53 protein-coding genes, 2 tRNA genes and 2 pseudogenes (1 of these 57 only partly in view) are annotated in these 57,069 nt (G+C 62.4%); 34 read left to right on the forward strand and 23 right to left on the reverse strand.

Translation table 11 applies throughout. The annotated features are described in order from the left end of the window. Both EN852_RS42495 and EN852_RS25465 read left to right on the forward strand, forming a co-directional pair. Positions 1–145, forward strand: a pseudogene (locus EN852_RS42495) (IS110 family transposase); the annotation flags it as partial. A 118-nt stretch (positions 146–263) separates the two neighbouring features. Beyond that, entirely contained in the window at positions 264–2,369 is a 2,106-nt protein-coding gene (locus tag EN852_RS25465; RefSeq protein WP_127877975.1) for a molybdopterin oxidoreductase family protein, read from the forward strand. Positions 2,370–2,400: 31 nt separating this feature from the next. Here the strand turns inward: EN852_RS25465 and EN852_RS25470 are convergent, their stop codons facing one another. Then, positions 2,401–2,619, reverse strand: a complete 219-nt coding sequence (locus tag EN852_RS25470) for a hypothetical protein (protein WP_127877977.1) — start codon at positions 2,617–2,619, stop codon at positions 2,401–2,403. 177 nt (positions 2,620–2,796) lie between these two features. Between EN852_RS25470 and EN852_RS25475 the strand changes: the two genes are divergently transcribed. After that, a complete protein-coding gene (locus EN852_RS25475) occupies positions 2,797–4,281 on the forward strand; it encodes a winged helix-turn-helix domain-containing protein (protein ID WP_127877979.1) in 1,485 nt (494 codons plus the stop codon). A gap of 24 nt (positions 4,282–4,305) precedes the next feature. On the opposite strand, the gene EN852_RS25480 is transcribed toward EN852_RS25475, so the two are convergent. Beyond that, entirely contained in the window at positions 4,306–7,107 is a 2,802-nt protein-coding gene (locus tag EN852_RS25480) for a sel1 repeat family protein (protein WP_127877981.1), read from the reverse strand. A gap of 212 nt (positions 7,108–7,319) precedes the next feature. Between EN852_RS25480 and dapB the strand changes: the two genes are divergently transcribed. From dapB to EN852_RS25500, 4 genes are all read left to right on the forward strand, one after another. Next, a complete protein-coding gene (gene dapB, locus EN852_RS25485; protein ID WP_127877983.1) occupies positions 7,320–8,087 on the forward strand; it encodes a 4-hydroxy-tetrahydrodipicolinate reductase in 768 nt (255 codons plus the stop codon). 202 nt (positions 8,088–8,289) lie between these two features. Then, positions 8,290–9,249, forward strand: a complete 960-nt coding sequence (locus tag EN852_RS25490) for an ABC transporter substrate-binding protein (protein ID WP_127878177.1) — start codon at positions 8,290–8,292, stop codon at positions 9,247–9,249. A gap of 106 nt (positions 9,250–9,355) precedes the next feature. Continuing rightward, positions 9,356–10,165: an ABC transporter ATP-binding protein gene (locus EN852_RS25495; protein WP_127864998.1), complete on the forward strand. Its 810-nt coding sequence runs from the start codon at positions 9,356–9,358 to the stop codon at positions 10,163–10,165. A gap of 11 nt (positions 10,166–10,176) precedes the next feature. Then, positions 10,177–11,055 carry an ABC transporter permease gene (locus EN852_RS25500; RefSeq protein ID WP_127864999.1) on the forward strand — a complete coding sequence of 293 codons (879 nt, stop codon included), beginning with the start codon at positions 10,177–10,179 and terminating at the stop codon, positions 11,053–11,055. 107 nt (positions 11,056–11,162) lie between these two features. Here EN852_RS25500 and EN852_RS25505 read toward each other — a convergent pair whose 3' ends face one another. Beyond that, a complete protein-coding gene (locus tag EN852_RS25505; RefSeq protein WP_127877985.1) occupies positions 11,163–12,530 on the reverse strand; it encodes a sensor histidine kinase in 1,368 nt (455 codons plus the stop codon). Further along, on the reverse strand, positions 12,527–13,204 hold the full coding sequence (locus EN852_RS25510; RefSeq protein WP_127877987.1) for a response regulator: 678 nt from the start codon (positions 13,202–13,204) through the stop codon (positions 12,527–12,529). Before EN852_RS25510 ends, EN852_RS25505 begins: the two co-directional genes overlap by 4 nt. Before the next feature lie 484 nt (positions 13,205–13,688). Here EN852_RS25510 and EN852_RS25515 point away from each other — a divergent pair, with 484 nt between their 5' ends. From EN852_RS25515 to EN852_RS25530, 4 genes are all read left to right on the forward strand, one after another. Next, entirely contained in the window at positions 13,689–13,928 is a 240-nt protein-coding gene (locus EN852_RS25515; RefSeq protein ID WP_127877989.1) for a DUF680 domain-containing protein, read from the forward strand. 55 nt (positions 13,929–13,983) lie between these two features. Beyond that, complete coding sequence (locus tag EN852_RS25520) at positions 13,984–14,190, forward strand: DUF680 domain-containing protein (RefSeq protein WP_127877991.1); 207 nt, start codon at positions 13,984–13,986, stop codon at positions 14,188–14,190. A 252-nt stretch (positions 14,191–14,442) separates the two neighbouring features. Beyond that, positions 14,443–14,688, forward strand: a complete 246-nt coding sequence (locus EN852_RS25525) for a DUF680 domain-containing protein (protein ID WP_127865004.1) — start codon at positions 14,443–14,445, stop codon at positions 14,686–14,688. Between the two features lie 54 nt (positions 14,689–14,742). Continuing rightward, positions 14,743–14,985, forward strand: coding sequence for a DUF680 domain-containing protein (locus EN852_RS25530; RefSeq protein ID WP_127877993.1), 243 nt, complete (start codon positions 14,743–14,745; stop codon positions 14,983–14,985). Positions 14,986–15,170: 185 nt separating this feature from the next. On the opposite strand, the gene EN852_RS25535 is transcribed toward EN852_RS25530, so the two are convergent. The 4 genes from EN852_RS25535 to purM are packed head-to-tail and all read right to left on the reverse strand — an operon-like array spanning position 15,171 to position 17,832. Beyond that, on the reverse strand, positions 15,171–15,686 hold the full coding sequence (locus tag EN852_RS25535) for a histidine phosphatase family protein (RefSeq protein WP_127877995.1): 516 nt from the start codon (positions 15,684–15,686) through the stop codon (positions 15,171–15,173). Positions 15,687–15,689: 3 nt separating this feature from the next. After that, the gene (locus tag EN852_RS25540; RefSeq protein WP_127877997.1) at positions 15,690–16,022 is read right to left on the reverse strand and encodes a hypothetical protein; all 333 of its coding nucleotides are present in this window, start codon (positions 16,020–16,022) and stop codon (positions 15,690–15,692) included. A gap of 26 nt (positions 16,023–16,048) precedes the next feature. Then, positions 16,049–16,756 (reverse strand): phosphoribosylglycinamide formyltransferase, encoded by a 708-nt coding sequence (purN, locus tag EN852_RS25545; RefSeq protein ID WP_127877999.1) that lies wholly within the window; start codon positions 16,754–16,756, stop codon positions 16,049–16,051. Further along, positions 16,753–17,832 (reverse strand): phosphoribosylformylglycinamidine cyclo-ligase, encoded by a 1,080-nt coding sequence (gene purM, locus EN852_RS25550; protein ID WP_127878001.1) that lies wholly within the window; start codon positions 17,830–17,832, stop codon positions 16,753–16,755. The genes purN and purM overlap by 4 nt, the downstream gene beginning before the upstream one ends. Positions 17,833–18,031: 199 nt before the next feature. Between purM and EN852_RS25555 the strand changes: the two genes are divergently transcribed. From EN852_RS25555 to hdaA, 3 genes are read left to right on the forward strand one after another with little or no spacing between them, the layout of a single operon-like run. Beyond that, positions 18,032–18,649 (forward strand): CDP-alcohol phosphatidyltransferase family protein, encoded by a 618-nt coding sequence (locus EN852_RS25555; RefSeq protein WP_127878003.1) that lies wholly within the window; start codon positions 18,032–18,034, stop codon positions 18,647–18,649. 13 nt (positions 18,650–18,662) lie between these two features. Next, positions 18,663–19,808, forward strand: a complete 1,146-nt coding sequence (locus EN852_RS25560; protein ID WP_246694392.1) for an AI-2E family transporter — start codon at positions 18,663–18,665, stop codon at positions 19,806–19,808. A gap of 1 nt (position 19,809) precedes the next feature. Beyond that, entirely contained in the window at positions 19,810–20,514 is a 705-nt protein-coding gene (gene hdaA / locus EN852_RS25565) for a DnaA regulatory inactivator HdaA (RefSeq protein WP_127878005.1), read from the forward strand. Positions 20,515–20,519: 5 nt separating this feature from the next. On the opposite strand, the gene EN852_RS25570 is transcribed toward hdaA, so the two are convergent. From EN852_RS25570 to EN852_RS43225, 5 genes are all read right to left on the reverse strand, one after another. After that, positions 20,520–20,783: a hypothetical protein gene (locus EN852_RS25570; RefSeq protein ID WP_127865013.1), complete on the reverse strand. Its 264-nt coding sequence runs from the start codon at positions 20,781–20,783 to the stop codon at positions 20,520–20,522. Between the two features lie 271 nt (positions 20,784–21,054). After that, entirely contained in the window at positions 21,055–21,777 is a 723-nt protein-coding gene (locus EN852_RS25575) for a hypothetical protein (RefSeq protein ID WP_127878007.1), read from the reverse strand. Between the two features lie 69 nt (positions 21,778–21,846). Continuing rightward, positions 21,847–21,923: transfer RNA gene (locus EN852_RS25580), tRNA-Pro, on the reverse strand. Positions 21,924–21,995: 72 nt separating this feature from the next. After that, a complete protein-coding gene (locus tag EN852_RS25585; RefSeq protein ID WP_127878181.1) occupies positions 21,996–23,171 on the reverse strand; it encodes an NAD(P)/FAD-dependent oxidoreductase in 1,176 nt (391 codons plus the stop codon). Between the two features lie 136 nt (positions 23,172–23,307). Next, positions 23,308–24,276 carry an NAD(P)H-dependent oxidoreductase gene (locus tag EN852_RS43225; RefSeq protein WP_127878009.1) on the reverse strand — a complete coding sequence of 323 codons (969 nt, stop codon included), beginning with the start codon at positions 24,274–24,276 and terminating at the stop codon, positions 23,308–23,310. Positions 24,277–24,525: 249 nt separating this feature from the next. On the opposite strand from EN852_RS43225, the gene EN852_RS25595 reads away from it, so the two are divergent. Together EN852_RS25595 and EN852_RS25600 are read left to right on the forward strand one after the other, a co-directional pair. Beyond that, positions 24,526–24,831: an ETC complex I subunit gene (locus EN852_RS25595; RefSeq protein ID WP_112101520.1), complete on the forward strand. Its 306-nt coding sequence runs from the start codon at positions 24,526–24,528 to the stop codon at positions 24,829–24,831. Positions 24,832–24,887: 56 nt separating this feature from the next. Then, a tRNA-Arg gene (locus EN852_RS25600) sits at positions 24,888–24,964 on the forward strand. A 19-nt stretch (positions 24,965–24,983) separates the two neighbouring features. Here EN852_RS25600 and EN852_RS25605 read toward each other — a convergent pair. The 5 genes from EN852_RS25605 to EN852_RS25625 all read right to left on the reverse strand — a co-directional run bounded on the left by EN852_RS25605 (position 24,984) and on the right by EN852_RS25625 (position 30,695). Beyond that, positions 24,984–25,973, reverse strand: a complete 990-nt coding sequence (locus tag EN852_RS25605; RefSeq protein WP_246694393.1) for a tyrosine-type recombinase/integrase — start codon at positions 25,971–25,973, stop codon at positions 24,984–24,986. 100 nt (positions 25,974–26,073) lie between these two features. Then, complete coding sequence (locus tag EN852_RS25610; protein ID WP_126061744.1) at positions 26,074–26,304, reverse strand: hypothetical protein; 231 nt, start codon at positions 26,302–26,304, stop codon at positions 26,074–26,076. Further along, positions 26,291–26,827 carry a hypothetical protein gene (locus EN852_RS25615; RefSeq protein ID WP_127878013.1) on the reverse strand — a complete coding sequence of 179 codons (537 nt, stop codon included), beginning with the start codon at positions 26,825–26,827 and terminating at the stop codon, positions 26,291–26,293. The genes EN852_RS25610 and EN852_RS25615 overlap by 14 nt, the downstream gene beginning before the upstream one ends. Before the next feature lie 753 nt (positions 26,828–27,580). Next, positions 27,581–28,954 (reverse strand): HlyD family type I secretion periplasmic adaptor subunit, encoded by a 1,374-nt coding sequence (locus EN852_RS25620; protein ID WP_127878015.1) that lies wholly within the window; start codon positions 28,952–28,954, stop codon positions 27,581–27,583. Further along, on the reverse strand, positions 28,947–30,695 hold the full coding sequence (locus EN852_RS25625) for a type I secretion system permease/ATPase (RefSeq protein ID WP_127878017.1): 1,749 nt from the start codon (positions 30,693–30,695) through the stop codon (positions 28,947–28,949). The genes EN852_RS25620 and EN852_RS25625 overlap by 8 nt, the downstream gene beginning before the upstream one ends. 403 nt (positions 30,696–31,098) lie before the next feature. Here EN852_RS25625 and EN852_RS25630 point away from each other — a divergent pair, with 403 nt between their 5' ends. From EN852_RS25630 to EN852_RS25670, 9 genes are all read left to right on the forward strand, one after another. Beyond that, a complete protein-coding gene (locus EN852_RS25630; protein WP_127878019.1) occupies positions 31,099–32,544 on the forward strand; it encodes a calcium-binding protein in 1,446 nt (481 codons plus the stop codon). Between the two features lie 307 nt (positions 32,545–32,851). Further along, a complete protein-coding gene (locus tag EN852_RS25635) occupies positions 32,852–33,082 on the forward strand; it encodes a hypothetical protein (RefSeq protein WP_127878021.1) in 231 nt (76 codons plus the stop codon). 340 nt (positions 33,083–33,422) lie between these two features. Beyond that, on the forward strand, positions 33,423–34,634 hold the full coding sequence (locus EN852_RS25640; RefSeq protein WP_127878023.1) for a glycosyltransferase family 4 protein: 1,212 nt from the start codon (positions 33,423–33,425) through the stop codon (positions 34,632–34,634). A gap of 56 nt (positions 34,635–34,690) precedes the next feature. Beyond that, positions 34,691–35,893 carry a polymerase gene (locus EN852_RS25645; protein ID WP_246694394.1) on the forward strand — a complete coding sequence of 401 codons (1,203 nt, stop codon included), beginning with the start codon at positions 34,691–34,693 and terminating at the stop codon, positions 35,891–35,893. After that, positions 35,893–37,881 carry an asparagine synthase (glutamine-hydrolyzing) gene (gene asnB / locus EN852_RS25650; RefSeq protein ID WP_127878027.1) on the forward strand — a complete coding sequence of 663 codons (1,989 nt, stop codon included), beginning with the start codon at positions 35,893–35,895 and terminating at the stop codon, positions 37,879–37,881. Before EN852_RS25645 ends, asnB (EN852_RS25650) begins: the two co-directional genes overlap by 1 nt. Positions 37,882–37,883: 2 nt before the next feature. Beyond that, on the forward strand, positions 37,884–40,085 hold the full coding sequence (locus EN852_RS25655) for an exopolysaccharide transport family protein (RefSeq protein WP_127878029.1): 2,202 nt from the start codon (positions 37,884–37,886) through the stop codon (positions 40,083–40,085). A 30-nt stretch (positions 40,086–40,115) separates the two neighbouring features. Next, entirely contained in the window at positions 40,116–40,910 is a 795-nt protein-coding gene (locus EN852_RS25660) for an AAA family ATPase (RefSeq protein WP_127878031.1), read from the forward strand. Positions 40,911–41,142: 232 nt separating this feature from the next. Then, positions 41,143–42,501, forward strand: a complete 1,359-nt coding sequence (locus EN852_RS25665; RefSeq protein ID WP_127878033.1) for a lipopolysaccharide biosynthesis protein — start codon at positions 41,143–41,145, stop codon at positions 42,499–42,501. After that, on the forward strand, positions 42,482–43,588 hold the full coding sequence (locus tag EN852_RS25670) for a glycosyltransferase family 2 protein (RefSeq protein ID WP_127878035.1): 1,107 nt from the start codon (positions 42,482–42,484) through the stop codon (positions 43,586–43,588). Before EN852_RS25665 ends, EN852_RS25670 begins: the two co-directional genes overlap by 20 nt. A 270-nt stretch (positions 43,589–43,858) precedes the next feature. Here the strand turns inward: EN852_RS25670 and EN852_RS25675 are convergent, their stop codons facing one another. Beyond that, positions 43,859–44,557: a helix-turn-helix transcriptional regulator gene (locus EN852_RS25675; RefSeq protein ID WP_189546168.1), complete on the reverse strand. Its 699-nt coding sequence runs from the start codon at positions 44,555–44,557 to the stop codon at positions 43,859–43,861. A 219-nt stretch (positions 44,558–44,776) separates the two neighbouring features. Here EN852_RS25675 and EN852_RS25680 point away from each other — a divergent pair, with 219 nt between their 5' ends. Then, complete coding sequence (locus EN852_RS25680) at positions 44,777–46,435, forward strand: PAS domain S-box protein (protein WP_246694395.1); 1,659 nt, start codon at positions 44,777–44,779, stop codon at positions 46,433–46,435. 1 nt (position 46,436) lies between these two features. Here EN852_RS25680 and EN852_RS25685 read toward each other — a convergent pair whose 3' ends face one another. Next, the gene (locus tag EN852_RS25685; RefSeq protein WP_127878039.1) at positions 46,437–47,093 is read right to left on the reverse strand and encodes a response regulator transcription factor; all 657 of its coding nucleotides are present in this window, start codon (positions 47,091–47,093) and stop codon (positions 46,437–46,439) included. A gap of 419 nt (positions 47,094–47,512) precedes the next feature. Here EN852_RS25685 and EN852_RS25690 point away from each other — a divergent pair, with 419 nt between their 5' ends. The 8 genes and pseudogenes from EN852_RS25690 (at position 47,513) to EN852_RS25720 (ending at position 54,401) form a co-directional block, all read left to right on the forward strand. Then, positions 47,513–48,235: an NDP-sugar synthase gene (locus EN852_RS25690; protein ID WP_127878041.1), complete on the forward strand. Its 723-nt coding sequence runs from the start codon at positions 47,513–47,515 to the stop codon at positions 48,233–48,235. Positions 48,236–48,264: 29 nt separating this feature from the next. Continuing rightward, a complete protein-coding gene (locus tag EN852_RS25695; RefSeq protein WP_127878043.1) occupies positions 48,265–49,401 on the forward strand; it encodes a DegT/DnrJ/EryC1/StrS aminotransferase family protein in 1,137 nt (378 codons plus the stop codon). Continuing rightward, a complete protein-coding gene (locus EN852_RS25700) occupies positions 49,398–50,072 on the forward strand; it encodes a sugar transferase (RefSeq protein ID WP_127878045.1) in 675 nt (224 codons plus the stop codon). Before EN852_RS25695 ends, EN852_RS25700 begins: the two co-directional genes overlap by 4 nt. A gap of 66 nt (positions 50,073–50,138) precedes the next feature. After that, positions 50,139–51,143 carry an SDR family NAD(P)-dependent oxidoreductase gene (locus EN852_RS25705; RefSeq protein ID WP_127878047.1) on the forward strand — a complete coding sequence of 335 codons (1,005 nt, stop codon included), beginning with the start codon at positions 50,139–50,141 and terminating at the stop codon, positions 51,141–51,143. A 116-nt stretch (positions 51,144–51,259) separates the two neighbouring features. Next, on the forward strand, positions 51,260–52,408 hold the full coding sequence (locus tag EN852_RS25710) for a hypothetical protein (protein ID WP_348643467.1): 1,149 nt from the start codon (positions 51,260–51,262) through the stop codon (positions 52,406–52,408). A gap of 43 nt (positions 52,409–52,451) precedes the next feature. Continuing rightward, positions 52,452–52,643, forward strand: a pseudogene (locus EN852_RS42510) (polysaccharide biosynthesis/export family protein); the annotation flags it as partial. A gap of 75 nt (positions 52,644–52,718) precedes the next feature. Next, positions 52,719–53,654, forward strand: a complete 936-nt coding sequence (locus EN852_RS25715; protein WP_246693147.1) for a sugar ABC transporter substrate-binding protein — start codon at positions 52,719–52,721, stop codon at positions 53,652–53,654. Between the two features lie 54 nt (positions 53,655–53,708). Continuing rightward, positions 53,709–54,401 (forward strand): class I SAM-dependent methyltransferase, encoded by a 693-nt coding sequence (locus EN852_RS25720; protein ID WP_127878051.1) that lies wholly within the window; start codon positions 53,709–53,711, stop codon positions 54,399–54,401. An 18-nt stretch (positions 54,402–54,419) separates the two neighbouring features. On the opposite strand, the gene EN852_RS25725 is transcribed toward EN852_RS25720, so the two are convergent. The 3 genes in view from EN852_RS25725 to asnB (EN852_RS25735) are tightly spaced (at most 50 nt apart) and all read right to left on the reverse strand, a layout consistent with a single transcriptional unit that may run on beyond the window. Beyond that, on the reverse strand, positions 54,420–54,695 hold the full coding sequence (locus EN852_RS25725; protein ID WP_189401864.1) for an acyl carrier protein: 276 nt from the start codon (positions 54,693–54,695) through the stop codon (positions 54,420–54,422). A gap of 50 nt (positions 54,696–54,745) precedes the next feature. Further along, complete coding sequence (locus EN852_RS25730) at positions 54,746–56,299, reverse strand: AMP-binding protein (RefSeq protein WP_189401861.1); 1,554 nt, start codon at positions 56,297–56,299, stop codon at positions 54,746–54,748. Further along, on the reverse strand, positions 56,296–57,069 hold the end of the coding sequence (asnB, locus tag EN852_RS25735; protein ID WP_127878053.1) for an asparagine synthase (glutamine-hydrolyzing). Its footprint extends 1,248 nt past the window's final position; only the last 774 of its 2,022 coding nucleotides appear in the window; its start codon lies off the right edge, out of view; the stop codon is at positions 56,296–56,298. The genes EN852_RS25730 and asnB (EN852_RS25735) overlap by 4 nt, the downstream gene beginning before the upstream one ends.

Here is a 57,069-nt window from a genome sequence, read left to right on the forward strand (position 1 = left end):
TCCTGTCCTCAAGGCCTTCCATCAGCGTCTCATTGCCAAGGGCAAAGAGCCCAAGGTCGCGCTCGTCGCCGTCGCGCGAAAGATCCTGACCATCCTCAGTGCAATGATCCGAAACAACGAACCTTGGGATCCAAACAGGCTCTGACAAACACAGTTGCTCATCCGTCTCGGCACTATCGCGCCGATCCACCTTCTCCACAAAGGGAGAAGGGAAGGAGCCTCTGGCCCTACACCTCCCTCCTAAAACCCGCTACACACCCCGCATGAACCAGCACGCCAAGCTCCGGGTCGGCCATTCGGCCTGTCCTCACGATTGCCCTTCCACCTGCGCCCTCGAAGTCGAGCTGCTCGACGGCAACCGCATCGGCCGCGTGCATGGCGCCAAGGCGAACAGCTATACGGCGGGCGTCGTTTGCGCCAAGGTCGCGCGCTATGCCGACCGCGTGCATCATCCCGACCGGCTGCTGAAGCCGCTGGTGCGCGCGGGCGCCAAGGGCGAGGGCGCGTGGAAGGAAGCGAGCTGGGAAGCGGCGCTCGATCTCGTGGCGGGAAAATTCATCGCGGCCGAGGAGAAATACGGTTCCGAGACGGTCTGGCCCTATTTCTACGCCGGTACGATGGGACTGGTGCAGCGCGACGGCATCGAGCGGCTGCGCCACGCGAAAAAATACTCGGGCTTCTTCAGCTCGATCTGCACCAATCTCGCCTGGACCGGCTGGATGATGGGGGCGGGCGCCTTGCGCGGTCCCGACCCGCGCGAGATGGCCAAGGCCGATTGCGTGGTGATCTGGGGCACCAATGCCGTGGTGACGCAGGTCAACGTCATGACCCATGCAACGAGGGCGAGGAAAGAGCGCGGCGCGAAGATCGTCGTCATCGATATCTACGACAACGCGACGATGAAGCAGGCCGATCTCGGCCTGGTGCTGAAGCCCGGCACCGACGGCGCGCTCGCCTGCGCGGTCATGCATGCGCTGTTCCGCGATGGGCTCGCCGACCGCGCCTATCTGGAAAAATACACCGACGATCCGCGCGGGCTCGAAGAGCATCTGCGCAGCCGCACGCCCGAATGGGCCGCCGCCATCACCGGGCTCTCCGTCGCCGAGATCGAAGCTTTCGCGCGGATCGTCGGCACGACGAAGAAGACTTATTTCCGTCTCGGCTATGGCTTCGCGCGCCAGCGCAACGGCTCGATCAACATGCATGCCGCGTCCTCGATCGCCGCCGTCACCGGCGCCTGGCAGTATGAGGGCGGCGGCGCCTTCCATTCCAATTCGGGCATCTTCAAGCTGAACCAGGATGTGCTCGAAGGCACCGCGATGCGCGACCCGAAGGTGCGCTACCTCGACCATTCGCGCATCGGCCCCGTGCTGACCGGGGCGGCGGATGCGCTCTACGGCGGTCCGCCGGTGACGGCGATGCTGATCCAGAACACCAATCCGGCCAATGTCGCGCCGGAGCAGCGGCTGGTGAGAAAGGGTTTTCTGCGCGAGGACCTGTTCACCTGCGTGCATGAGCAGTTCATGACCGACACGGCTAAGCTCGCCGACGTCGTGCTGCCGGCGACGATGTTTTTGGAGCATGACGACATCTACAAGGGCGGCGGCAACCAGCACATCACGCTCGGCCCCAAGCTGATCGAGCCGCCGGAGGGGCCGCGCACCAACCATTACGTGAATGAAGAACTCGGCAAGCGGCTTGGCGTCGGCGACTGTCCTGGCTTCGGCCTGACCGAGCGCGAGCACATCGACATCATCCTCGGCAAGCGCGGGCTCGGCAGCTTCGACAGTCTGAGGGAGCAGAAATGGGTCGACCTGCAGCCCGACTTCGACGACGCGCATTTCATCAAGGGCTTCGGCCATGCCGACAAGAAGTTCCACTTCCGCCCCAACTGGACTGGACAGTCGGCGCCCAACCGGCCGCCGAAAAGCATGGGCTTGTTCGGTCCGATCGAGCGGCTGCCCGAATTTCCCGACCATGTCGAGCTGATCGAGGTGGCGGACGAGGAGCATCCGTTCCGGCTGGCGACCTCACCGGCGCGCAACTTCCTCAATTCCAGCTTTGCCGAGACGCCGGTGTCGAAGGCCAAGGAAGGCAGGCCGGAACTGCTCATCCACCGCGAAGATGCCGAAGCGCTCGGCATCGAGAATGGCGGCCGCGTCGAGGTCGGCAACCGGCGCGGCGATTTGGTGCTGCACGCAAGGTTCTTCGACGGCGTGAAGCGCGGCGTGGTGATTGCCGAAGGCATCTGGCCGAACAGCGCGCATGAGCGCGGCGAGGGCATCAACGTGCTGACCGGCGCCGACGCGCCCGCACCCTATGGCGGCGCCGCCGTCCATGACAACAAGGTGTGGCTCACGGCGCTGTGACTACCTCACGGTCTGCCAATGGCCTAATGGCTCACCAACCGGGATCTCGGCCTTCGAGGTCATCGTCTGGGGCGACTTGCGGTTGGCGACCAAGACTGGCGTAGGGGTCCACATAGGCCATCTTGAGCGCATCGCCCACCAAACCGGCTATGGCGTTGAGCGATACGCCGATTGCAAGCCTCGGAAAGACTAGCCGCGGCAGTTTGAGGCGTCGGCCGGTAGTCGGGGCTGTGGCGAGGATGTCAGCCATGATGTCCTCCTGTGACGGCGACAAATGGCACCGCTTCCCACCCAGGTCCTTGGCTTGAACCTGAAGAGTCCTGAACGGGTCTGAAATTGCTTGAAGCGAAGACTCCCGAACGACCCTGAAGTTCGCCTTCAGGGTGATCTTGGATTATCTTGCCTGCGAGGGATGAGTTCTTGGCCGATGGACCTGCAGTTTGGGAACTATCGTTTGAGGCGAGCCGAACGGCAGCTGCTCGGGCCGCAAGGGCCGGTGGAACTTTCGGCGCGTTCCTTCGACATCCTCGCGGTGTTGCTCGACAGGCCCGACGAGGTGGTCGGCAAGGCTGAACTTCTAGATGCGATCTGGGCCGGCGTGGTGGTGGAGGAGAACACGCTGCAGGTCCACGTTTCGGCGCTGCGAAAGCTGCTGCCTGCCGAGATGATCGCAACTGTGCATGGTCGCGGCTATAAATATGCAGGCCCCAGGCCCTTCGCGGTTACGGCGGATGGTACGCCGCCCAGACCGTCCATTGCCATACTTCCCTTCGACAATATGAGCGGGGACCCGGAGCAAGACTATTTCAGCGACGGGATCACCGAAGACATCATCGCCGAGCTCGGGAAGTACAAGGAGTTTCTGGTCATCGCGCGGAACTCCTCGTTCCAGTTTCGCGGCAAGGCGCATGACCCGGCGGAGGTGGCAAGCAAGCTTGGCGTCCAATATGTCGTCGAAGGCAGCGTGCGCAAGATCGGCAACCGGGTGCGGGTCACCGTGCAACTGACCGATGCATTGTCGATGGCTCATATCTGGGGCGAACACTACGACCGGGAACTCGACGACATTTTCGCCATCCAGGACGAAATCACCCGGATGATCGCGGCGCGTCTGGCGCGACAGGCCAGAACCGCGATCGCGTCGCGCGCCAGGGCCCGACCGACCAACAACATGTCGGCCTATGAGTTTTACCTGCGGGCGCTGCAACTGGCAGCCGTCTATGACACAGTGCTCGAATCCGAACCCTTTCTGCGCCAGGCGGTACAACTTGATCCCAAGTTTGCCGCCGCCCACGCCATGCTGAGTTTTGTGGAGTCCATCAAGTATTATTGGGACTACAACAATCCCGGTCATTTGCATTCCGGACTGGAGATCGCAAGAACAGCATTGGGCCTCGATCCCGACGGAGCCTATGGGCATCTCGCCACCGGCTTCGCTCACTTGTACCTGCGCCAATTCAGGCAAGCGGAAGTCAGCCTTGACCGGGCGGTTGCGCTCAATCCGAACGATCCGTTCATTCTCAGTATCCGCGCTATTTTCCTCAATCACACGGACAGGCCGGAGCAGGGGCTTGGTGAAATAGCCGAAGCCCAGCGCCGCGACCCATACGCCGTGGGATGGTATGATGATTTCCGGGGCGTCCTGCTGACGACGGCAGGGCGATATCGCGAGGCGGCTGACTGCTACGCGAAAATGGCGACTGTGACACCATGGTCGCTCATTCGTCTTATCATCTGCCATTCCGAGCTCGGCGAAATCAGCCAAGCGCAAGATGTCCTGGCGAAGGTCAAGGCGCATTATCGCGGAATGAGCCTTGATCAGATCATCGATACCGAAGTGGACTTCTATCAGGACGCCGCCGTATGCGGCCGCTACCGCGCGATCCTCGATCGTGTCGACAAGGCGCAATAGGTCCGTCGCGGCTCATAGCCCTGGCTACTTCGCCGCCTGCGCGTCCAGCGCCTTGATCTCTTCCGCGGCTGCCTTGCGCGCCGCCGCATCGACACCGGACGCGCCCTTGTCCTTGGCGAAGGCGATGAAGGCCGTGCGCGTGTCCTCGTCGCATCCGTCCGAGCCCACGCCGTCGATGCCGGCTTTCCTGGCCGCGGCGAGCACGGAGTCGCAGGCGTCCGGCGCGAAGGCGAACTGGCTCATGACGGCGCCGAGCGTCAGCGGGTCCTGCAGGCGCGGATCGTCGCGGATCGCCTGGATGGTGGCGCCGCCGACCGCCTTCGATTTCCGATCCTGCGCGATCTGCGTCAGGTCGAAGATGAACTCGAATTCCGGCTTCTCGATGCCCTCCGGCTTCGACACCAGTATATCCAGCGCGTAGCGAGTGATCTCCTCGGGCGTCACCACCGATCGGATAGCGCGCGCCTGATGGTAGTTGCGCACCAGCACCCAGCGCGAGGGCAGGTCGCCGTAGCGGGCGAGAATGCCGAGCTGCTTGATGGCGGCAAGCTTCTGCTTGTCTGTCTTGGCGGCCTGCGCCTGGGCGAACACCTTGTCGCGGATGCGGTTGACGAGGTCCGAGTCGAGGCCGCCCGGAGCGGGCGCGGCCTGCTGTGTACCGGCTGCGGCTTGCGGGCTGGGAGCATCGCCAAGCGGTCCCTTCGCGTCGACCCAGGCGGCCAGCCCCTTGCGCGCGTCCGGACCGAAATAGCCCTTCGGCTCGCCGGTGTAGAAACCCTCGCTCTTCAGCGTCGTCTCGATGGCGACGCGGATATCGTCGGGCAGCGCCTTGCCGATGCCGACCAGATTGTTGTCGTCGAGGCCGGCCGGCGCCTCTCGGAAAGCATCCATCACCGCGGCTGCGATCGCCGCCGTTCCGGCGCTGGAGGCCGGGCCGGAAAAGAGGCCGCTCAGTTCCATGTCGGCGTCGTTGGCGCCGAACACGCCGGCGCCCATCCTGCCGATGCCGTCATTGTAAAGGGCGATGCGGTCGGTGATGCCTTCGCGCAGCGTCATCAGATGATCGAAGCTGTCGAAGGTGAAGGCGTTGGCGAGCTTGCTCCTTGCCTTGAGCGAGCCGAGACGCGCCGCCTCGCGCCAGGCATGCAGGCGCTCGCGCGGGTTCTTGTCGATGCCGAGACCGTCGTCATAGGCATCGCCGAGCAGCACCATCGCCTCGACGCTGCCGAGATTGGCGGCGTTGATCAGCATCGCCGTCGCCTTCTGATCGTCCTGCGGATAGACCACGCCCTTGCGCAGAAGCTTTGCGTGCAGCAGATAGGCCTGCTGCTCCTTCCTGGCTTCGCCCTCGTCGATCAGCGCTTTCAATTGATCGTCGCTCAGCCCGTCGTCGCGGCGCGACGGGTGATAGCTGGTCGAATCGAGATTGGCATATTGCGTCGAGGCGTAGAGCCACAGCGCCTCGCGATCACCGCCGTCCGCCAGCGGCTTCAGCATGGCACGCGCCGAATCCTCGTTCTTGAACTGCTGATCGTCCGACAGCTGCAGCCGCGCCAGCGCCAGCGCAGCACCTGGTTCGCCGGCCTCGGCGGCGTCGCTCAGGCGCTCGACCAGCTGGTCCGGATTGTCGATTTGAAAGCCGTCATAGTCGGGAAGCAGCTTCGCCAGCCTGATGCTGGCGTCGAGATCCCACGGGGCGTTGAGCAGCCGGATCGCCTCGCGCGGCTGGCGGCCGACGAATTTGCCGTCGAGCAGCAGGCCGGCGAGCAGCGGCCCGGCGCCGGCGACGTCCTTGGTGGCGCCGCGCAGCATCGCGATCGCGCGCTTGCCGTCCGCCGGGCCGCCTTCGCCCTTGGCCAGCATGTCGGCCAGTATCGGTATGGCATACTGATCGTTGGCGACGCGCGCTTCCAGCAATTGCCTGGCCTTCGCCGCGTCCTGCTGTGTGCCTCGGCCGAGCCGCAGCGCCTTGATATAGGCGAGCACCGACGCTTCAGGCCCGGCACTGCCGGCCTTGGTATCCGCATCCACGGCCTGAAAGGCCTTGTGCTGCTCCTCGGCGGCAAAGCCGTCATTCTCCAGCACCGTCCGCGCAATCAGCAGTGGCATGGCGGCGCGGAACTGGCTGTCCCATTCGCCGGGCGACTGGCCCTGGGCCGGCGCATCGATGACGCGTTGCGCGGTCTCGACCACCTTGCGCGCGTCGCGGCGCAGCAGCGGCCCGTCGATATACTGACGCAGCAGCGTCTCGAGCGCCGTGAGATGACCGGCAGCGCCGGCCTTCTGCAAGGCATCGAGCGCCATCGCCCGTGTGACCGGCGGCGGACCGCCGTCGGCGCTGTCGTGGCGATGCACCGAATAGACCTCGTAGAGCAGATAGTTGGCCTCGAGACTGCCGCCGTCGGCGATGAGCTTGATCTGTGGGACGAGAAAGGCCAACCCCGCCTGGTTGAGCGCGACCTGGACCCGCAGCCATTCAAGCGTCAGCCGCTTTTCCTGCGGCGCGCCGAGCATCGCCGCCTGGCATTTGTCGGACAGGGTTTTGAGCTTGCTCAGATCAAAGTCTTGCGGGAAGAGCTGGCCATACTGGACAGGCGGCGCCTTGGCTTCGGGATCGAGCGGCACCGAGGCACCCTTGTCGCAGACGCTGATCGCCTCGGCGAGCGCCGCCTTCTTCGCCGCATCCTCAGCCGCCTTTTTGGCCGCATCGTCGGGTTTGTCGGAAGAAGCCTGTGCAGCGAGGGCTCCGCCGGCAAGCGGCGCCAAAGGAATGAAGGAAAGGACAGCGAGGCAGAAAGGAACCAGGACGTGCACTGGCCGCGGCATGGGCGCCCCCCTCGGACGTGGGTCCGGGTGCAGCCGGACGCTCACGCCAAATTAGCACATCACGTCAACGATGATGAGTGTGGCGCTTCACATTCGCTAATAGTCCGCCCTCGTCTCGCCCCGATATCGTGGCGTCCCCAGGCGCCTGAATCAATTTGCCAAGGCGGCGTGCTAGAGGATTGTTCCGACTCGGGCTTTCGACGGGAATCGCCATGCCGCAACCGCTTAAAATCGCCATCGCCGGTGCGCTCGGCCGCATGGGCCGGCAGATGGCCGAGACCGCCGCCGCCGATCCGCGGCTGCAGCTCGTCGCGCGCTTCCATCGGCCGGGCAGCGTGGGCGAGGGGCTCCTCGAGCGCGACGAAGCGCTTTCGCTTGCCGACGTGGTGATCGACTTCACCACGCCCGCGGCGTCCGCCGAACTGGCCAAAGCCTGCGCGGCACGCGGCGGTCCGGCGCTGGTGATCGGCTCAACGGGTTTCACCGTATCGGAGTTGGCCGCAATCGGCGAGGCGGCAAAGACAATCGCCATCGTGCGCTCCGGCAGCTATTCGCTTGGGCTCAACATGCTGACCGGACTGGTCGAGCAGGCGGCGAAGGCGCTTGGGTCCGATGACTGCGACATCGAAATCCTCGAAGCGCATCATCGCTTCAAGGTCGACGCGCCGTCGGGCACGGCGCTGATGCTGGGCGAGGCGGCCGCGCGCGGACGCGGCATTGAGCTGGACGAGGTTGCGAAGCGCGCCCGCGATGGTCTGATCGGTCCGCGCCCTGCCAGCGAGATCGGCTTCGCGGTGCTGCGCGGCGGCAGCGTTGTCGGCGAGCACAGCGTGAGCTTCCTTGCCGAAGGCGAGAGGCTCACGCTCACGCATACGGCCGGCGACCGCTCGATGTTCGCGCGCGGCGCCATCGCGGCGGCACTCTGGGTCGCCAGCCGGCCGCCGGGTGAATACGACATGCGTCACGTGCTGGGCCTTTGACGGTCGCTAAAAAGGCTGAAAGCCAGCTGAAAGCTTGGCCATGCCATGACGGTATTCGCGGCGTTCGCCGTGACTGGCCCGGGAGGGGTCGGCAAGGAGGAGATGCGGCGCAGCCCGGATGGCGCGCCGCCCAGGTGGAGGAAGTTACGTGACCGGTTTTATCTCTAAACACGCCCTTCGTTCGGCGACGCTGACGCTTGCCATGCTTGCCGCGGGCGCGACGACGGCGACGGCCGCAGACAAGATCTCGATCATGGTGGGCGGCTACGAAAAGCAGATCTACCTGCCCGCCAAGCTCGCCGAGGCGCTCGGCTATTTCAAGGACGAGGGCCTCGACGTCGAACTGCTCAATGAGCCGGCCGGCGTCGACGCAGAGAACGAGATGCTGGCCGGCGCCGTGCAGGGCGTGGTCGGCTTCTACGACCACAGCATCGACCTGCAGGCCAAGGGCAAGTTCGTCGAATCCGTCGTCCAGTTCAGCCAGGCGCCTGGCGAGGTCGAGCTGGTCTCTTCCAAGCATCCCGAGATCAAGTCGCCCGCCGATTTCAAGGGCATGAGCCTCGGCGTCACCGGCCTTGGCTCCTCGACCAACTTCCTGACCGAATATCTTGCGGTCAAGAACGGACTGAAGCTCGGCGAATTCACCTCGGTTCCGGTCGGCGCCGGCAACACCTTCATCGCCGCCATGCAGCAGGACAAGATCCAGGCGGGCATGACCACCGAGCCGACGATCTCCCGGTTGCTCAAGACTGGCGAGGCCAAGGTGCTCGTCGACATGCGCACCGTGGAAGGCACGAAGGCGGCACTCGGAGGCACCTATCCGGCCGCCTCGCTCTACATGCAGACCGAATGGGTCGACGCCCATAAGGAAACCGTTCAGAAGCTCGCCAACGCGTTCGTCAAGACGCTGAAGTTCATCAACACGCATAGCGGCGCCGAGATCGCCGAAAAGATGCCGAAGGACTACTATGTCGGCGACAAGGAAGGCTATGTGAAGGCGCTCGATGCCGGCAAGGCGATGTTCACCGCCGATGGCGTGATGCCGCAGGGTGGACCGGAGACGGTTCTGGCCGTGCTCTCTGCCTTCAAGAAGGAACTGCAGGGCAAGCAGATCGACCTGTCGAAAACCTACACCACGGAATTCGTCAAGAACGTGAAGTAGCCGCAGGCCGGCGCGAGGTTCCGACCTCGCGCCATCATGCCCGCCTTGTTTCCACGTCCGCCGATCTCCTGCGCGGGGATCGCCCGCTATTGGAGTCTGTTCAACCATGGCTGTCGAAAAGACCGCTCCCGCGATCGAGCTGATCAATGTCAGCCGCCGCTTCCTTTCCCCCACAGGCAAATCGCTGACGGCGATCCGCGATTTCACCATGACGGTCGAACGCGGCGAGTTCGTCGCCGTCGTCGGCCCGACCGGCTGCGGCAAGTCGACGACGCTGAACCTCGTTACCGGGCTCGCCAGTCCGAGCGCCGGCGAGGTCCGCGTCATGGGCGCGCCGGTCAAGGGCATCGATCCGCGCATCGGCTTCGTGTTCCAGACCGATGCTCTGTTTCCCTGGCGCACGGTGATCGAGAATGTAATGGCCGGGCCGCTGTTTCGCGGCAAGCCCAAGGCGCAGGCCCAGGCTTCCGCCCGCGACTGGCTGGCGCGCGTCGGCCTGGCCCGCTTCGAACAGCACTATCCGCACCAGCTTTCCGGCGGCATGCGCAAGCGCGTGGCGCTGGCCCAGACCTTCATCAACGGCCCTGAAATCCTCTTGATGGACGAACCGTTCTCGGCGCTCGACGTGCAGACGCGTGTGCTTATGCATGAGGAACTGTTGCGCCTCTGGTCCGACGCCAAGGCTTCCGTCGTCTTCGTCACTCATGACCTTGAGGAAGCCATCGCGCTGGCCGACAAGGTCTATGTGCTCACCGCCGGGCCGGCGACGGTAAAATCCGTCTACACGATCGATCTGCCGCGCCCGCGCGTCGTCGCCGACATCCGTTACGAGCAGCGCTTCATCGACTATTCCCGCACCATCTGGGCCGATCTCAAGGAAGAGGTCGAGACCAGCTACGCCCGCGCGGCGGCGTGAGGAGAACCGACATGACAGACGCCACCGTCAACATCCCGACCGCCGCCTTCAGGCCCGGAACCTCGGATGCCGAGATCGAGGCCGCCGCCGCCAAGGCAGCAGCGCATCGCCGCCACACCGTCACGTTCTGGCGGCTGGGCATCCTGGTCGTCTTCCTCGCCCTGTGGGAAATTGCCGGCCGCATGGCCTGGATCGACCCCTTCTTCTACGCCATGCCGAGCACGATCGCCGGCCGGCTCTATGAGTGGATCACGGAGGGCACGTCGGAAGGCCCGCTGTGGTACCACCTCTATGTCACCATGGAAGAGTCGGTGCTGGGCTTCGTCACCGGTTCGGTCGCCGGCATCATCATCGGCGTCGCGCTCGGCCGCAACCGTATGGCCGCCGACATCTTCTCCATCTACATCAAGGTGATCAACTCGATCCCGCGCGTGGTGCTGGCGCCGATCTTCATCATGATCCTCGGCCTCGGCCTTGCCTCCAAGGTGGCGCTGGCCTTCGTCATGGTGTTCTTCGTCGTCTTCCACAACGCCTTCCAAGGCGTGCGCGAAGCCGATCGCGCCATGATCGCCAATGCCCGTATCCTCGGCGCCTCCGACTGGCAGCTGACCCGCTCGGTGATCGTGCCATCGGCGATGAGCTGGATATTTGCCAGCCTGCATGTCAGCTTCGGCTTCGCCATCATCGGCGCCATCGTCGGCGAGTTCGTCGGCTCGCGCTACGGCATCGGCCTCCTGATCAACATCGCCAAGGGCTCGTTCGACGCGGCCGGCATGTATGCAGCGATCGTCATCGTCATGGTGGTGGCCCTGGCCGCCGAGTACCTGATGACGATGGTCGAGAGCCGGCTGGCAAAGTGGCGTCCTCAGCCGCTGCACGAGACGCAGTGAACTGCCTTAGAGCGGTTCAGCGTTTCAAGGAATCGCCGAACCACTCTAAGCCTTTGTTTTGCGCAATTCCGGACGGAAAACCGCTACGCACTTTTCCTGGAATTGCTCTAGTTGCCTGGCAGCCGCACCTCGACCTTGAGCCCGCCTGCGGCGGCGTCGCCGAGTGTGACGCTGCCGCCGGCATTCTCGACCACCTCGTGGACGATGGCGAGCCCGAGCCCGCTGCCTTCCTCGGCCGAACCGGCTATGCGGTAGAAGCGTTCGAAGACGTGCTCCCGCTCTTCCACGGGAATGCCTGGCCCGGCATCCGACACGGTCAGCAGCGCCTCGCCGCCACTGGCGGCGAGCTTCACGGTGACGCTGCCGCCGGCCGGTGTGTAACGCAACGCGTTGTCGACAAGATTGACGATCATCTCCCGCAACATCGTCCCGTCGCCGATGACCGGCACGGGGCCGGTCTCCTCGAGGCCGAGGTCGATGTTGCGTTCGATCGCCTTTGGCGCATGTGCCTCCAGAACCTGGCGGGCAGCCTCGGTGAGGTCGATGCGATCGGCACGTGGCCGCCGGCTGCCGGGCTCGGCGCGCGAGAGCGTTAGCAACTGCTCGGCCAACCGCGCCAGTTTGCCTGAACTTGCCTGCAACGCCACAAGCGCTTCCTGCCGCCGATCCGCGGCGCTTTCGCGCAACGCATAGCTCGCCTGTGTCGACAGCAGCGCCAATGGCGTGCGCAACTGGTGCGCGGCATTGGCGATGAAGCGGCGCTGCGCCGCCATCTGCGCACGCACGCGCGCCATATATGCATTGAGCGCCTCGATCAGCGGCCTGATCTCGCTCTGCGCGCCTGTCACCTCGATCGGGTCGAGGTCGCTGCGGCCTGGCGAGCGAACCGCATCGCGAAGGCGGATCAGCGGCGCCAGCCCGCGGCGCAAGCCAAGCAGCACGAAAACGCCGGCGATCGCGACCAGCGCCAGTTGCTGGCCAAAGGCGCTCAACCACAGACGCCTCACCATCGCGTCGTGACCGCCGAGCGTCACACCGACCGTGACCGTGATCGGCGAATCCGACCCGGCGCCGATGACCGTATGACTGAGCGTTGCTAGGCGCAGACGATGATCGCGAAAACCGGTCTCGATACTGCCGCGCCGTGTCGCCTTCGGCAGGTCGGGATAGCCGGTGAGCAGGCGTCCGCCCGCGGTTTCGACATGGTAGTAGACACTGTCGCGATCACCGGTATCGAACATTTCGATCGCCGCCGGCGGAATGGTTGCGTCGAGCACGCCGTCTCTCACAGCGACCTGCTCGGCAATGGCGCGTGCCGATGCCATGAGCATCCGGTCGGTGACCAGATCGGCGGTCGCGCGCGCATTGCCATGGCTGGTCCACAGATTGATTGCGGCGAGCCCGGCCAGCGGCAGCACCACCCAGGCCAGCAATTGGATCCGAAGGCTGCTGATCCGAAGACTGCCGATTCTCATGGCGCCGGATCGTCTTGGCGCAAGAGGTAGCCGAGGCCACGCAAGGTGGCGATCTGGACGCGCGATCCCTCGAGCTTCTTGCGCAGGCGATGCACATAGATCTCGATGGCGCTGGGGTCGGCGTCGGTGTCGAAGTCGTAGATCGCCGCCGAGAGCGCCGCCTTGCTCACCGTACGTCCGGCCTTGACGACGAGCTGTTCCAGCACCGCATGCTCGCGCGGCGTCAGCGACAGCGTCGTGCCGGCAAGCGAGAACAGGCGTGTGTTGGTGTCGAAGACGAGGTCGCCGCAGGAAATGACCGGCGCGGTGCGGTCGTTGGCGCGGCGCAGCTGCACGCGGATGCGCGCCTCCAGTTCCTCGATCTGGAAAGGTTTGGCCAGATAGTCGTCGGCGCCTTCGTTGAGCCCCTTGACCCGGCCGTCGAGGCTGGCATTGGCGGTGAGCACGATCACGGGCACCGGGTTGCCGCGCGACCGCAGCCTTTTCAGCACCTCCATGCCGCCCATGCGGGGGAGGGCGAGGTCGAGGATGATCAAGGCGTGGTCGCCGGCGGCCAAGGCATGCTCGACATCCTCGCCGTCATGCACGACGTCGACGACATAGCTCGCCTGGCGCAGCGTCTTGCTCAGCCAATCGGCCAGTTCGCGATTGTCCTCGACAAGCAGCAGCCGCATCGTTTGTCGCTGTTTCCTCCCCACGGCGCCGAGCTTCGCCGAGAGCGGCAGGCGGCGTCCGAATTGGTTCCCTGAGGGAACCGATAGTATCGATCCGCCCGCAAGGCAAACGCGGTTTCCCGGCGGCCGGGAGTCCAGTCACGGCGCCAACCGGGTCACTTGCCCCCGTCATGCAAGTGATGAAACCGAACCGTTCGGTTCAATTAATGTTGATGGTTCGTGCAACCAGCGTGAACGCTGGTAGGTCTGGCCAGGGTGGCATCTCGACAGTCGCTCGCCGTAACCAGTTGATATCAAACGATAAGAGCTCGACCGCTTGGCCTTTCACATAATTTCAAGATCGAACCGAACGGTTCAGTTCACAACTTTTCGTGATTGGAATCGGCAGCAGAGCAGACCCATTTCGGGGTGGTCCGAGCGACGCGAATTTCCATCAAGGCACGCCACCAGACGGACATGACTTTGAAAATCCGGAGTACTTAGAATGACCAAGATTGCTCTTACCGCCGCTGCCCTCCTCGTCGCTACGAGCGGCGCTTTTGCCAGCAGCGACCATTACGGTTCCGACAACGTCAATCAGCCGGCCGTGACCGCTCCCGCAGGCAAGGTCGACAACAGCATCACCGGCTCGATCCGCAAGCTCGACAAGTTCGAACAGCGCGACCTCCACATCAAGCCTGATCAGAACCATCCGCAGTCGGGCCAGGGCATCTGGGGCCGCTAAGCGGCTCGGATCCCAATCAACCGCAACCTCAATTCTGAAATCTGGAGCAACTCAAATGACCAAGATCGCTCTTACCGCCGCCGCCCTTCTCCTTGCCACCGGCGCCGCTTTCGCCGGCTCGGACAATTACGGTTCGGCCAATGCCAACCAGCCGGCCACTTCGGTCGACGCCTCGTTCACCGCTTCGGTCAAGAAGTCTGATGCGAATGTCCAGAAGCCCCTGACCCAGGGCGTGGACCGCGACCTCTTCGGCAGCCATTGATCGGTTCCGATCCTCGATAGACCTCAAAGCGGCGGGCTTGTCCCGCCGCTCTGTTTTGTGAGGCGGCTATCCGTCGGCCCGGGCTTTTCCGTACGCCCGATCAGGCAATTTTGCGAGAGCCCGATCGGGGTAAGCGGTCGCGGAAGCCGAAATATTGATTGGGAATAAATCCGGGCTGTTCCGGGTCTTGTCGGCAGCGGGGCCATCCTCCCAAGGCGCCGCCGATGAAACGACAGGACAAGGAACATTGAGATGACCAGGACCGCATTCGTCGCGGCTGCCATGCTCGCCGCTGCCATGGGCAGCGCCTCTGCCGGCAGCGACCATTACGGCGCCGACGGCGCCAACCAGCCAGCCGCCGGCGCCGATCACATGATGACCAGCTCGATCCGCGAGGGCGGCACGGCGCATCACCAGGCTTCGGTAACGGCCGCAACCAGCCCGACCGTCACCGACATCATTGCCCGGCATAACGACGACGGCCTGTGGGGCCGCTGACGCCGCTTCGATCCCCCAAAAACCTCCACCCCTTTAACGACAGGAACTTTTGCAATGACCAGGATCGCCCTCACCACTACAGCTATGCTTCTCATCATGGGCTCTGCCTTCGCCGGCAGCGACCATTATGGCGCGGACAACGTCAACCAGCCGACCGCCGGCGTCGATCGCGGGCTCACCGCCTCGGTACGCAAGCACGAGTCCGCCAAGCCAGCCAATGTCGACACCTCGATGACCACCGGAGCGGCGCCGTCGCAGGCCTGGCCTGATCCGGGCCAGGGCATCTGGGGCAATTGAGGTTTCACGTCTCAGGATTTGCTAGAGCGGTTCAGCGTTTAACGGAATCGCCGAACCGCTCTAAATCTTTGTTTCTGCGCAATTCCGGACGGAAAACCGCTGCGCACTTTTCCTGGAATTGCCCTAAGGCGGCGGGCTTGCTCCGCCGCCTTTTGTTTGCGGCGGGAGATCGGCAGCTTCGGCGTCTATCCCAAATCCTTCGGCCTGACGAAATGCGTCAGCCGCGCGCCGCCGAAATCCAGATTCGCCCAGTCGCCCTTTGCTGTGAACCGCGCAAGTGCCGCCGTCGGAAACTTCTCTTCGATCTTCTTGAAAACGCTCTCATCCGACCCGGCGCCGGCCAGCCGCAACACAAACTGCTGCAGGCCGGGATTGTGGCCGATCACCACCAGATTCGTCGCCTTGACCTGCCGCACGCGCGCCAGGATGGTGGCAGGCGCCGCCTCGTAGAGCTCTTCCGCGAATTCCGCCTGCACATGCTTCGGCAGTTCCTGGGCGACCAGCCGCCAGGTATCGCGGGTGCGCAGCGCCGGCGAGACCAGCGCGAGCTCTGGCACCCAGCCGCGCCGCGAAAGCTCGCGCCCGATCAGCGGCGCCGTCTTCAACCCGCGCGGGGCGAGCGGCCGGTCGAAATCGTCAAGCTTGGGATCGTCCCAGCTCGACTTGGCGTGGCGCAGGATGAGCAGTTGTCTCACGGGCATCGATCAGGACCAGGGAATCTCGGCGTTGAAATCCTTGCCATGCCTACCACCGTATCTCGGGCCCGTCTCGACGTCGAAGGCTGCAGTCAGCGCACCAAAGACGAAGATGCCTACGCGTTGCTCGCCTCTATCCCATTTGACGGCGATGTCGGCCTCGGTGATCGACCAGGCTCCTGAACGAATATGGATTATGCCGATGATCGGCCCGGCCGCTTCGCCCTTGGCCTCGCATAGGTAAAAATAAGCTGTAGCGCTCTGCGGGCCGTCGGTCTCTTCATACTCGAAGACGCCGGCGAAATCGCCTTTGGTACGGACCGCGCTTTGGAAGATCTCCAAGGGCCACAGATCCTGACAGGTTCAAACTACGGCGTGATCCGCGCCAGCTGTTCGAGGTCGGTTTCCTCGCGCAGCGGATCCGGCGCCATCACCACCGAGCTGGCGTTGTCGGCGTCGTCGGCGAAATGCGCAAGCACGGTGTGGCCTTTTTCCATGCGCGCCTTGCCCTCGGCGACGAGGCCGAGCGCCAGCGGATAGAGCCGATGCTCGGCCTTCAGCACGCGCGCGGCTAGCGTGTCCTCGTTGTCGCCGATCATCACCGGCACGGCGGCCTGGGCGATAATCGGGCCGTCATCCATCTCCGGCGTGACGAAATGCACCGAGCAGCCATGGATGCGCACGCCGGCGCGGATCGCGCGCGCATGCGTGTCCAGACCCTTGAAGGCGGGCAGCAGGGCAGGGTGGATGTTGACCATTCGCCCCTGCCACTTCTCGACGAGGCCACGGCCGAGGATGCGCATATAGCCGGCGAGCGCCACGATCTCGGCGCCGAAGCCGGTGAGCGCGGCGTCGATCGCGGCGTCATAAGCATCCTTGCTCGGATGGTCGGCGCGCTGGATGACCTTGGTGGCGATGCCGCGCGACTGGGCGATGCCGAGACCGGCGGCGTTCACACGGTCGGAGATGACGCCGACGATTTCCGCTGGATAGCTGGGATCGGCGGCGGCCGCGATCAGTGCCGTCATGTTGGAGCCGCGCCCCGAGATCAGGACGACCGTGCGTTTCCTGCTCATAGGCCGATCGAGCCCCGATAGATGACGCCGGCGTCGCGGCGCGGCACGATGCGGCCGATCGGCGTCACGGTCTCGCCGGCTTCCTGCAGCACCGCCGCCACCTGCGCCGCCTGGCCGGAAGCGACGGCGAGGATCATGCCGATGCCGCAATTGAAGGTGCGCATCATTTCTTCCGGCGCAACGCCGCCGGCCTTTGCCAGCCACGAGAACACCGGCGGCACGTCGATCGCCTCCAGGTCGAGCTCGGCCGAGAAATCCTTCGGCAGCACGCGCGGAATGTTTTCCGGGAAACCGCCGCCGGTGATGTGGGCCAGCGCCTTGATGCCATGCGTGTTGCGGATCGCCTTCAAGATCGACTTCACATAGATGCGCGTCGGTTCGAGCAGCGCCTCGGCAAGGCTGAGCTCGTCGTTGAACGGTGCCGGATCGCTCCAGGCAAGGCCGCTCGCGGCAACGATGCGGCGCACCAGCGAAAAGCCGTTGGAGTGCAGGCCCGACGAGGAAAGGCCAAGCAGCACGTCGCCCTCAACGATGTCGTCGGTCGGCAGCAACTGGCCGCGCTCGGCCGCGCCCACGGCAAAGCCGGCAAGGTCGTAATCCTTGTCATGATACATGCCGGGCATTTCTGCCGTCTCGCCGCCGATCAGCGCGCAGCCGGCCTGCCCGCAGCCCTCGGCGATGCCGCCGACGATCGAGGCGCCCTGGTCCGGATCGAGCTTGCCGGTGGCGAAATAGTCGAGGAAGAACAGCGGCTCGGCGCCCTGCACGACGATGTCGTTGACGCACATGGCGACGAGGTCGATGCCGATCGTGTCGTGCTTGCCGGAATCGATGGCGATCTTGAGCTTTGTGCCGACGCCGTCATTGGCCGCGACCAGCACCGGGTCGGTGAAGCCGGCCGCCTTCAGGTCGAACAGCCCGCCGAACCCGCCGATCTCGCCATCCGCGCCCGGCCGGCGCGTCGCGCGCACCAGCGGCTTGATCTTCTCGACCATCAGGTTGCCGGCGTCGATGTCGACGCCCGCCTCGGCATAGGTGAGCCCGTTCCTGCGCTTGGCCTTGTCGCCCTTGCTCATCGTCGGCTCGTCCCTGTTTCCATTGCGGGCTCTTCGCATGAATGGTTTCGGGGAGCAAGGATGACGCGCGGGTGAGGGAGTTTGTTCCTGAGGAAAGTGCCGGCGGATGAGGTGATTGGCAGCTTCGCCGCCCCGCTACTTGCGCCCACCCTCCATCTCCCTCATCTTTTTTCCAACAAAAGACACGACGGGACATCACGTGACCCTTCCCAACATGATCACGATCATGCGGCTGCTGCTCGTGCCCGCCGTGGTGCTGGCCATGCTGCAGTCGCTTTGGGGTTGGGCCTTCGCCGGGTTCCTCGTCGCAGGCATTTCCGACGGTGTCGACGGCTTCATCGCGCGCCGCTGGAACCAGTCGTCCCGCCTCGGCGCCTATCTCGATCCGATCGCCGACAAGCTTCTGCTGGTCTCGGCCTTCGTCGTCATGGGCTTTGCCGGCGAATTGCCGCTCTGGCTGGTGGTCACCATGGTCTCGCGTGACGGGCTCATCGTCTGCGCCGTCCTCCTGTCCAGCGTGATGAGCAATCCGGTCGAGGTGAAGCCGCTCTTCGTTTCGAAGGCCAACACCGCCGCGCAGATCGTGCTGGCGGCGCTTGTGCTGGGCGAGCTGGCCCTCGCCGCGCATTTGGGCTCGCTGCGGACGGCGCTCATATTGCTGACCGGGGTCTTGACCGTGGCTTCGGCCGCGGCCTATCTCGTGGCTTGGCTGAGGCATATGAGCGGCTATGGCGAAGGCTCCCGGACGAGCAACTCCCAGAACGGCGACAACAAGTCGGGCATCGGCAAATCGGGCGGCTCCGGCACCGACGCCTAACTACGATGGCGCGGTGATCGCCGCTGACGACAGCTCCGGCGGGCTTCGTCGCCAGGTCTTCTTCTGGCTGGCAACGGCCGTCCTGCTGGCGCTGTTCCTCTATGTCTTCTCGGGCATCCTCCTGCCTTTCGTCGCCGGCATGGTGCTCGCCTATTTCCTCGATCCGGTCGCCGACTGGCTGCAGCGGCTCGGCCTCTCGCGCCTGATGGCGACGGTGGTGATCCTGATCGCCTTCATCGTCGTCGTGGTGCTGGCCTTGGTCATCCTGGTGCCGGTGCTGGCCACCCAGATGGCCGATTTCGCCCGCAAGCTGCCGGAATACCTCACACGACTGCAGTCGCTGATCACCAGCTTCGACCCGAAATGGCTGGAGCAACGTTTTGGCGTCAACGCTGCCGGCCTGCGCGACGGGCTGAACTCGCTCCTGACCTCGGGCTTCAGCCTGCTCACCACCGTCTTCACCTCGATCTGGAGCTCCGGCGTGGCGCTGGTCTCGGTGGTGAGCCTGTTCGTCGTCACCCCGGTCGTCGCCTTCTACATGCTGCTCGACTGGGACCGCATGGTGGCCGAGGTCGACGGCTGGGTGCCACGCGACCATGTCGAGACGGTGCGCGCGCTTGCCCGCGACATCAACACCGCCACCGCCGGCTTCGTGCGCGGCCAGGGCACGCTCTGCCTTGTGCTCGGCGCCATGTATGCCACCGGGCTCACGCTCACCGGCTTGAACTTCGCCATCCTCATCGGCTTCTTCGCGGGACTGATCTCCTTCATCCCTTATGTCGGCTCGCTGACCGGGCTGGTGCTCGCCGTCGGCGTCGCCTTCGTCCAGTTCTGGCCGGACTGGCAGATGATCGTCGCGGTGGCCTGCGTGTTCTTCATTGGCCAGCTCATCGAGGGCAATATCCTGCAGCCCCGGCTGGTCGGCAAGAGCGTCGGCCTGCACCCGGTGTGGCTGATGTTCGCGCTGTTCGCCTTCGGCGCGCTGTTCGGCTTCGTCGGCCTTCTGATTGCCGTGCCGGCTTCGGCGGCGATTGCCGTCCTGGTGCGCTTCGCCATCGCCCGCTACCTCGAATCGCCGCTCTACAAGGGTCACGCTGCCCAGCCCGTGCCGCCCTTCCCGGCCGATCGCGGCGGCGGCCACCGCTCGACGCGGGGCTGAAATGGCTGCTCAGTCAGCAGATACGCCGCGCCAGCTACCGCTCGATCTCGGCCACGGCACCGGCTATTCGCGCGACGAGCTCGTCGTCTCGGGCACCAATGCGCAAGCGGCATCGCTGATCGACCGCTGGCCGGACTGGCCGTCGCCGGTGGTCGTGCTGGCCGGGCCGCCCGGCTCGGGCAAGACGCATCTCGCCCGGATATGGCAGGAGCGGGCGCATGCGCTCGCCATCGATCCAGGCCGGATTGACGAGCACATTGCCGGCCTGGGCGTCAGGCCGGTGCTCATCGACGATATCGACAAGGCGGCGATTGATGAGCAGGGCCTGTTCCACATGATCAACGAAGTGCGCGGCGCGGGCTCGACGCTGCTGCTCACGGCGCGGCGTTTCCCCTCGGCCTGGCGCGTCGCGCTGCCCGACCTCGTCTCGCGGCTGAAGGCGGCGGCGACGATCGAGATCCACGAGCCCGACGACCTGCTGCTCGCCGGCGTCATCACAAAGCTGTTCGCCGACCGCCAGGTCGAGGTCGAACCGCATGTGGTGCAATATCTGGTGCGCCGCATCGAGCGTTCGCTCGGCACCGCCATGCGTGTCGTCGAGCGCCTCGACCGCGCCGCGCTCGAGCGCAAGACGCCGATCACCCGCGCGCTCGCGGCCGAGACGGTCAGCGCCATGGACGAGGGGCAGGGCGAGTTCGACATCTAGGGCCGTCACGCCCACAGCCGAGCCAGATGCCGGGCCAAAAGATACACGCCCGTATGCGCCGCAACGTAACAGGCGGCGACAAGGACGAAGACCATCAGGCCGGCGGACCGCGACCGGGCGACGCCGTTCTGCCACTTGCTCGGCCGGTTGTTCCAGACCCACAGGGCGGCGCACAGAATTGCCCAGACGACCATGACCGGAACCGCAAAGCCGTAATAGGCCAGGTAGGCTGGGCCGATCAGTGACAGCAGCGCCTCGAGAACAGGCATCGACAATCCCCCTTTGTCGGAAGTCTAGACCTGCGAGAAATCGGGAAGCGAGGGATTATTTGGGCCTCGCCAGGCGTTCACGTGATGAGATGCGGAGCCTGCATCGTAGCCGTCCCATTTCGGAACAGTCTTTCCGGCATCGATCTTGCAACGCCGACAATGCCGGTTGATCCCGGCCCCGGTCGCGTTCCAGATCGGGTTGTAGGCTCGCCGGGCTCGAGGGTGTTGGGGTTCTCGCCCGGCGGGTTTACCGTTCCAGCGGCCGAATGGGCTAGATCTGTTTTCCCTTCAGCCTATCCCGCAGCCGGCGCAACTGCCGCCGCCACCATGGCTTCGGCTTGCGCGGGACAAGGACCATCCTGCCGTCGATGACGGCGTCATCCACCCAGTCATGTACCTGCATGCGCCAATTAACCCCGACGCGGGCGAGGAGCGGCAACGGATCCTCGCCGGTGATCCGCGCCAGTTCCGGATCCTTAAGCGCAGGGCGGAAATCGAAACCCTGGGCGATCATCGCTCGCAGGAACACGATCTGGCGCCGCATGCGGTGGAAGTCGGTTCCCTGGCCGTCGACCATGGTGCGGGCGCCGATCCACTGGTGCAGCCGTTCGCCGGACAGCGTCTCGCCCGGCGGGCGAAAGGAGACCTGCCGGCGCCCGTCCTCCAGCCGGCTGGTCGGCGTCAGCGGATACCAGAAATCGAGCGGATCGCGGATCGGCACCCGGACACTGGCGCCGGCAAGCGCGGCCTCGGTCGCGCCGCGCCTGAGGCAGACCGCGCTTTGCGCGGCAAATCCCAATTGCGCGAGCGCATCGAGCAGCAACCTGCCGCCACCGATGCCGAAGGCAGCATTGATACGGTCGTTGATGAGGGGAGACCACAAGTCGCGCGGCACCCATGTCAGCCGCCGCCTGGCAACGTCCGCAACGACGATGATGTCGGTGTTGGCGTCCCAATTGTCCCTGTCGAGGATCGCTACAACCGCTGCTGCCAAGGTGAAGAGCCCTTCTGGTCAGGCCCCTGTGCCGCGAGACCGGCACGGCAATTTTGCGGGGAAAAGCGATGGTCGGAGTGGCGTGATTCGAACACGCGACCCCCTGATCCCAAATCAGGTGCGCTACCAGGCTGCGCTACACTCCGACGTCCCGCGGCGTATAGGGGGCGCACGCCCGGAAGGCAACACAAAAACGGAGGCCAAAGCCACCGTTCGGTTCAGCGCTTCAGTCCGGCGACCTTCCTGGCGATCGCCGCGGCTTGGATTGTTGAGTTGGCGAAGCAGCCGCGAATGCTGGGCCGCATGCCGGTGAACCAGAGCCCCGGCAGCTTCGGGTCGCTCGCGGCGCCGTTGAACAGCGGCACGCCCTTGGCGTCGAGCACGCCGAGCTTGCCCAGCATCGTTTCCAGTCCGGTGCGGTAGCCGGTCGCGGCAATGACGATGTCGGGCGCAATTCGTTGGCCATTGTCGAGCACGACGCCGTCGCGCCTGAATTCGCGCAACTGCGGCACGACGATGACGCGCCCGGCCTTAATGGCCTTGACCGCGCCGTCGTCGGCGGCGATCGCCGTATAGTCGGAGCCGAGCCGGCTGGCGCCGCCCGACGGGGCAGGGGGCAGGCCGTATTTCGTCAGATCGCCGAACACCAGGCGCTGTGTCGCCGCCATGGCCGCGTCCGCGAGCCATGTGGGCAGGTTGGCCATGAGCGGCGATATGCGGTGCACCGCTATCTTGCCGATGCGCTTGGGCAGCAGCGAAGGTCCGTTGCGCGCCGAAAGCCAGATCTGGCCGGTCTCGACGCGGGAAAGATGGTTGAGCGCGTCGAAGCCGGAGTTGCCGGCGCCGACCACCAGCACCTTCCTGCCGGCATAGTCGCTTGCCCTTCCGAAATCGGCCGAATGGATGACCCTGCCGGAAAAATCCTCCATGCCCCTCCAGGCCGGGATGAAGGGCTGCCGGTCGCGTCCGGTGGCGATCACCACATATCGCGCCGCCTTCAGGCCCTCGCTCGTCCGCAGCAGCCAATGGTCGCCACGAAATTCGATTTCGTCGACCTCGACACCGAAGGCGATTGATAGCCGGTGCGTCTCGGCGAACTCGTTGAGGTGGTGCACGACGGCGCTGCGGTGCGGGAAGGCCGGTGTCCCCGCCGGATAGGACACGCCGGGCAATGAGGAAAGGTCGCGATGCGTGTTGAGGTGCAGATTGTCGTGGCGGCGGTGCCAGGGTTCGGCCAGCCTCTGCTCGCGTTCCAGGATCTGCGTCGTCACGCCGGCCCTGGTCAGCGCATGCGCGGCGGCAAGCCCGGCGGCGCCTCCGCCGACGACAATCGCGCCGTCCAGTATCGCTGGCTCGCCGGCCCCCAACGGCGAGACTTTCGTATCCGCGCCCATTCGTGTCTTTGTCGCCGTCATCATGCCTTCAAGTGGCACGACCCTGTATCCGATGTATGCCGCTCACGGGCCAAAAGGAATAGGCGCGTGTTGCAAAGCCCCCCGGCATTGTGTCGCGGATTTTTGCAAGCGCCGGCTAATGAACCGGGTCGGCGTGGCGATGCACCAGCTTGAACGCGCCGTCCTCCAGCCGAAACACTTCCGTCACCCGCAAGGTCATCTCGGTCGCCTCGCCGTTCTTGCCGATGCGCGCCTTGGCATGCTGCAGGCCGCTCCAGAAGGCCAGATCGCCGCTCGCCGACGCTTGCAGCACCTCGAGGTCGGTGTTGCCGCCCTTGTGGAAGCTCGCGGCGTCGCGTTCGTAACGGCCGGCCACCGCATCGGCGCCTTCGAGATGGTCGCCGCGCGGTGAGAAGAATGTCGCCGGCCCGGCACGGGTGACGATCGCCTTCAGCGAGGAGGCATCGCCATTGACATAGTCCTCCGCGATCTTCTCGCGCTGCTTCATGAAGGCATCGAAGGACGAGCCGCCCGGATGCACCGTCCTGATCCATGTCTCCAGGCTGGCCATGAAATTCTCGAGGAAGGTGGCGGTGTCGGCATTGGTCACCGCGCCTTTGTCGTCCAGCAATTCCGCGACATTGCCGATATAGGCCTCCGGCTGCTGCATCACCGGCATGTCGAGGAAGGCGAAGGTTTGTCTCAGCGCATGATTGGCGCCGAAAGCGCCGAGCTTGTGCGGTGTTACGCTGACCACGCCTGCGGGCATGCCCTTGAACACGCTCTTGCCCGGCGGACGCGAGCCGACATCGAGCGCATTCTTCAGGCAGCCCGGGATCGAGCGGTTGTATTCCGGGGTGACGAACAGCACCGCGTCGCATTCGCGCATCGCCGCGCGGAAGGCCGACCACGCAGCCGGCGGGTCGTCGCCGTCCAGATCCTCGTTGTAGAGCGGCAGCTCGCCGATCTCGATGAAGCGGCAACGCACGGAATCCGGCGCACGGGCGGCCAGGGCCTTGGCGATCTTGCGGCTGAAGGACTGGGCGCGCAGGCTGCCGACAAGCACGGCGAGTTGCAGGACGGTGTGTTCGATTGCATTGGTCATGGCGAAACGTCCGCTTTTGATTGAGGGCTAACGGGAAGGCTTGCCCGGCCCGGCCGCCCGACCTTTCGATAATGTCGCCGGCGCGGCGAGGTTCCCTGCGCCTTGGGAGCGCAGGGGCGCCTGCGGCCTTGCCGCCGCGGCCATTGCACAGTAATGACGGATTGGCGCGAGATTTCCGGCTCCCGACAGGGTGTTCGAAGGTGGCGCGCCGAACAGGGTGCCCGATCGTCGGGCGGCAAAGAGGTGGTCATGTCCGCGCGCATTTTCAGTCCAGCCAAAACCGCGATGCAATCCGGCAAGGCCAAGACCGGACATTGGGTGCTGGAGTTCGATCCCGCCCAGCGCAAGAAGATCGACCCGCTGATGGGCTATACAACCTCGGGCGACATGCTGAGCCAGGTGAAGCTCACCTTCGACACGAAGGAAGAAGCAGTGGCTTATGCCGAGAAGGAAAAGATCGCCTATCGCGTCGAAGAGCCGAAGGAAGCCAAGCGCCGGCAGATTTCCTATTCGGACAATTTCCGCTATGACCGCAGGACGCCCTGGACGCACTGACTTCCCCGAGTCTCGCATCGCTTGGCGTAACGCAGCAGCCGGCCCGGCCGGCCGACGGTCCCGTAGCTCAGCTGGATAGAGCACCGGCCTTCTAAGCCGATGGTCGCAGGTTCGAATCCTGCCGGGATCGCCACCCACTCCATTGCTGTCAATCATTTCAACACCTTACGAGCCGTTTTGTCCAACCTTCGCTTGCGGTTGGGAAAATTCTGTTCACGATCTGACCTGTCAGGCATGGCATCGATAGCCTCGTCGGCGAGCCGTGCCTGATCGGCCGCGCGAGTGTAGCGGTCGACCTCTTGCAATGTGGAATGGCCGGTGACTGCCTGTATTTGCTTGGTGCTTCTGCCTGCCTCGGCAACGCGCCGAGCTGCAGCCTTGCGGAGGCCGTGCGCCGATCGTCCGGTAAGGCCAGCCTTGTCGCACCATTCGCGGAATAGATTGCCGAAACCGGCGGCCGTAAAGGGCGCACCGTGCTCGGTTACCAAGAACGTCATGTTGGTACGTTCGGTGTGGGCGAGAGCGTCGGCCAAGGCCTTATGGATTTTGATGTCCAGCTTTGCCCCAGTCTTGGATTGCTGGACCGTTATGCGGTTGCCGTGCACGTGCTGCCAGCCCATGCGCACGACGTCGCCGCGTCGCTGGCCGGTGTAAAGTAGCAGAGCCATAGCTAGGCGCGCACGGGTTCCTATAGGGTGCGCCTTCTCATAAGCCGCTATGTCGGCCTCGCTCCAATCTGTGAAGCCCTTCGTAGCTGCCTTGAAGCCCTTCACGCCATGCGCCGGGTTGCGGTCGATAAGCTCGATGTCGACAGCGAAGTCCAACAGCAGCCGCAATGCCTTGAGCAAATTATTCGCGGCGTGCGGCCGGTCCGCCATCCCGCCGATGATGGCCTTGACGTGCTTGCGTTCGAGCATGCGGACAGGATCCTGTCCCGTTGTCTGAACGAACCGGTCGACGATGCTACGGCGTACGGTTTTCGTGGAATCGCGCAAGCCGATGAACTCCGGCGACTGGTAATATGCGAGGGCGAGGGCGGCGATGCTGCCAGGCTTGTGCCGTGTCGAGCCGACGGAACGCGCCGCCGCCTTCACGCCAGCCAGCGCTGCCTGGTATTCCTGCCAGAATTCCTCGGTGTCCAACGGTGCATGCAGGTACGTCGAATAAAGGCCTTTGCGGAAGCGCAGGCGCGTCTTACCATGCCGGTCGGGCGCCGGGCTGACATGCAAGGGCAGGCCGTGTCTATTCCGCCTTGCCATCGCTCAAAAATCGATCCCAAGGATTTGCCGCCGTATCTGTTTCGTTCGGCGTCTCTATAGGAGACGTAATGACGCGAACGCCCGTTTTCGTGATGACGTACGAGAACACCTTCAGGTCCGCCGCTTGCGCCGCTTTCAACGCCCTGGTGATCTCCGCTTGGGTGATAACGGGCGCACGGCCGCTTCCAGCTTGCAATGCCTCACGTCTCCGCATGGGCAGCCTCCCGGTCAAAACGTTCGTTCAGCAGCGAGACAAAGCTGCGACCGTGAAGCAACTCGGCAATCGGCAACAACGAGGCGATCTCGACAGTCCTCTCGGATCTGATCGCGCTGCGATAGTGGCTGGTTACAGTATTTGCTTCAGCGATGCTCTCGTGGGCTCGGCCGGAATCGTCTTGCAGATTTTCCGAAAGAAGCGACAGTGCGGTGACTAGCGAGGGGTGGAAAAAATGGAAATGGCTGTCGTTGAAAGACAGTTCAGCCTGCAAAAATGTATCGATGATCGTAACGTCGATGACGGGAGCAATTTCCGGATCATCACCCGGGCCTTCATCTCCAACATGTTCTTTCAAGTCAAATTCCGCAGCAAAGTCCGGTGAGGCGAGAAGGTCCAGAGTTGCGGCAATGGCATCTCTGAACGTCAAACCGGGGACGAACGTCGCCTTAGTTGTCGGCCCCGCTTTCTCGCCAAAGTGCATCATCGATGGAACGATAAGCAGCGAGCCGAAATCACGCATATATTCTGGGGCTCGCGCCGGAGTGGGGCAAACCATCAAGGCAATCAGCAAACTGGCAGCGTCCGCCGAGGTAGCTTTTGGGACACTTCGGCCTCGGCCGCCATGCGTTAGTATTTCCTGCTCGCGACCCAAGCGGGAAATGAGCCGTGCGGTCGGGAGAGGATAGTCAAGCGCCGATGCGATACAGGCTGTCAGTTCGGTCAAGTTGGCTGGCATCTGTGCGGAACATGTCATTTTCCCCACTGTGTATCGCTCATTAATCGCCCGCTGTCAATTCCGACTGCATGATGCTCAGTAGAAGGCCCGAAAGAACGGGTCTGCAAATTTGCTGACCCTTTGATGATCGGGGATTTCTCAAAGGGGAGGGTGGTGCACGAGTCCCGATCAGCCTCCTAAATGGCGAGCGAAGGATCGCTTCTGCCGAGCAAGGCAGAATAGACAGCTCCCGCAGCGGCATTCTGCTGTCGTCTCGCGCGTCGGTACAGAGCCGATGGCTCCTTTGCGCCGCATCCCGGTTATGCCGTCCTATCGCGAAGCGCCCGAACAGCGGGCGGGGCCGAAGTTATTCTCGCCCACGTGAGAACTACCCACAAACAACCCATCTTTTGCCGACGCAAATCTGGGCTGATGGGTCCCGTTGCGCACCCGTATTTTGTTGCTACGCAAGCGGGCTCGGCATTCACGCGGCGGATTTGTGCGCCCAACCGGGTACCGCTCGGCGGCCCTTCGGAAGCGCCGGATTGCCTCCTGGACCTACCGGAAAGCGCGTGACATCTGGTCGGTGAGCGGTTTCAGCAGATATGACCAGACACTGCGCTGGCCCGTGCTTATATGAACCTCGGCCGGCATGCCGGGCTTGAGCACCCTCGCATCCCTCAGGCAAGCGGTCCTGTTCTCGACGCTGATGCGTGCCGAGAAATAGGAGAGCTGGCGCTGAGGGTCCTTGATCAGGTCTGCGGAAATCCACTTCACCGCCCCCTGGCAGGCGGGTGTCGTGCCGGCATCGAATTCCGGGAAACGGATCGAGACCGGTTGACCTGGCTGAATGTCATCTACCCGCGCCGGAGGAATGAGCGCGTCCACAACAAGATTGTCCGCATCGGGGACAATCGTCATCAGCAGCTCCCCGGGAGCGATTACCCCGCCGATCGTGTGAACGGTGGATTGCTGTATCGTTCCCGATTGCGGGGCGCGGATTTCAGTTTTGGTCAGCTCGTCCTGAGCCACGATCTTGCGTTCGTCGAGCTCGGTCCGCTTGGCTTCGGTTTCGCGCAGCTCCTTTGTCACTTCGCTGCGCCTTTGCTCGTCAAGCTGCAGAACCTGCAACTCGGTTTCGGTGATCTTGACCTGCGCTTCCGCGACGGCCGCCGCCAGTCGTCCAGACTCGCCTTTGGCCCGTGTCGCGTCCAACCTGACGTTGCTGAGCCTCTCCTTCGAAACCAGTTTCTTGGAATAGAGAGCATCCACATCGGTGAGATCGCGGCCCAGCAAGGCCGAGGATTCGTCCATTGCGGCCTGCTGTGCCTTCAGGCCTTCGAGCTGTCGCTGGATCTGTTCGGTCTGGCTGCGAAGAAGCGTCTTTTGGCCGGCCAATTCCGAAGCCCGCGTTTGGAGCAAGGCGCGCTCGCCGTCGACCAGCGCCACCACGCCCGGCTTGTTCATCTCTGCTTGAAGAGCGGCTGGAAGCTGCATTGTCGTCAGCCCCTGACGCTCGGCCTCCAGACGAGCAAGCCGCGCTGTGGCGCGGTCGAAATCCTCGCTGATGATCTCAAGGTTTGCGCGTGCCAGCGTGTCATCCAGCCTGACCAACACGTCGCCCGCCCGGACATGATCGCCATCCTGCGCAAAGATGCCGCTGATCGTGCCGCCGGCCTGGTGCTGCACCTTCTTGGTGTTGCTTTCAACCACCACGGTCGCAGGGGCGATGACGGCACCGGCGATCTCGGTCAAGCCGAGCCACAGCCCTCCGCCAACCACCAGCAGGCAAGTCACCGCCAAGCCGAGAGCCAGGCTCGGGCCGAGGCTGCCGGGCGGCTTGAGCGCGCTCGCGCCCGGGGAGAGCGAAGCAGCACCGAAGCTGGCATAGGAGCGCAGGTCCGCAAAGGCCCGAGGCAGGACGTCACGCATGTCCGCTTACGCCTCTTTGGGTCGGAATGATCGGACGGAGGGTAGCGGGAGCGGACGGTCGCGCCATGCTCGCCAGCACCTCCTCGCGGGAGCCAAACGAGCGGACCACACCGTTGGCCAACACCAAGACCTGGTCGATGTTGGTGAGAGCGGACGGGCGGTGCGCGACAACAATCACGATGCCTCCGCGTTGACGCACAGCTAGAATCGCTCCGGCGAGCGCAGCGTCACCTTCGACATCGAGGTTCGAGTTAGGCTCATCCAGAACAACGAGAAACGGCTCGCCATAGAGCGCCCTGGCGAGGCCGATCAATTGTCTCTGGCCTGCCGACAAGGCTCTGCCTCCTTCGCCGATGCGGGTTTGGAAACCCTCCGGCATATGCATGATCATCGAATAGATGCCTGCTGCTCTCGCGGCTGCGAGCACGCCTTTGGGGTCGCTCTTGCCGCCGAACCTCGAGATGTTGTCCGCCACGGTTCCATCGAAAAGCTCAACGTCCTGCGGCAGATAGCCGATATGAGCGCCGAGCGAATGCGGGGCCCACTGATCGAGAGGGGCCCCGTCCAGCCTTACTTTGCCGTTGAGCGGCTTCCAGGCCCCGACCAAGGCCCGCACCAGCGTCGTCTTCCCGGAACCGCTCGGGCCCACGATGGCCATGCCCGCGCCGCTGGACAGCTGGAAACTTACGTCGAGCACAGTCGGCTTTGGCGTGCCGGGCGGCGCCACGGTCAACGTCTCGACCGTCAGCCGCATTTGCGGCCGGGGCAACTCCATGGGTTCGATCGGGTCCTCGAAGGTCTCGAACGTTGCCCTGAGCTGGAAATAGCTATGCCGGGTCGCCAGGAAGCTCTTCCAGTTTGCAATCGCCGCATCGACCGGCGCCAGCGCGCGGCCCAGCAATATCGATGACGCAATGATCACCCCAGGGGACGCTTCGCCGCCTATGACCAGGTAGGCGCCGAGGCCGAGGACCGAAGACTGCAGCGCCATCCTCAGCGCTTTCGACAACGAGCTCGTCCCTCCTATGATGTCGGAGAGCCGCTCCTGATGTGCCAGGTAACTATAGACGATATCGCTCCAGCGTCCGGCCAGTCGGGAAGAGAGGCCCATCGCGTGAACGACCTCTGCGTTGCGGCGGCCGGACTCGGCAAGCGCGTGCTGCGAGATCATGGCTTCGGATGTCAGTCTGGCAGGCTCGCGACCGAAGATCTCCGCGACTGCGGTCAGCGCAACGACGGCAAGAGCGCCGGTGGTCGCCAGCACGCCGAGCGCTGGGTGCAGCATATAGATGATCAGCAGATAGAAGGGGATCCAAGGCGCATCGAATATGACGGTCGGCCCGGATCCCGAAAGGAAGCCACGCAGGTGATCAAGATCCCGCAACGGATTGAGCCTGTCCGCCTCCCGTCCGGCCTTGAGCGGCAAAAGCACCGATATCGCGAATGCCCTTTGGTGAAGATTTCTGTAGAACCGGCTGGCAATCCGGACCAACAGGCGAAGCCGCACGAAATCGAGCAGCCCATAAGCTGCGTAAAGGCCCAGCATTCCAATCGTCAACCCGACGAGGGTCGGAACGCTCTGGGAGGGCAGCACCCGATCGTAGACCTGGAGCATGTAGAGAGAGCCGGTCAGCGCCAGGAGGTTCGTCACCGCTGAAAAAAGCCCAACGCCAAACAAGCCTTGAGCGCAGTCCGACATTGCGATCCGTAAAAGGGAGGAGAATTCTTGCTTGGTCTTCATTGCCTTCCGATTTCACGCGGATAACCGCGCGGCTTTGTTGGCGCTGCCCGAGGTGGGAAACCTTGACTGCATGGATATGCCTGGTCCGACCGATTGCCGGACGTGAAGCGTCGCTAATGTAGCCTAGTTTAATCCAAATGAAGCGAAATCGTGGCCCTGTCCCAAAATGGGGCAGTAAATCGGTGGACAGCGGGGATAATGTCAGGAGAAAAGCTTCGTGTACCTTCACGGACGAAGCGAGATTGGACTGAAAACATTGAATTTTTCTTGGAGGATGACAAGGAAGGAGCGGAACACAATCACTTATTTTGACCGGCGAAATCGGTATGTGATTTCTGTCTAATATACCTTTCGTCTAGGCAAGCGGTGCTGGGGGCGTTGCCGAATGACAAAAGGAACTAACATGGCAACTCTGCACTATGCGTCGGGCGGTTCGGCCACCGAAGTTGCGACCGCTGGATTCAATCTCGTAGACGTTCAGTATCTTTCCCAGGTGAATGCACTTCCCGACGGAATGAAGGGACTGGTCTATCTCAGCGCCCATGACGGCGTTACCCAATCGTTCATCGACAAGGTCACCCCTTTCCTCAACAATCCGAAGGTTTTCGGATTCTTCCTGATGGACGAACCGGATCCGACCGGAAGATGGGGTACTTATGCCAGCGCTGCAAACCTGAAGGCGGAATCGGACTGGATCCACTCACATTTTCCAGGTGCGAAAACCTTCATCACGATGATGAACATGGGGTCTTCCACCAATCCGGATTTCACCAACACCTATAATCCTGCAAACACCGGCATCGACTATTACGGTCTTGATCCCTATCCGGTGCGCACCGGCACAACCACCGTCGACTACAACATGATCGACAGGGCCGTGGCCGCGGCCGTGAAGTCCGGCATCCCGATCGACAAGGTCATTCCCGTCTACCAGACATTCGGCGGGGGCGGCTGGGAAACCGACACGGGTGGAAAGCACGTCATGCCCACCACGTCGCAAATGCAGACGATGATGGACCACTGGGCCAAGCTCGTGCCGTCGCCGGCATTCGACTACGCTTATGCGTGGGGTTCGCAGAATGGCGACACCGCGCTTGAGAATTCACCGGAACTGCAGGCGTTGTTCCGGCAGCACAATGCCAGTTCGACTTCGTCGACGCCGCCAGTGACCACCGATCCGACACCGCCAACCACTCAGCCGACACCGCCGACCACTGATCCGACACCGCCGACAACCGTGGATTCTTCAAGTGGCGACCATGTGGTCCATGGAGGCAAGGGCAACAACACCTATCATATCAGCAACGCCCACGACAAAGTCATGGAAGCCAACGGTGGCGGCTTCGACAAAGTGATGGCTTCGGTCAGCTATGCCCTGTCCACCGGCTCGCATATCGAGCAGCTTTCCACCTCCAGCACGCGCGGCAAAGCCGCCATCGATCTGACGGGCAACGAGTTTGGCCAGACGATCACCGGCAACAACGGCGATAACAAGATCAACGGCGGCGGGGGGTCAGACCTGTTGAAGGGCTATGGTGGACACGATGCCTTTGTGTTCAACACGGCGCTTGGCCCGAACAACATCGATAGGATCGCCGATTTCAACGTTTTGCGCGACAAGATCTATCTCGACCACGCCATTTTCGCCGGGCTTCAGCAGGGCGCACTTGCAGCCGGCAGTTTCCATGTCGGTCACGGCGCGCATGATGCGAGCGATCACATCATTTACAACAGCTCAACAGGAACGCTCTCCTTTGACAGCGACGGAGTTGGCGGCCATGTGCAGACGCAATTTGCGAGCCTTGCCCCGCATCTGCACCTGGGCGAAAGCTCCTTCTTTGTGACCTGACGAGGCGCCTTACCGGCAGGAGTGGCCATCGCTCCTGCCGGTCGGCCGTGGAGACCGGACGTAGGTCCTTCATGGCATGTACAGCTTCGACGAAGTCGAAGTAATCCGAGCTCTCGGCTGTTGGCGTTAGCCCTTCTGTCAGCCCGCGGACGGCAATTGCCGCATTCCTTGGACATCAGGTCCCTTCGAAATTCTTTGATCGCTGCGTCCGCGGACCATGGTCCTCGCGCTTTTTCTCCGCTCGCGGGAACATATTGACACGATCGAGGTTGGTGAAGGTTGTGGAATAAGGGTGCGGGAGAATGGCATGCCGAGCTACCAGGTCGAGGAGATTTTCGCCGGAAAGGTGATTGTCTCGCACAAGATCGTCGCGCCAACGCCCTTCCGAGCTGCAAAGCTCGCTACCAATCGGGACGTTACCCTGCGAAATTCCGAGGTTCGATGGATACGGGTGTTTGAAGAAGACAGGCGGCACCGGGCGTATGAATACACCGTCATCGAGAGACCGCAGTTCGTATCGCGCGCTGGGCCATCATAAGCTCGCCATCGGCATCGCGTTTAGGGCCAGCTTTCTCGGAGGGGCCATGCCGTGGCTCCATCTCCGCATTCGATAGTGAAACACCGCTCGTTCGGTCGGCAGTAAACCGCTTGGGCGATGCTCGTCGGACCCGCATCCGTTTTCAATAGCAGTTACACTGACAACGGCGCCGAACCGCTTAGTTTCCGTCATTCGAACGGACGAGGACAAGTCCAGGGGCCGTCCCTAGCTTTGATGGTCGACTGACGCATTCCTCGCAAAGACAGCGGGCCATGAAAGACTATCCAAGTTCCAGCCATGTTGGGCAGCTGGTAGACCGCAGCTTTTGGGGAGTGGCTAAATGAAGCCGCACCTGGTCTGCGTCGGTGGCGAGGATCACGCGCTGCGAGTTCCATTCCTCACGGAGGTGCGTGAGAGGGGCTTCCAGATCACTGCCGTTTCGACCTGCGACGGCGCCTCGTTCCTAGGACATGGGATAGCGCACCGGCGCTATGGCTTCGACCGCTTTAGCAATGGCAGCGGGAAAGTGGGCACGATCAGGGCGTTGCGTAAATTGATGGCCGAGTTGCGCCCCGACATCGTGCAGAGCTTTGACACCAAGCCCAATCTCTTGACCCCACTCGCGGCGCGAGGACAGGTGCCGGTTGTTCGTACCATCAACGGATTGGGCTGGACGTTCTCCTCGCATGCGCCGCGCGCGCTGATGCTTCGGCCGATTTTCTGCGGCCTGCAGTGGATGGCGTCGTTCTGGACGGCGGCGACAGTGTTCCAAAACCACGACGATCAGTCGTTCTTCGAACGGTATCGGCTGCTCGCACACGGCGAAAAGCGTATCATCGCCGGCTCCGGCATCGACGTTGGCGCATTCGCGGCTGCGAGGCATCTTGGCCCGCCGGCCGCGACGGTGCGCCAGGAACTTGGGCTTCAATCGGTTGAAGTCGTGATGTTTGTCGGCCGGTTGACTCGTCAGAAGGGAATCCCGACGCTCCTCAAGTCCGTACCAAAGGTTCTCGCCAAACGGCCGAATGCACGCTTCGTGCTGGTTGGGCCCTGGCAATCCGAAGGGCCCTTCGCCGTCGACGAATCGGAAATTCGACAGCTTGGTTCCGACGTGATCGTGTTGGGAAAACGCCGGGACGTTCCCGCCCTTCTGGGCATCGCTGACGTGTTCGCCTTTCCAACCGAATACCGCGAGGGCGTTCCGCGCGTCCTCCTGGAGGCCGGGCTTGCGGGGCTACCCATCGTTGCTTCAAGGATGCCCGGCTGCACCGATGTCGTCCAGGATGGCTGGAATGGCTATCTCGTCACGCCGCGCGACCCGGACGCACTGGCTGGTCGCATCATCGACCTGCTCTCGAATCGCAAGCGCGCCGTGACCATGGGCGGCCGTTCCGTCGACCTCGTCAAGGAGCGTTTCGCTCTTCCCGGAGTGGTCGACCAATATTGCGATCTCTACAGGGGCGTACTTGCGGCTCAGCCCAGAAGCGGTGTTGCGCATGCAATCTCGGCGGACGGAGTCGCAAAGCGCCGATTGAGCGAGGCGCGCCGATGATAAGGGATGCATTGCTTGGCGCGGGCGTCGCCTTGTCCTTCGCGTCGCAAATATCCGTGCCTGGTTTGCCATTCGGCTTCGGCGAACTTTTTCTCGCCCTTTGGATCATGCTGTCGGTCGGCCGGACATTGGCGGGCGGCCGGATCGAAGCGACGCCGGCCTTTCTGCAATTGGCGAAGTTCTGGTTGCTTTTGTCGCTCACTTTGGCTGTCGGCACCGTTGTCGGCTACTTCACCTCGGTGCTCTATCTGACAGGGCTATTCCACGACACGATGGCCTATGTGCTGCTGGCGAGTGTCACCTGCCTTGCCGCATTGCAGCCAGACGCTGCGTTGCGCCTGCGTCGCAGCGCTTGGTGGGTGATCGCCATCGCTACTGGCGCCTTCATTGTGCAGCTTGGGCTCGCATGGGGTTGGATCCACCAGTCCGGGGTCGAGCCATGGTATTGGGATCGCTTGCGCGGCTGGTCCGAGAATCCCAACCAGCTCGCCCTCTATTGCGCGGTCTTCGGTCCGCTGGCGCTGCACCTTGCGGTGACCACAAACAAGCGATGGGCCCAGTTCCTCGCGCTCTCCAGCCTTATCCCGATCTTTTATGTCGGACGGCTGACCAAAAGCGACACCTATCTCTACACGACCATCCTGAGCTGCCTCGTTTTCCTTGGTCTGCGGCTGAGGGCGTGGTTCGCATCCGGCGCCGGCGCGGCCAGCCTTTCCCGGCAGATTGTGCTTCTGCTGATCGTCGGCGCCGTTCCGTTGGCGATCGCGGCCGCACCCTATGCGATCGCCGAGGAGAGCAGCGTGGCGCAGTTCGCCAAGAGCCTCACCAAAGACGGAGGCGGGGAAGCGACTGCGGAGACTTTTGACCTACGGGTCTTTCTGTGGGGTGAGGCGATCGAGAAGGGACTGGAGTCCTGGTCGCTTGGTCTTGGTCCGGGCCCGCACCTTGAACGTCCGCCGGTCGCGGACAGGCAGTTTCTGGAACGGCCTTTCGAAGCCCACAACACAATTCTCGATCTCTACCTTCAGGGCGGTCTGGTGGCGGTCTTGGCCTTGGCGTGGATTGTCGCATCGGCCGCCATGTCCGCCTGGCGCAGCCGGTTCGACGCGCTGTCGGTGCTTCTTGCTTCGGTGGTCGTCTTCAGCATGCCACATCTGACCATCCGCCATCCGGTCGTGTGGTTCGTGCTGACGTTCTGCCTTGTTGCGGGGATGCGTCCCGAGGCCCGGCTGCGGCCCCAGCATGTAAGGGTGGCGTGATGTGTGGGATTGCTGGAATTCTGATCCCGCCGGGGCAAATGGACCCGCACTTACTTGAGGTGATCGGGCCGATGACAAGATCGCTTCGGTACCGCGGACCGGACGGCGAGGGGCTCTGGATGGATCGTGACGCCGGCATTGCATTGGGCCACCGGCGGCTTGCCATCGTCGACCTGTCAAGTGCCGGGCGCCAGCCAATGCGCTCCGCCAGCGGGCGGTACGTAATCACCTTCAACGGCGAGATCTATAATTTCCGCGACTTGCGGCGCGAACTCGAAGGCGCTGGTCAGCAATTCCGTGGCACAGGCGACACCGAGGTCCTGTTGTGCGCCATCGAGGTGTGGGGCCTTGAGACGGCCCTGCGGCGCTGCGCGGGGATGTTTGCCTTCGCGTTGTGGGATCTGAAAACCAGGACCCTTCACCTGGCCCGCGACCGAATGGGCAAGAAGCCGCTTTACGTCGGGTTCGCGGGCGGTGCCCTGGTCTTTGCGTCAGAGCTGAAGGCAATCAGGTGCTTTCCACTCTTCTCCTCCGAGCTCGATCTCGATGCCGCCGGATCCATGTTGTCGAAAGGATGGGTTCCGGATCAGGCTTGCATCTGGCGCGACGCGTTCAAGCTGCCTCCGGGTTCGGTGCTTTCGGTCAAATCTTCGGACAAGGCGAAAGCGGGCAGTGCGGTTTCACTTGCCCAGCGTGTCGATCACTGGTGGTCGCTGGCCGAAGTCGCCAAGAGGGGCCGTGCTGAACCGGCCGTCGGCAGCGACGAGGACTTGACCGATGAACTCGACGAGCTGCTTCGGCTCGCAATTCGCGAGCGGATGATCGCCGATGTGCCTCTGGGCAGCTTTCTGTCCGGCGGGATCGATAGTTCCACCGTCGTGGCTCTGATGCAGGCGCAATCCAGAAGCCCGGTGCGTACTTTCACCATCGCGTTCGCGGAGGGGGGATTTGACGAAAGCGGCTATGCAGCTGACGTGGCAAAACATCTCGGCACCGAGCATACGGAGCTTCGCCTTTCGCCGGAGGCGGCACGCCGTGTCATTCCCGAGCTGCCCCGGATATGGGACGAGCCATTCGCCGACGAGTCGCAGATACCGACGCTGCTGGTGGCGCGGCTCGCTCGCCAGCATGTGACGGTTGCTCTGTCAGGCGATGGCGGTGACGAGTGCTTCGCCGGCTATGGCCGCCATTTCATGGCGGATCGGCTGAAGCGGCAGCAAAGCCTTCCCTTGGCAGTGCGGCGCACGATGGCCACGGGTCTGGATTTGCTGGCCCGTGCAGCACGCGAGGATATCCTGGGCAGGCTGCCCCTTGCCGCGAATGTCCGCCACATGCTGCGCCCCGATCGGCTCAATCGTTTCGCCGGCTTGCTCGGCGCAAGGCATGAAGACGAATTGTATGAGCGGCTGGTAACGTCACCGACCGCAAACCTCTCGCGCCATTTTCACCGCGCCTCGGTCGCCGAAGCGCCGAGGCTCGACGGACTGCTGTCGCGCGTTCTCTACGACGACATGGCCGGCTATTTGCCCGGCGACATACTGGTGAAGTTGGACCGGGCGACCATGGCCAACGGGCTCGAGGGCAGGTGTCCCTTGCTCGACCACCGGGTCGTCGAGTTCGCCTGGCGCCTGCCGTCGGATGCGAAAGTGCGCAACGGCAAAGGAAAATGGATCCTTCGCAATCTGCTGCGCCGTTATCTTCCGGACCGGCTGATCGACCGGCCGAAGCAGGGTTTCGACGTTCCGGTCGGCGCATGGCTGAGAGGTCCACTGCGCAGCTGGGCGACCGATCTTCTCGCAGAAATCCGGCATGATGGCGACGAGGTGCTGGACGCCGCCAAAGTGGACGCTTGCTGGCGCGATCACCTGCGGGGGCAGGACCGCTCACGCGAATTGTGGCCAGCGTTGATGTTTCAGGCTTGGCGCAACGAGGCCACACAAGCGCCGCGCGTGATCCCATCGCGCGAACTCGACATGGCAGGAGTATGAAAATGGCAAGTTCCGCCGTCAGCCGGATGAAGCTTCCGCGAGCCGTTCCCCAGCATGCCCCAACGGTTGTCGAACACAGGGATCGCATACGGCCGCCGCGCGAATACCATCCGTCAACGCCCGCACACGACTTGGTGGCAGTCCTGGCAAGAAGAAAATGGCTGATCCTTGCCTTTGCGGTCGTCGGTGGAATCCTTGCGGCACTTGCAGGTCTCGCCCGGCCCGTAATGTTCGAGGCGACTAGCCAATTGATAATCGATCCGCCGTCACGCAGCTCGCTTGCTCCCGGTGGATCCTCCGCGCAGGACCTGATCGATGCCAGTATCGACGATCACATCACCATGCTGTCGTCGCAAGGCCATATGCGTCGTGTCGCGACGGCTCTGCATGATATGGAGGCGGGGGTGCCAGGGCAGGGCGTACCCAAAACCGAAACGCCGGGGCCAGGTCCAGGTCCGGCGACAAGGTCACGTGCTGCCGGGATCATCGAGCGACTTTGGCCGCAGAGCGCGCAAGCGGCGATCGATCCTGACCTGAAGCTGCTGAGGAATAGGATAAGGATTGGGCAGGAATTGCGTTCGAGGGTGATCTCGGTCGCTTTCGCGGACGAAGATCCGGTACGGGCGGCCATGGTGGCCAATACATTCTCCCAGGTTTATATCGACCAGCTCGCGAAAAAGCGGCAGGCCGAGGATGAGTTGGAACTCAAGGTAGTGACCGCCAGTCTCCCGGCTGTGCAAAGCGATCTCGTTGCGGCTACCGATCGGCTGGAGAAATACAGGTTGAGCCATGGGGCCGTCGATCAGGGCGCGGCCGACAATACAGCCAGGGAAAGGGCGGATCTCAGCCAGCAGATATCGATGTCCAAGGCCGATCTCGCGGCAATGGAAGCACGCCTCCAGCATATTCAAGATCTTCCCAAACAGGGCGCGGCAGTCGCCTCGTTGGCCGAAGCCATGGGCATGCCGGACCTGGCCGACCTCGCGGCTCGCCAGGCCAAGGCGCCGGCGGACAAGGATTTGAGCGCGAGGATCGACAACGAGATCCAGCAGGGCCTGGCGAGTATCGAGACGCAGGTGAGCACGTATCGGGCCCAGGTCAAGGCCCTGGAAGATCGCAAGAATGTTCTCGATGTCGTCGTGGCCGACACCGCCAACCGGCTTTCCGGCTTGCGCGCGCTCGAACCGCAGGTCAACCTGCTGACCCAAAGATACAATGAGCTCCTGGGCCGGCAGCAGGAACTGACGCGGCGCATCGGCGCTCCTTCGGCAGGCGTGTCGATCCTTTCTCCGGCATGGCCTCCGGCCAAGCCGCAAACCCTGCCGCCGGTTTTCCTGGTGCCGCCTGGGATGATCGCTTTCGCCATACTCGGCGCAGCCTTTGTGCTGTTCCGCAACAGATTCAATCGCACCCTGCGCGGCGAGGCGGAGACCGAAGCAGCGCTCAGGGTCCCCTGCATCGGTCTTATTCCTGAACCCGCCAAGATCGCCCTGAAACAGTTGCGGGAGTTGGTTCTGGATCAACCCAAATCAGCCTACAGTCGCGCCGTCACGTCGCTTTTGGTTACGGCGGCGCCAAGTCAAGCCAGGGCACGTTCCCCACATACCATCCTGGTCACGTCCAGCCTGCGCGATGACGGTGCGAATGAGCTGGCCTGGAGCTTGGCGCTGGCCGCTACACGACTGGGCGGCCCGGTTCTTCTGATCGACCTCGAGCGCACGCATCATCCGCTCACGCAAGAATTTGTTCGTCAGGGCGGCGGGCCGAAGGCTCACCGTTCATTCGGCGACTTTATCCGCAATCGCTGTAGTCTTGAGGATGCCGTTATGAGCGTACCTGGCTCCGGCGTCGACCTGATGACCGTTGCGCCGGCCGACGATCTGCTTGAGCTTCTTGCGCGCGCAGACAGCCTCGAATGCAGGGATGAGCTGCAGGCTGAATACAGCCTCGTCATCATCAACGGGCCGTCCGGCCTTGTCGGGCCGGAAGCGAGCCTCCTGACGAGCTGGGCGGGCGCGATCCTTCTCGCCATTCGTTGGAACAGGACGCCGCGCGATATCGCTCGCGGCGTTTTGGAGCTGCTTCAGAGGGACCGCCAACACTCAATTCCGATAGGAAGCGTCCTTACCAGGGTCAATCTGAAACGACACGCCAGGTATCGGTTCGGTGACAGCGGGGATTTGTTGCTTGCGCGGATACCGTGAGTCCGGCCGCGCTATGTCGAGTGTTGAGCCGTGATCGTCGAGCTCTTCGGTCCGCCAGGTTCGGGCAAGACGACCTTAGCGCACGTTCTTGCCAGGCGGTTGCGCGAAGACGGATACCGTGCCGAGGTTGTGCGCAGCTACCGGCCAGCGATCAGATCCGGAACACTTGATCTGGGCGTCCTTCTGTTCGTGTCGAGGATCGTCTCGGCGATCGTTTCCACGGCGAAGGTCATTTTTTCCCGACGGAGCGGCGGGTCAATTCTATCGAAATCCCTGCTGATGCTCAGAGCGATGCCGCCGAAAAAGCCGATCTGGCGTGCCCGGATCTGGCAGGAAATACTGAAGCTGTCGCATGCTTGGGATCGAGCCAAGCTGGCCACTGACATTCTCATCTTCGATGAGGGATATGTTCAGGCAGTCGGATCCTTGGCGTTGCTCAACGGGAATGCGGACAAAGCCGTTCTCGAAACGATGCTAGACGATGTGCCGGTTGCGGATATCACGATCAGAGTTCTGGCGCCGCGGGCGACGGTCGCGGCTCGTCTTCGCCAGCGTATGGAGCGTGAGCCCCCGGCAGAGCGGCTCTTCGAGGCCGATTTCGAAGTCAACATGCGTTCCCTCCGCGTTTTTGAGACCATAAGCGACATACTTGCCGTGTCAGGCCGAGACGTTGTTTGCGCGAAGACTTCGAGCCAACGTTCGACCATGAAAAGCACGCAAGCCGTCGAGCGGGCGATCATCGCCAGATACATTCTAGGCGCAACGGATGGCGAGCGGCGGCGGGTCGAGCAGCCGTCCGGAGCAGTAGCGCTCCGCGGGCCATAGGTCGCCATCTTATGGCCATCCAACCTGCTGGTCCAACTCGGGAAAACAGCTGATACGCTGAGAAGACGTTAGTCGCCAGCCGCTTGCCGCATCTGCCATCGACGTTTCATTTCCGCAACGGATCGAATCGGCATTTGGATGTTCGCCATCATTCAGGTGAATGATGGCGCGATCCGACAGCCCCCATACGCTCCTTTTCCAGTCGTTAGCCATTTCTCGGAATCGCGAACCAATGTCCTACAGCGACTTTCTGAGATCTAGGGAGGGGCGAATAACAGCAAGCCCGATCGGCAAGATCGTCCGCACGGCGGGCGGCGTTTCGGCGATGGCGATTGCAGGGCAACTCACCCTGGTCGCCACCATTCCTATATTGGCCCGCCTCTACTCCCCCGCCGACTTCGGCGTCTTCACGATCTATCTCTCAACGGTCAACATACTCGGCGCAGTCGCGGCGTTGCGCTTCGAGCCCTCGCTCTACGGGGTCAAGGAAACCGAGCAGACCTACGTCACCGTAAAGCTCATCGTGCTGGCGATCTTGACGACCGGCGTCCTGGCCTTCGCGGCCGGGCAGATGCTTTTGAGCTTTGCGCCGGCCCAGCTCAGACACCTTTTCTGGCTCGTTCCAATCGGCATGAGCGGCGCCGCGCTCGTCGAAACGATGAATTGCTGGGCTTTGCGTGCCGGCCTGCTGCGCGATTTCGCTCTGGGTCGGCTGATCCTGCCGGCCACGATGGCGCTCCTGCAATTGGTCTTTGGCCTGGCCCATCTCGGGGGTGAAGCGATGGTGCATGCGCATGTTCTTAGCCAGTTCATTTTTCTCGTCTTTCTGGGCTTTCGGATTCTGAGTTGGGACGACGTGCGCGGCATCTATCGAGCGCCGTGGAGAAGTGCCTTGGACAAGGCAGCCAGGGAATACAAGTTCCCGTTGTTCGACATCCCCGCCACCCTCGGCAGCTATGCAATCAACAACCTTCCGGCAATTCTCGTGGGTTCGTTGTTCGGCGCAGCTTTCGCCGGTTACCTAGGCGTCGCGACACGGCTGGTGACAGGGCCTATAGTGCTGATAGCCACTCCGCTGAGCAACGTGTTCGTCGCCGAGGCGAACAGGAGCAGCGATCGTGCGCATATGCTCGGCGTCGCGCGTGGCCTCCTCCTCCTTGTCACGGGCCTCACGGCGTTGCCGATACTGGCGCTTGGGCTGGCTGCTCCGTACCTTGTCGTCCCACTCCTGGGCGAGGCCTGGCTCCCGACGGCGCAAATCATGACTGCCTTGGCATTCATGGGCGCCATGCAGGCCTTGTCGACACCGCTCAGTGAGGTTCCTGCCTTGTTGCGGCGGCAAGAGGTGCGGCTGGTCGTCGACGCGGCGCGGATGGTGCTTGTCTTTGGTCCGCTGCTCGCCGGCGCCAAGGCTGGGTGGGAAGCTATCGACGTCATCTATCTCATGGCTATTGGCGGAATGGTCGGGTTTGCCATCAAGACCGCAGCCTCACTGTACCTTCTGAAACGGGACACCGAGCCGGCACAGGCAACATCGTCGGGTCCTTATTCGATCGCGAGGAAACAGCACGATGAAGCTCCTGTCGAGTAGTGACGCGCATCCTGAAAAAGCTGTGCCCTCGCTAGAGCGGGCAGTCGCCGGCAAAAGCGAGACAAATCCGTCGGCACTTGGCCCCGTGGCCAATCTCGCTCATGCCCCCGACGCGTCATCCGCGCGCCCATTCATTTCCGTTGCCGTTCCGACGTTTCGCCGGCCGGACACCATCAGGCGCACCATCGACAGCATCATGGGGCAGGACTTTTCCAACTGGGAGCTTGTCATCAGCGACGACGAAGGACCCAACGGATCGAGTTGGCCCATCTTGGAAGGTTACGCGCGACGCGACCCGCGCATCCGGATCGTCGAAAACCGCAGGGGCCGGGGGCAAGTGGAGAACACCAACAACGCCATGCTTGCCTGCACAGGCAAGTGGATCAAATTGCTGCATGACGACGATTGGCTGGCCCCGGGAGCTCTGAAGAGATTCGCCGAGATCTCGGTGAAATATCCCTCGGCAGCGTTCATGACCTGCGCGGCGCATGTTGTCGAGGAAAACCGGATAGTGATGCGGTCGGACCCGCCGGAGCAGAACCGGGTCTCGCTCTATTCGAGCCAGCAGTGCCTGACGGACCTCTACCTGGTACGAGTGACCAGGAGCCTTGGCATCATTCCCTCTACGCTGCTGATCAGCGCCGCCGTGATCCACGCCGGATGCCAGATGCGCGCACACAAATCCATCCCGGCGGGTGTCGATCAATTGTTCTTTGTCGATCTGGCCCGTTACGGCGAGATGGTGGCAATCAACGAAGGGCTGATCTTCTATGATGCGACACATCATCCGAGCATAACGACCTCGAAGAGCTACGAGGACGTGGATGAGGTCACCCTTGCCGTCAAACAGCTCAATTGGCATCTGATCGAGGATAGGAGGGGCCTCCCGAAACCGGAGCCGCTTTTGCGTGCGCTGCGAGTCGCTCGCATCCCGGCGAGGTTCCGACATCAGTCCTGGCGCACGACAATGCGAGACGCCGTGCAGATCCTTCGGCCATCCGTTATGAAGATCGCGAACCAGTATGCCCTGGAATACCTATTCAGGATCCGACCGAAACTCGGCGCACTGCAGACCCGTAAACGCTGATAATATGCTCCTTGGGTGCTAAGCCCTGTGCGAGGAATTGCGTTGGGATCCACGGGCCAGGTCGATACCGCGACCCTACCTCACCTGGCTGATGCCGTAGGAACAAGGCAGGGCAGTCATTTGCGCGGACGAAATGAGCGGTTTCGGTCTCGAATGCATCCCCACAAAAGGAACGGAGCCGTTCGCGCATCCGTGAAACGCTCGCAGATGTGGAGCAAGGGGGCGCTCTTGGAAAGCCCAGGCGCGTTATATAATCGGAAGGTTGTGGTTCTAGGGCAGCACCGAGATGCGCCCCAGAAGAGCGACCAATTCCGCCTGGCGCCTTGTCTCTGTCTTGGCAAAGAGCGAGGCGAGCTGGGTGCGGATTGTGGTTCGGCTGAGCCGGCTGCGCTCCGCAATTTCCAAAGGGGCATCGCCACTCGCCAAGCGCAACGCCAACTGCGTTTCGGCGCCGGTCAATCCAAACATTTTCCGCAGGGTCTCCGGATTGGGCCCCGTTCTCGGCTGGCGATCGAGAAGCGCGACAATGACCGACCCATCGGGGGTGACAACGCCTTCTTCAGTCATGATAACCGGCCGGTCGCCAGCATTGCGGATGACGATCCAGGACAACGATCCGGCAGCAAAATGAGCCGGCACGCCAGCTATCAGGATTCTTAGCGCCGCAGATAGATCGCCGGGCGAATCCAGGGAATCCGCACAGGCCTTGAGGATGGTTTCGGCGGCCGCATTCCATTCGAGCACTCTCTTTGCCTCACCCAGCACAAGCCACCCGCAGCCAATGCGCTCGAGCATGCCAGTTATGGAATTAAGGCACGGCCGCACGCATGTGCCAGCTGTGGTCGGCCTGATGGTTTTGCGAGAGGCGCTTCGCGCGAAGGTGGTCGTTGTTCTGCTGCCGGCATCGGCCGCTACCATGCCAACCATTGCGATCGGCCTCGTGCCATTCCGTCCGCTGATCAGGTTCATGGATCATCCGTCCTCGTTCTCTGCCTCTGCCATCCGTGCCAGAGACTGGGTTCTGGTTTTCCATAAGGCCTTGATTTTTGGCGATCTGGAAGCAGGCAGACGTACTAGGTGTCCGGGTGACGGTCTAACCTCGACGAGCTAAGCCGAAAGTTGTAGTTAGGTTGGACGGGTTGCCGAGGAGGTACAATCCTGTCGCGAACTCATCTGGCGTCGACGGTTGTGCTGGTTGCTACGCTGCTCTTCGAGGCAAGCGTTTACCTGTCGGGTGCCATAGACCCAGCTTTCCTCGAATTCATTCCGGCGATAGTTGTCATCGCCTTCCTGGAAAACCGCCGGATCGCAGTCGGATCAACGCTCCTGATGGCGGCTGTCGGCTTGGGTGCCCGGATGAAGGGCCAGCCTCTCGCTGATGACTGGGTCCGCGCAATCCTGCTGGTGGTTGCCGGAGGCGTGATAACCTTTCTTTTCGATCGCTCCAGGCAGAGCTTAAGGGCCGCACTGGATGTTAAACTCGCTGCCGTCGAAGCCGCAGAGTCACGTTACCGCCGCGCGTTTGAACGAGCTGCGCTGGGCTTTGCGACTGCGAACGACGGAGGAGAATTGCTATGGCTGAACAAACGGCTCAGTGCCTTGCTCGGCTACCTCGAGGACGATCTTGTTGGGCGGCCCCTACACGAGCTTGTCCATCAAGATGATCGAGCGCTGCTCAAGAATTCGCTCGCCGCATTGACATTTGAAGCCCCGTGGTTCGGCTCCGAAATGCGCCTGATCAAGCGGGACGGCGGCACGCTTTGGGCCTGGGTGACGCTTTCTCTTTCTGCGTCGGACATGGCGCCGTCGGACAGCCTGTTTGTGGTCGTAGATGACATAACCGAGCGAAGAGCTGCGCGTGAAGCGCTCAAGGCGCAAAACGAATGGCTCGACCTCGCATTGTCCGCCGGCCGGTTGGGCACCTGGCGCATAGACTATGGCCAGGATGTCATCTCGGGCTCACCTCAGTTTTGGGAGATTCTCGGATTGTCCCCGATGGCGTTCCGCCCACTTTCCGATCTGTCTTCGATCGTCCATCCGTCGGATTGGGATAAGCTCGCGCCGCCGCCAGGAACGAACCGGCGGGGGGGCAATTATGACGTCGAGATTCGTGTCAAGCGACCCGATGGTCAAGTCCGTTGGGTCGCCCTGCGGGGACGCGAGGAAAACCGTGATGGCCGAGACCAGCGCATCGGCCTCGCCGCGGATTTGACCGAGCGACGTCAAACGACGCTGCTGCGCGCGGCGGTAAGAAAGCAAGAAAACCTGAGGCTTGAACTCCGCCATAGGTTCAGCAACCTGTTCCCAGTGATCACCGGGATTGTGAAGATGCAGGATGCGCCGGAAGGCAACATCGTGAAATTCAAAGAGACCCTCGTCGAGCGAATTCGCGCGCTCGAGGCGACGCACATGCTGCTGACGCGTAGCGCGGATCTGTCATCCACCATTCGCGATCTGGTCGTTCAGGAACTCAAGCCCTTTTCGGAAGACGGCAAGACGGCAATCACCGGCCCTGACATCAAGATTTCAGGCGGAGCTGCGGAGAGTTTTGCAATGATCATCCATGAACTCACCACCAATTCGATCAAGCATGGCGTGCTCGGTGGTACTCAGGGCAAGATTGAGGCACGTTGGGCTTTGATCTCAGGCGGGACAGGCGATGACATTGTCTTTGAATGGATAGAAACGGGCCGCCGACGTAGCGCTCCGATCAGGCGCCAAGGTTTCGGATCGATGGTTCTTGGCGTGGACGGAACGCCCCTTGTCGGCCATTCCTCGCAGTTCGAAGTTACGGAGGATGGGTTTCGATATTCGCTTCGGCTGTCGCCAAAGGAGATACAAGCCTAGCTCACACCGTCCCTAGCCAGGTCTTTATCAGAACTGCCGCTTCCGTTCGGTTTCGAACCCCCAATTCCCGCATGATTGCCGCAGCATGGATCTTCGTCGTAGCCTCGGCGATGTCGAGATCTCGCGCTATCTCTTTGTTGGAATATCCTTCCGCCATCAGCCTTAATACATCCTTTTGCCGGGATGTGAGCCTTTCGAGAGCGCCGGCACCGGCGCCGCTGCCGTGCCGGATCTCGAGCACCTGATCGTGTGCTCCCAAATGTCGGGACAGGAGCGCCGGCACGTAGATGCGGCCTGCCAGGATTTCCTTGACCGCCAGCACGACCTCGTCATCACTTTGGGATTTCACGATATAGCCGTGCAGCCCCACATTGAGAGCGGTCAGGATTTCGGATCGGGAATCGTTCCCCGAAATAATCGCAAACCGCGTATCCGGGTAGGCCGTTAGGACATCGCCCAGCACTTCCTGAGTGAAAAGCCCCGGCATGTTCAGGTCGAGCATCGCCAGGCTGACGCCTTCGTGTTCGGCAAGAAGACCAACCACGGCATCGAAGCACGCGGCCTCAAATATCTCAACGTCCTCAATGCCAGCAGTCAGCGCCGACCGTAAGCCACGCCTGTAGAGACCGTGATCATCGGCGATGACAATCCTGTACATGTACCCCAACGCACACACTTTCGGCCCGGGGACCAGGGCACGCGTCCAGAACGTTTTGCCTATAGGATTGATTCTGTGACGATGCGGGACCTGTCCGCCAAACCGGAACCCAATAGAAATGCGCCTCTTCCGGTTGAAAAGGTTACTCTGCGTTTACCATGATGCAAAGTCGGACCTTGGTCCCTACCCATGGCGGGGCTGCGCCTGGCACACACTGTAACACCGCCTGCCAGCTCATTGGCGCGGAGCTGAGCGCGCCATTCGAACGCACGACGACAGGCCTGCAGGCTGAGCGTATCTCTCGCTCAATTCGTAGCAAGTCCGGCAGATCGCGTGGCAGGAGCCGCACGATGGAGTGTCTGGACGTTGAGCTTGATTGTTGGCCTGTGTCGGCCGTGTGCGCAGGGAGTGAGTGTCCTATGAAAGCGGTTATCCAATGCGGTGGAATGGGGATGCGTCTGCGCCCATTCACCTCGGTTCTGCCAAAGCCTCTGATGCCTATCGGTGCCCGGCCGGTCCTTGAATTGCTGCTTAAGTGGTTGCGGCGCAACGGCATCGAAAACGTCTACGTGACAACCGGCTACCTGGGTCATCTGATCCGCAGCGTCTGTGGCGACGGTTCGCAGTGGAACCTCAAAATACGCTATACTCAGGAAATGGAGCCGCTCGGGACGATCGGGCCACTCTCCCTGATCAGGGATGAACTGGATGAACCGTTTCTGGTCCTCAACGGCGATGTGCTTACCGATCTGAGCCTCAGCCGTTTCGTGACGGCGCATCGGGCGCACAAGGATCTGGTGACGATCGCGACGGCGGCGCGCGTTACCAAAATGGACTTTGGTGTTATCGACGAGGTCAATAACACGGTCCAGGTGTTTCGCGAAAAGCCGGCGCTCACGCATCTGGTGAGCATGGGAATCTACTGCATGAATCCGGCGGTTCTGCAGTTCATTCCATCGGGCATCCCCTTCGGCTTCGACGATCTCATGCTGCAAATGCTCCAGGATGGGCAGGTCGTGCATGTCTACAAGCACGAGGGGCTTTGGCTGGACATTGGCCGCGTCGAAGACTTCCAGAAGGCGCAGACGATTTCCTGGGAGGAGCAGTCAGCTTCGATAGAGGTCGCCGCGGCCGCAGCCTGAGCCGATCGAGAGTTCACCGGGAGGTTGGGATGCTCTTGGTTAGTGCTCCCTTGTTGGGTGTGCCGGAAAAGGCCGCTTTGTCGAAAGTAATCGACAGCGGCTGGCTGACGATGGGCGAACGCGTCAGGGCATTCGAAGAAGCGTTCGCCGCAATGCACGGCGCCGACGATTGTGTCGCCGTCAGTTCCTGCACCGCAGCCCTCCACCTTATTCTCCATGGACTTGGGATCGGACCCGGCGACGAGGTTCTGGTGCCTTCGTTGACATTCGTGGCGACCGTGAACGCAGTCTTGTACGTCGGCGCCAAGCCGGTCTTCGTCGATATAGAGTCCGATGACGTGCCTCTGATGTCGGTCGAAGATGCGGAGGCAAGCTGCACCTCCCACACCAGGGCTGTAATCCTGGTCCATTTCGCTGGCTATCTCGCAAACAAGCTGGAGTGGCAGACATTCGCAAGCACGCGAGGGCTCTACATTATCGAGGACGCCGCGCATGCTCCTGGCCTGAAGGAGGTCGGGACCTTCGGTGCGGGGGCGGCGTTCAGCTTCTACGGCAATAAGAACATGACCACCGCAGAAGGTGGCGTGGTCATCACGCGTGACCCCGACCTGCGGGAGAAGATTCGCCAGGCGCGAGGCCACGGCATGACCACTGGCACGCGGCAGAGACTGAACAGCCGCACGCCGCAATATGACGTGACCATGTTGGGCTTCAACTATCGCATGGATGAAATGCGGGCAGCCATCGGCTTGGTTCAGCTTCGGAATTTGCAGGAATGGAATGAGGTTAGGCGTGTCCTTGTCACATTGTATCGACGCCTCATCGCCATGCGCTGTCCGGCCGTTTCCATGCCATTTGCCGAACCGCGCCGCTCTGCCTATCACATCATGCCGATCCTGTTGCCCCGCTACGTCAGCAGGCAAGAGGTCATCGATGAGCTGCGGGCGCAGGGCATACAGACGACAATTCACTATCCGCCTGTGCATCAAATGACGTTCTACCGGGAGCTTTTCCCCGGAGTTCACCTGCCGCGCACCGAGGACTTCGCCGATCGTGAACTGACCATTCCGCTGCATCCGCAGATAACATCTCCCGTGGCGGAAGCGGTCGTGGACGCCCTGGCATCGGCGCTCAACAGCTGCGCCCGGGCAGGGACAGCAGCATGAACGCCTTCGACATGCCCATCGGCCGGCTTGCAATGCACTGCGTAAGCCATGGACGTGGCCGGCGCGCCCTCGACGTGATTGCCGCGTCTCTTGGTCTTATCGTCCTGTCACCGTTGATGCTGCTCATTGCAGTGGCGCTGCTGATGGAAGGCGGCCGCCCGGTGCTTTTTGTCCAGCCGCGCATCGGCGCCGGCGGTCGGCTTTTCCGGATGTACAAGTTCCGAAAATTCTACCCGCGCTGCGATGCGGGAGGTCTTGCGCTGACCCTTGCCAATGATCAGCGCATGACGATGGTGGGCAGGTTTCTGGCTTTCAGCAAAATGGATGAACTGCCGCAGTTGTGGAACGTCCTGAAAGGCGAAATGGCCCTGGTCGGCCCGCGTCCGGAAAGTCTGTCTTTCGCCGACTGTTTCAGGGACGGTTACGAAGCTGTCCTGCAATACAAGCCAGGCTTGTTTGGTCCTGCTCAGATCATGTTTCGCCACGAGGCTCATCTCTATCCTCGAGATGTCGAGCCAACAGTCTTCTACAAGGAGGTTCTGTTTCCGGCAAAGGCGAGGATCGATCTTTCATATTATGCCCGCCGGACAATCCTCTCGGACACGGCGCTCATCATTCGAGGTGTTTTCATCGTTCTCGGCATGGCGGTGGACCGTTCGAACGGCGCTTGAGCCGTTCAATTGGTCGTTCGCAGCATTCGCCGGGTTAGGGCCAAGGAGTGCGAGGACTGTCAGGACATGACCTACAAGAGAAAGAGGGTATTGGTCACCGGGGCTGATGGCTTCATAGGCTCGCATCTAACTGAAGCGCTGGTGCGCGGCGGGGCCGATGTGACCGCCTTGGCTCTCTACAATTCGTTCGACAGCCACGGGTGGCTGGATGACCTGCCGGACGAGATCCGGAGCCAACTGAAGCTGGTCCGCGGCGACGTGCGCGACAGTGCCTTCCTGAACCGGATCGTGCGCGGGCAGGCGGTCGTGTTTCATCTCGCAGCGTTGATTGCCATACCTTACTCTTACGCGGCCGCGCAGTCCTATGTGGAGACCAATGTCCTGGGCACCGTGAATGTGCTCGAAGCCGCCCGCCAGTGGGACACCGAGCGCATAGTGCATACTTCGACCAGCGAGGTGTACGGCACCGCGTTGACAATGCCGATCAGCGAATCCCATCCGCTGCAGGGGCAGTCGCCATACTCAGCTTCCAAGATCGGAGCCGACATGATGGCGGAGTCCTACGCCCGGTCGTTCGATGTTCCGGTCGTGGTGCTTCGTCCATTCAACACATTCGGACCACGGCAAAGTGAACGGGCGATTGTTCCGACCCTCATCAGGCAGGCCATTGACCCTAAATGCCAGGCCATCATGGTCGGGGATACCAGTCCGGTTCGCGACCTTACCTTTGTCGAGGACACGGCCGCGGCGTTTCTCAGCGCAGGCTCCGCCGAACTCGAATTCGGCCATGCCTATAATGCCGGAAGCCAGCGTGCCGTGACCATATCCGACGTGCTGGACCTTGTGCTGGAGTTGAGCGGTTCAAACAAGCCGGTCCATCGTGACGAGAGCCGGCTGCGCCCGCAAAATTCCGAGGTCCGGGCACTGCTGGCGGATTCATCCCGGCTTGAGAGCGCAACGGGATGGAGGGCGCAAACGGACTTGCGCGAAGGCCTGAGACGGACCATCGCGTGGTGGCGCGCGCGGCTGAGCGAAGGGCGGGTCCGTCATGAGATGGGCTACATGACATGAGGTCTGCAACGATTTCCGCTGCATTGCTACTGTTTTGCGTTGCCGCGCTGCTTGGCCTGCGGACGGCCGGCGGTCATGGAAGCAACGACGCCATCGGCTTCGTAGCGCCCGCGGCGATGGATTTGCCGGACTATCTTCGTCCCGCCACGGACCCCGCATTCGGCACGAGCATCGTTCGCATCACGAAGCCCGGTCCTCTCGGAAATGGGGTCGTTTGCGGTCCCAAGTATTGCAGCCACCGCTATTCGAGCGCTCAAGCCTGGAATGCGGATCAGACATTGCTCCTGCTCGACAATGGCTGCAACGGAATGTGCTTTCTCGACGGGCACACCTACGAGGCCCTGTTTTGGCGCAAACGCGGGGGCGAGTGCGAGTGGCATCCCAGAAATGCCGAATTGATGATCTGCGTTCAGGACCGCGCGGTCTCGACCTGGGCGCCCCGGACCAATCACGAAGACATTCTTTTCACCTCGCCCGATTATCTCGATCTGCAATTCGGTCCATCGAAGGGCAATCCCAGCCGGGACGGGAGCCGCATCGCGGTCCGCGCGGTCCGCAAGGACGGCGTCGACGTCGTCTTTGCCTTTGACCTTGACCGGCGATCGAAATTCCCGGACATCGACCTTTCCCGAGTTCCTGGAACGGCCAGCTCCTGCACGATCTCACCGCTCGGAACCTATATTCTGTGCTTTCAAAACCTGTTGGATGGCACGGAGCAGAGGGCCATCTTCACGGTCGACGGCACCCTGCATCAGAGATGGACCGATCATCATCGGCCAGGTCATGGCGATCTGACGGTCGACGCCGACGGCGGCGAAGTCTATGTCGGGATAAGCAAATCCAACCCGGACAAATTCCAGGTTATCAAGCGCAGGCTGTCGGACGGCAAGGCGACCTCCCTGACCGCATATGGCCAGGCGGAGCATGCGTCGGCGCGCGCCGTGGCCAGGGGGGACTGGGTTTTCCTGAGCTATGGCGGTGACCCGCAAGAGGTATCGGCCAATCCTGGCTGGGCTCCCTACGCGCGCGAGGTTATCGCCGTTCGAATCGACGGCAGCGGCGCCATCCGCCGTATCGTGCAGACGCGGAACCCTCCTTCCGACTACTGGAGCGAGACGCATGCCTCGCCGTCTCCGGATGGCTCCCAGGTTATCTGGTCGAGCAACTGGGGCGTGCCGGGCGGCCCGGTATATGAGTTCGTCGCCCGCCTCGATTGGAGCGAACGCCAAAACCTCAAGGAGGTTATTGCCAATGACCAACCTTAGCCAGTTCTCCTTTGCGCTTCTTGCAGTCTGTGCCACGGCGTCCATGGCGAGGGCGGCCGAGACATCGGCCTACCGAATTTCGCCAGGCGACACGGTCGAGATCGGAATAACTTCCATTCCCGACCGGACGCAGCGTGCCGTTGTCCAGATGGATGGCACAATCGTGCTGCCCGAAGCCGGCGCGGTATCGGTCGGCGGACTGACGCCACCCGAATTGCAGAGCCGTATGCAAACGATCCTGCCGACCAAGATCTTCCACATCCGCATGCCCGATGGCCGCGAACAGATGGCGGTCGTAAGGCCGACCGACGTGACGGCGATCATCGCAGAGTATCGCCCGATCTATGTGACCGGCGATGTGCTCACCCCAGGACAGCAGGCCTACCGTCCGCTGATGACCGTGCGCCAGGCGATCGCCGTGGCCGGCGGGTTCAGCCTCTTGCGGGCGCGAACCAACCAGGCGGGTCCGGATCCGACGGACCTGCGACGCGATTACGAGATGATCTGGGGAGAATACACCAGGGACTACTTTCACAGCGCGCGTCTGCGGGCCGAGCTAGACAAGCAGGAGAGCTTCGACACGCAGCCTCCGCAGGGATCGCCGCTTTCGCCATCGCTCGCGGCGGGCATAGCGAAGGCTGAAGCGGAAGCCCTCAAGCTCTCCCTGGACAATTTTCAGCAAGAGCAGAGCTTCGTCGAAAAGGGCGCCAAGGATGCCGCGGCGCAGATCGAGACGCTGATAAAGCGCGCGCAGGATGAAGCGGATGCAGTTAAGGCCGATGAAGAGGATCTGGAGCAGGTCACCAAGGCGTTCAAGGCTGGAAATTTGACGAACAACAGGCTCGCCGATGTCCGGCGCGCCGTCCTGCTTTCCTCCAGCCGGGCGCTGGAAACATCGGTCGAGCTGATGAGAACGAAGCGCCAGCAGGAAGACTTTGCCAGACAGCTCGAGCGCAACGAGAACCAAAGGCGCATCGGTCTGCTGAACGAATTGCGGGACACCGAGGTTCGCCTTGCCGACATCGGCACCAGGCTTCGCGCCGCGAGCCAGAAGTTGCAGCCTGTGGGTGCGACCGCCGCGCCTCTGTCGATTGCCGGCGAAACAGTTCGAGCCCAGATGACGATCGTTCGCAACGTCGATGGGCAGTGGCGCAAGCAGGCCGCCGACGAGGACGCCGAGGTGGCGCCGGGAGATACGATCGAGGTCAGGTTCAGCAACGAGTTGGAGAGCGCGGCGGCACAATAGCGCTGGCGCGCTGCACCATTCGGCGAGCGCCGGATCCGGTTGTGGAGGCAAGTCTTGAGCCAGGACATCGATGTTGCGGACGCCTATAGCAGAGGCTGCGCGGTCTTCATGGGAATGGAGATGCTTGTCGCGTCCGGTGCGCTTGTTCCAAGGCCTGAGACAGAGCTGCTAGGCTCGACCGCCGTCGACGTGTTGCATCAGATGAATCTGCCAGCGCCGCGCGTGATCGACATGTGCTGCGGGGCGGGCAATCTTGCTTGTGCCATCGCTCACCAGGTTCCGACGGCGCGGGTCTGGGCAAGCGATCTTACCGACGGATGTGTCGCGGTGGCGCGCCGGAATGTCGTCCACCATGGGCTGGCCGAGCGGGTGTCGGTTCACCAGGGCGATCTGTTCGAAGCTCTTTCCACTCTGGTGCCCCAGATCTCGATCGACGTTGTCGTTTGCAATCCGCCTTACATCTCGGAGAAACGGCTTGAGGGTGATCGCTCTCATCTGGTCGCTCTTGAGCCGCGCGAGGCTTTTGCGGCTGGGCCTTACGGCATCGCCATCCACATGCGCGTGGTGAAAGATGCCCTGCGGTATCTGCGACCCGGCGGCGCCCTCCTGTTCGAGGTTGGCCTCGGCCAGGACCGCCAGGTCGCAAGCCTGCTGGAGCGCAGCAGAGGCTACGAGAATATCCGCGCCGTCACCAACCGCGCCGGCGAGGCGCGTGTCGTGCTGGGGTACACCAAGCCGCAGCCCTGAGCGACTGGCCTGGTCGGCTCATCCCCTCTTGCGAGCGATGAACTGCGCTATGCCCTGGATGGAATCGAGGTTCTCCGGGAGGAGCTCACTGTCTTCCACAGTGACGCCAAAGGTCTCTTCGATGAAGCCGATGATTTCGAGCACGCCGGTGGAATCGACGATCCCCTGATCGAGCAGCGATTCCGTAGCGCTCAGTGATTTCGCGTCGGCGATGTAGAAGTTCGAAGCCAGGAAATCGCGAATTTGTTTGGTATAAATGTCGCCTGCGGGCTTCGTTGCTAAAATCGTGTCCATAATCCACCCTCCGATAAAAACTGAATACGGTCCGCGCCGTTCAAAAGGCCCTACGAAAGAGCCACCTTCTTGAGTTTCCCGGTGTCCGTCCTCGGCAGGCTGGGCACGATGACGATTGACTTCGGGACCATGAAATTCTCCAGCTGCCTCTGGCATTCCATCTGAAGCTGCCGTTCGCCGACGATGCGGCCTTGCTCGATCACGACGAAAGCCTTCACGGCCTGGCCGAGAAGCTCGTCAGGCACGCCGACCACGGCAGCCTCCTTGACGCCCGGGATGTTCACCAGCACGTTTTCGACTTCCTTGGGCGCAACCTTCTCGCCCCGCGATTTTATGATCTCGTCGCTGCGGCCGATGAAATAGAGGTAGCCCTCCTCATCCATCCGGCAGTAGTCGCCGGTGTAGAGCACCTGCTCGCCCGGCAAGGGGCCGGGCTTGAGCTTCCTGGCGGTCGCTTCCGGTTTGCCCCAGTAACCCTTCATCACCGTCGCGCCACGGATGACAAGCTGGCCGACAGTCCCGGGCTCGACCCGTTGGTCGTTATCGTCGACGATCCACATCTCGGTGTTCGGGATCGCGATCCCGACGCTCAGCGGTTTTCGTCCGAGATCCTCCGGCGGCAGATAGGTGCAGCGCTTGCACTCGGTGAGCCCGTACATCGAATAGATTCGGGCGCCCTCAAACAGGTCTCTGAGCATGGCGATATGCTTGAGCGGCAGGGCGGCCGCCGTGTTGGTGACATAGCGGATGCTCGAAAAATCGTGATCCTTCAGCGACTTGAGCTCCGCCAGCGAGGCGAAGATGGTAGGCACGCCGGGAAAACCCGTGATCTTCTCGTCCTTGATAATCTGAAGGATCTGCGCCGGAAAGGCAAAGGAGCGTTCGAGAACCAGCCGGGCGCCGGTGCGGAATGCCATCAGCATCTGGTAGAGGCCGTAGTCGAAGGCGAGGGGCAGGACGTTGAGAATGACCTCGTCTTCGCCAAGTTCCAGGTATGAGGCTATCGAGGTGCACGCCGTCGTCATGTTTCGGTGGGTCAGCATCACGCCTTTCGGCTCGCCCGTGGATCCTGACGTGTAGATGATGGCCGCGAGATCGATGTCGATTGATTTGCGTTCCGGCGCGGCCGGCGTTCTTTCGGCGGCCGTCTCCCAACGTATCGCGTAGGGCAGTCGGCTGAGCTCGTTGTCCTCGATCGGCCCCGACACGATCACCTTCTGCAACGAACCGCAGTTGTGCGCAGGCTCACTGAAAACCGACCGCAGGTGCTGGTCGGTGATCAGCGCCGCTGGCCGGCAATCATTCAGCAGGTAATTGAGCTTGTCGCTTTTGGTGAGCGGATTGACGATGCATACGACAGCGTTTGCCTTCAACACCGCCCAGAAGCTGACAACCGTCTCCATAGTGTTGTCGGCGAAGATCATCACACGATCGCCGCGCTGGACGCCGGCCGTCACCAGGCACCGCGCGATACCATTCGAACGCTCGTCGATTTCGGCATAGGTGAAGCGTTGCCTATTGCAGACCAGCGCCACCTTATCGCCAAGCCGACCGGTGGAGTGAATCAGATAGTCATGCAGGAGCGGTATGGCACCGTGGATCATGCTGGAACCCTTTCCCGATGCTCGTAGTCGATGTCGACCCTGAGATCCGGGTTCGTCACGTCGGCCGGACAGGCCGCGACAAACTGCTGATGCAGAAGTTGCGTCGACAGCACGCCCACCAAAGCCATGTTGTCGGAGTTCGACATGTCGCCATCGCCGGTTTTCGCTTGGCATTTCGCTGCCAAGCGAGACACCGACTGGGGGTCGAAGACGCCGGCTGCCCGCACTGCCGTCTCCGACAATGCGTCGCGAATGTAGGCCGGCGCGCCGTCGGCAAAGAAACTCAGCGCATTCGGCGCCCGGTAGGGCTGCTTCTTCCGGGCGACAACCTGCGGCGGCAGGATAGGCGCCGCGACGCGCTTCAGCACGTGTTTCTCGTCGAGGCCGCGCAGCTTGTAAGCGTCCGGGAGCGCATTCGCCAACGCCACGACATTATCATCCAGGAAAGGGAAACGGCCCTCGATGGAATGAGCCATCAGCATTCTGTCGCCTTGCGAGGAGAGCAGATAGCCGGACATCAGGGTTCGGATCTCGATGTACTGATCCTGGGCGAGGGGGCTCCAGCGTGGAAATTCGGCCGGCAGCGTCGAGATCAGTTCGCCCACCGCATCGCGGCATTCCGAGGCAGCCCGCATATCGGGGCATAACAAGCGCTTGATGGCAGCGGTCGTGCGCCAGCGCGTGTCATGCGCAAATGCGGGCGCGGCGTGAGCCTCGATATTGCGGCCGAAGAACTGCCGGGCCAGTGCCTGCTGATGGACCGGTGAGCG

Source organism: Mesorhizobium sp. M2E.F.Ca.ET.209.01.1.1 (genome assembly GCF_004010375.2).
Taxonomy (GTDB): Bacteria; Pseudomonadota; Alphaproteobacteria; order Rhizobiales; family Rhizobiaceae; genus Mesorhizobium.

Bases quoted from the DNA above. Each gene is read 5' to 3' on its own strand.
- EN852_RS25670 (WP_127878035.1), top strand. From the start codon at position 42,482: ATGAAGCTCCTGTCGAGTAGTGACGCGCATCCTGAAAAAGCTGTGCCC.
- EN852_RS25510 (WP_127877987.1), bottom strand. From the start codon at position 13,204: ATGCGGCTGCTGCTTGTCGAGGACAATCGCGAACTGGCCGATTGGCTG.
- EN852_RS25695 (WP_127878043.1), top strand. From the start codon at position 48,265: ATGCTCTTGGTTAGTGCTCCCTTGTTGGGTGTGCCGGAAAAGGCCGCT.
- EN852_RS25725 (WP_189401864.1), bottom strand. From the start codon at position 54,695: ATGGACACGATTTTAGCAACGAAGCCCGCAGGCGACATTTATACCAAA.
- purN (WP_127877999.1), bottom strand. From the start codon at position 16,756: ATGAGCAGGAAACGCACGGTCGTCCTGATCTCGGGGCGCGGCTCCAAC.
- EN852_RS25685 (WP_127878039.1), bottom strand. From the start codon at position 47,093: ATGTACAGGATTGTCATCGCCGATGATCACGGTCTCTACAGGCGTGGC.
- EN852_RS25475 (WP_127877979.1), top strand. From the start codon at position 2,797: ATGGACCTGCAGTTTGGGAACTATCGTTTGAGGCGAGCCGAACGGCAG.
- EN852_RS25705 (WP_127878047.1), top strand. From the start codon at position 50,139: ATGACCTACAAGAGAAAGAGGGTATTGGTCACCGGGGCTGATGGCTTC.
- EN852_RS25490 (WP_127878177.1), top strand. From the start codon at position 8,290: ATGCTTGCCGCGGGCGCGACGACGGCGACGGCCGCAGACAAGATCTCG.
- EN852_RS25530 (WP_127877993.1), top strand. From the start codon at position 14,743: ATGACCAGGATCGCCCTCACCACTACAGCTATGCTTCTCATCATGGGC.
- EN852_RS25465 (WP_127877975.1), top strand. From the start codon at position 264: ATGAACCAGCACGCCAAGCTCCGGGTCGGCCATTCGGCCTGTCCTCAC.
- EN852_RS25615 (WP_127878013.1), bottom strand. From the start codon at position 26,827: ATGCGTGATTTCGGCTCGCTGCTTATCGTTCCATCGATGATGCACTTT.
- EN852_RS25520 (WP_127877991.1), top strand. From the start codon at position 13,984: ATGACCAAGATCGCTCTTACCGCCGCCGCCCTTCTCCTTGCCACCGGC.
- EN852_RS25690 (WP_127878041.1), top strand. From the start codon at position 47,513: ATGAAAGCGGTTATCCAATGCGGTGGAATGGGGATGCGTCTGCGCCCA.
- asnB (WP_127878027.1), top strand. From the start codon at position 35,893: ATGTGTGGGATTGCTGGAATTCTGATCCCGCCGGGGCAAATGGACCCG.
- EN852_RS25480 (WP_127877981.1), bottom strand. From the start codon at position 7,107: ATGCCGCGGCCAGTGCACGTCCTGGTTCCTTTCTGCCTCGCTGTCCTT.
- EN852_RS25505 (WP_127877985.1), bottom strand. From the start codon at position 12,530: ATGAGAATCGGCAGTCTTCGGATCAGCAGCCTTCGGATCCAATTGCTG.
- EN852_RS25620 (WP_127878015.1), bottom strand. From the start codon at position 28,954: ATGCGTGACGTCCTGCCTCGGGCCTTTGCGGACCTGCGCTCCTATGCC.
- EN852_RS25675 (WP_189546168.1), bottom strand. From the start codon at position 44,557: ATGAACCTGATCAGCGGACGGAATGGCACGAGGCCGATCGCAATGGTT.
- EN852_RS25630 (WP_127878019.1), top strand. From the start codon at position 31,099: ATGGCAACTCTGCACTATGCGTCGGGCGGTTCGGCCACCGAAGTTGCG.
- EN852_RS25700 (WP_127878045.1), top strand. From the start codon at position 49,398: ATGAACGCCTTCGACATGCCCATCGGCCGGCTTGCAATGCACTGCGTA.
- EN852_RS25570 (WP_127865013.1), bottom strand. From the start codon at position 20,783: ATGCCTGTTCTCGAGGCGCTGCTGTCACTGATCGGCCCAGCCTACCTG.
- EN852_RS25610 (WP_126061744.1), bottom strand. From the start codon at position 26,304: ATGCGGAGACGTGAGGCATTGCAAGCTGGAAGCGGCCGTGCGCCCGTT.
- purM (WP_127878001.1), bottom strand. From the start codon at position 17,832: ATGAGCAAGGGCGACAAGGCCAAGCGCAGGAACGGGCTCACCTATGCC.
- EN852_RS25495 (WP_127864998.1), top strand. From the start codon at position 9,356: ATGGCTGTCGAAAAGACCGCTCCCGCGATCGAGCTGATCAATGTCAGC.
- EN852_RS25625 (WP_127878017.1), bottom strand. From the start codon at position 30,695: ATGAAGACCAAGCAAGAATTCTCCTCCCTTTTACGGATCGCAATGTCG.
- dapB (WP_127877983.1), top strand. From the start codon at position 7,320: ATGCCGCAACCGCTTAAAATCGCCATCGCCGGTGCGCTCGGCCGCATG.
- EN852_RS43225 (WP_127878009.1), bottom strand. From the start codon at position 24,276: ATGACCAATGCAATCGAACACACCGTCCTGCAACTCGCCGTGCTTGTC.
- EN852_RS25710 (WP_348643467.1), top strand. From the start codon at position 51,260: ATGGATTTGCCGGACTATCTTCGTCCCGCCACGGACCCCGCATTCGGC.
- EN852_RS25585 (WP_127878181.1), bottom strand. From the start codon at position 23,171: ATGGGCGCGGATACGAAAGTCTCGCCGTTGGGGGCCGGCGAGCCAGCG.
- EN852_RS25655 (WP_127878029.1), top strand. From the start codon at position 37,884: ATGGCAAGTTCCGCCGTCAGCCGGATGAAGCTTCCGCGAGCCGTTCCC.
- EN852_RS25665 (WP_127878033.1), top strand. From the start codon at position 41,143: ATGTCCTACAGCGACTTTCTGAGATCTAGGGAGGGGCGAATAACAGCA.
- EN852_RS25635 (WP_127878021.1), top strand. From the start codon at position 32,852: ATGCCGAGCTACCAGGTCGAGGAGATTTTCGCCGGAAAGGTGATTGTC.
- EN852_RS25515 (WP_127877989.1), top strand. From the start codon at position 13,689: ATGACCAAGATTGCTCTTACCGCCGCTGCCCTCCTCGTCGCTACGAGC.
- EN852_RS25535 (WP_127877995.1), bottom strand. From the start codon at position 15,686: ATGCCCGTGAGACAACTGCTCATCCTGCGCCACGCCAAGTCGAGCTGG.
- hdaA (WP_127878005.1), top strand. From the start codon at position 19,810: ATGGCTGCTCAGTCAGCAGATACGCCGCGCCAGCTACCGCTCGATCTC.
- EN852_RS25525 (WP_127865004.1), top strand. From the start codon at position 14,443: ATGACCAGGACCGCATTCGTCGCGGCTGCCATGCTCGCCGCTGCCATG.
- EN852_RS25640 (WP_127878023.1), top strand. From the start codon at position 33,423: ATGAAGCCGCACCTGGTCTGCGTCGGTGGCGAGGATCACGCGCTGCGA.
- EN852_RS25595 (WP_112101520.1), top strand. From the start codon at position 24,526: ATGTCCGCGCGCATTTTCAGTCCAGCCAAAACCGCGATGCAATCCGGC.
- EN852_RS25730 (WP_189401861.1), bottom strand. From the start codon at position 56,299: ATGATCCACGGTGCCATACCGCTCCTGCATGACTATCTGATTCACTCC.
- EN852_RS25500 (WP_127864999.1), top strand. From the start codon at position 10,177: ATGACAGACGCCACCGTCAACATCCCGACCGCCGCCTTCAGGCCCGGA.
- EN852_RS25470 (WP_127877977.1), bottom strand. From the start codon at position 2,619: ATGGCTGACATCCTCGCCACAGCCCCGACTACCGGCCGACGCCTCAAA.